This is a genomic window from Campylobacter massiliensis (genome assembly GCF_014253065.1).
Lineage (GTDB): Bacteria > Campylobacterota > Campylobacteria > Campylobacterales > Campylobacteraceae > Campylobacter_A > Campylobacter_A massiliensis.
Genome location: NZ_JACLZK010000002.1, coordinates 1 through 56473, shown reverse-complemented (window position 1 = coordinate 56473; position 56473 = coordinate 1). Strand labels below are relative to the sequence as shown.

Here is a 56473-nt window from a genome sequence, read left to right as displayed (position 1 = left end):
TCATCGGCTACGAGGACTACATCGCGTGCGGCGGCGAAAATCCGGCAAAAGAAGCAGGCAAAATGCGCCTAGAGGGCAAGGACTACGTCGTTCAAGACGGCGACGTGATGCATTTTAGATTTAACGTTTAAGCATAAATCGGTCAAATTTAGCTTTGCTAACCAAGCGGTTCTTGGCTAAATTTGACCGCCTTTTCTTTATTGCCGCGTAGCTTACGAGCCTAAGCACGGGCAAGATAAATTTTTGCATCGGCGTCTTGGCTACTCTAGTAACCGCGCCATAAAATTTTAGTCTTAAAAATGCGGTTAAATTTAGCTCGGCGCGGGCTTTCTAGCTCAAATTTGACTCGCGCTAAATTTAAGGAAAAATTTGAAAAAGATCATAGCCGTTTGCGTAACTGTATTAAATTTACTCCATACACAAATGATATTCAAGGACACCAAGATTGCGTAGTTTTAGCGCATCGTCGCACTACTTAGGCATCGCGTCCAGATGTTACGACCTATCGACAGCAGTATACAAACTCTACAAAGAAGCAAAATAGGTTAAATTTGAGAAAAATAAAGCTAGTAAAATTTAACAAAGGAGCGCGATGATAAAACAGCTCTTGCTACTACTTGTTGCTCTAAATTTCGCCCTCGCAAATTTGACGGACGAAGCTCAAGGCGCCTACGATGCGGGCGATGAACAAACGGCGGCTCAAATTTGGCAAAAAGCGTGTGAATCGGGCGAGGCGCGCGGCTGCGTAAGGCTTGGGTTTTTATACCAAAGCGGCAGAGGCGTAAAGCAAGATGACGAAAAAGCCGGTAAATTTTACCAAAAAGCTTGCGACGCGGGCGAGCTAAGAGGCTGCGACAGCCTAGCCTCGCTACACCAAAATAGCGGCGAACATGCTAAAGCCGCCGCGATTTTTGAACAAGCCTGCGAAAAAGGATTTGGTTTAAGCTGCTATAATCTAGCTCAAATTTACGAAGCGGGCAGCGGCGTCGCGCCGGATGAAAGTAGGGCGCTAGACCTCTACGTAAAGGCCTGCGAGCGCGGATACGCCGTAGTTTGCTACTATCTAGGCGGCATGTACGCGGACGGCGTAATGGGCAAAAACGACGAAGCCGCGAAAAACTCGAAAAACGCGCTCAAATTTTACTCGCTTGCCTGCGAGGGTAAAATTTATGAAGCGTGCGAAGCTTTGGGTAGGCTTTACGAGGACGGCGAGGCGGGTTTTGCGCAGGATATCAAGGCCGCTAGATCCTACTACGACAAGGCCTGCGCCGCAAATGCCTACAAATGCAGCGGCAGCGAGTGTCTGGACGAGCTATACGGCGGCTGGGCGCAGTATCAAAGCGGGCAGTTTGAAGTAGCCTACAAGCTCGGCAAAGAGGCGTGCGATAGAGGCGTAGTAAACGGCTGCGCGGCGCTAGGAGAGCTCTACGCAAAGGGGCTCGGCGGAGCGCGGCAAGATAGCGAGCTGGCGGTCAAATTTCACGATAAGGCCTGCGAAGGCGGCTTTGGAGCTTCTTGCGCCGAGCTTGGCGAGATGCTATCTCGGGGACGCGGCGCAAAAAAGGACGTTCCGCGCGCGCTGGAGCTTTTTGAAAAGGCCTGCTTGCTTTGGCGGCCGGATGCCTGCGAGAGCCTAGCGGACGCGTATTTTGAGGGCACGAACGCGCCGCAAGATGTAGCAAAAGCCTTTAGTTTTTACGGGATCGCCTGCTACAATGGGCTAAAACCGGCCTGCACGAATCTAGGCGCGATCTACGAAAGAGGCGTAGGCGAAGTGGTAAAAGCGGACGAAAACGAAGCCGATAGCCTTTTTCGCGAGGCTTGCGAAGCCGGCGATGCACGCGGGTGCCTAAATCTAGCGCGCCGTCTTGAAAGTAGCGACAAAAAACAAGCCGCCGCGCTACGCCAAAAGGCGCAAAAGCTGCACGAAAAAGAGTGCGAGGCGGGGCTAGCTAAAAAGTGCATGGAGTTTAAAAAATCAACTAATAAAGGAGAAAAACATGAGTTTTAAAAAAGTTTCATTTGCCGCCGTTGCGGCCGTTTGTCTATTTTTAGGCGGCTGCACCCAGCCTAGAACCACGCAGATAGAGCTACCAAAAAGCGCGCTAGATAGCGTAAATCTACCAAACGAAGTGGCCATAGACGGCGAAAAATTCGTCTTAAAGCAAAAAAACGCAAGAACGGCTGAGTTTTATCTACCTAATGAAAAAGTGGGCTTTAAATGGACCAAGCTAGTGAGCGTCACCGTCGATGAAAACGCCGATATCAACGAATACCAAAGGACCTTTATGACCGCGCTAAAAAGCGGGCAGTTCGGCAAAGCGGAGTATGATTTTAAGTCCATAAACGATAAAGAGTATCAAGCTTACACGATCTACTATCCGATCGCGGGCAACCCCGATTTTGACAACTACGAGATCAATCTAATCCACGTCAAGAGCCTTAACTGTGGGCTTAGGGTAACGCACTACGCGCTAAAGTTTCTAAATATCGCGGATAGAAGCAAATTTCACACGCTAATCAAGCAAAAAATGCCGATATTTTTAGCGCAGATGCCGCAGGTCGAGTGTAAATAAATTTACTTTCGGGCGTTATTTTTAGTTTTTGCTAAATTTAACGCCACTTTTACGGACTAATTTTTAAAATTTAGCCCATAAACTGCAACAAATTTGACGCTTTGCTTGCGCAGGCGGTCAAATTTGACGAGCGTAACGGCTGCAAATTTAACGCCGCCTGGTTTTAGGCGACAAATTTACTATTCATGCCTGCTTAAAGGCTAGATAAAACTACCCAAAGGAAAAATATGGAAAACGGCGGACTGGCGGTATATTTCGGAGAAAATTTAGCGCAAATTTTATCGCAAAAGATAAAGGCGGTTTATCCTAAATTTGACGCGCAGAGCTACTGTGGGCAAATCGCAAAGAGTACGCCGAGTCTCGGTTATTCGCAAAGGATTTTAGCGCACGCAAACGCGCTAAATGAACTTTTGCCGCCGGATTTTAAGCGCGCGGCGGAGATTTTGGTCGCGATTTTGGGCGAGGAAAACCCGAACGAAACGGGCATGTTTAAGCACTTTTACTGGACTTTGCCGCTGGCAAAATACGTCGAAATCTACGGCCTAGACGACTTTGAGACCTCTATGGGCACGATCAGGGAAATCACGAAGCGCGGCACTGGCGAGTACGCGGTGCGCGCCTTTATCAAAAAATACCCGCAAGACTCGCTAAAAACCATGACACGGTGGGCGCGCTCGTCAAATTTCCACCTGCGTAGGCTAGCGTCGGAGGGTCTGCGACCAAAGCTGCCGTGGGCTAGCAAGCTAGAGCTTTTCATCAGCAATCCGCGCCCCGTTTTTGCGGTGCTGGAGGTACTTAAAGAGGACGAGGTGCGCTTCGTACAGCGCTCGGTCGCAAATAACGTCGCCGACTATCTAAAGGTAAATTTCGCCGCCGCAAAGGAGCTGCTCCTGCGCTGGCAAAGCTCGCAAAACAAAAATACGCAGCAAATCATCCGTCACGCGACGAGGAAGATAAAAATTTAGTCTTGGCGCAGATACGCAAGCTAGGGGCGGTTAAATTTGGGGTTTTAATTTTTATAAAATTTAAGAAGCAAACGCGCTTGATAGACGATGTGCAACAAGTAGATACAAGCTTAATGGTTGGCTCGCCAAAATATAAGCTCAAATTTGACCCCACCCCCCCCCAAAGCGATACGCAAATTTTAAAAGCCGCCGTGATTAAATTTAAAGCTAAACGCCCAAATTTAGCAGGCAAAACCGCGCAACATAAAAACGGGTCGGCGTGCAGGCATCGCAAGCGGCCGAGTCTAAAACCAAATCTATCCCGCAAAAATCCTAAACGCTATCCAAACCGCTAAAGCACCGATCAAAACGCCGCCCGCAAATGCCGAAGCGACGTAGATTTTCTGCTTTTTTCTGATCTGCTCAAATTTCTTTTCGTGATGCTTTTTCACGCCCTCAAAGGTCAAATTTAAGATCTTTTCGTTCGTTTGATTTAGCGCATTGGCAAAGCTCTTTATCTGCTCGTCGTTGATGTAGCGCATGGTCTTGCGCGTCGCGTTAGCCAGGCGCTCGTAGTCCTCGCTGTTTTCCCAGAGTTCGACGACGGTGTTGTTTTCTATACGCTCTTTTAGCTCTAGCGTTTCTTTTAGCTCGTTTTGTTCGACTAGCTGCGTTCCCATTGCGCCTCCTTAGTTGATAGTTCCTATTTTGTCGCCGTATTTTAGCTTTTGCTCGGCCGCTAGATCAAATTTGACCGCGCCCTGCTCGCTAAGGATGAGGATCGTCGAGCCCAACTCAAACATCCCCAGCTGCTCGCCCTTTTTCGCATTTAAATTTTCGTATTCGTAGAGCGCGACGTTGCCGGCGCAGGCGTTAGTCTGTATGCGCGCGTCAAAGTCAAATTTCATCTTGCCCACGTTTAGCGCGCCGACAAAGACCAGCCACATCTTTTTGCCGTTTGCAAGCTCGCATTTTAGCACCACGCGCTCGTTTTTGGCGTAAAGATTTGGCACCTTTAGCAGCGCGCTAACAGCCACGCTGTATAGCTCGCCCGGCACGTATAGCGCGGATAAAATCCTCATATCGCAAGGCGCGTGATAGCGGTGATAGTCGCGCGGGCTAAGATAAATATTTACGTACTCTAGCTCGGCGTCTCGCTCCGAACGCTCCATGCTATCTCCGAGAAGCTCCGCGATACCGTACTTGTGCCCCTTGACGCTGATCGCTTTTAGCTCCTTGCTAACTCCGCGCTCCAGGCACGTGCCGTCGCTAGGACTGATGAAAGCCTGCGGCGAAACGTCGAAATCTCGCGGACGCTGTAGCTCGCGGGTAAAAAGCGCCGTCAGGCTCTCATACTCTCTAGGCTGCTTAAACTCGCTCATGTCGATTTTAAAGCCGCTTACGTATTTTTCATTGATAAAAGTTTGCAAAAATCTCGGAAATTTAACCGCCGCTACAAACCCAAATATCCTAGAAATAAGTCCCCTCATACAACTCCTTTTAGTCTTAATAACGAAATCTCGCTAGGCGCCATCACGCGCACCGGCGGCCCCCAAAACCCGGCGCCTCGGCTAACGTAAATTTGCGTATTTTTGTTCGCGCGGTATAGCCCGGCGACGTATTTTTGATCGAGCCTTACCAGCAGCGAAAACGGAAAAATCTGCCCGCCGTGCGTGTGTCCGCTCACCACTAGATCCACGGGCGCGCTTTCGTCCATGTATTTTAAAAATTTAGGCTGATGGGCGAGCAAAACGGTGGGCAAATTTACGTCGCGACCGTCCAGAGCAGCGACTAGATCGGGCTCGTACGCTTTAAACCTTAAACCGATGATATCATAAACTCCGGCTAAATTTACCCCGCCCACTCGCGCGTTTTCGTTGCCTAAAATTTTAAAATTCGTCGTCTCGCGGATAACTTTTATCGTGCCGTCGATACCGTTATAGTACTCGTGGTTGCCCGGCACGTAAAAGGTGCCGTATTTGCTCTTTAGCTCGTTAAATGGCGCGATAAACTCGGCCAAACGGTGCGGCTTCACGTCGGCGATATCGCCCACGATCGCGACTGCATCGGCGTCAAGCTCGTTTACGCGTCTAGTTACCGCCCGCGCAAAGTCCGCCCCCAAAAAATCGCCTAGATGAATATCTGTTAAAACCGCGATTTTTAACTCGCCCTTTAGCCCCTTTATCTCGATATCTTGGGCTTTTACTTCGGGCAATTTTACGGCGTTAAAGATACCTCTAAAAAAGTAGCTAAACGCCAAAATAAGTATTGTGACGTCGAGGTAAAGACGCAAAAATTTACGCCTGCTCTCGCTAAACGCGCGCTTAGTTACGGGACGGACGGCAAAGGCGACGACGTTCGTAAAAAGCACGAACGAAAAGATAATAAACGTCAGCGCCAACATCAGCGAACAGGCGATGCGAAGGCTCGGCCCCAAAAAGTTAAACCGCAGCGAAAAAGCCAGCGCGACGCCGCCGATGGCAAGCGTCAGGAAAAACAGCCCAAGCGCCCTTTTATGCGCGGCAAGCGGCCTGAGCGCGGCATCGGCAAAAAGCCCGCGGTAAGAAACGTAATTCATAAAAATGATGATTAAAGACGATAGAACATAAAACATTTCGTAAATTTAGCCAAAATTATTAAATATCTAACCACTGTGCGCGGCAAATTTGAGGAAATTTAAACGCGGAGGCAAAGCGTGTGCGAGAAACGTCTTTTTTTACGCGACGATATCAGTGCGGGCGGAGGGTAAATTTGATAGCTTGTTTGGATAAATTTAGCGCGTAACTCCGCGTTGATTCACGACGCCAAAATGCAAATTTGATTTTACGGGCTGCCTAAAACGCATTTTAGCAGGCAGCTAATCCAAATTTTATCGCCGCGCTTATTTTTGCGCTCGGCATAACCCGCGCCTTTACGAAGCTACCGAGATTTTTGCCTATTCTTCGCCCGCATCCTGTGTTCGCACGATGAGGCTCTTTGGCAGGCTAAATTTCTCGATCACCTCGCACTCCTTTGCCCTCATCTCGCCAGCGTCGCTCTCGTGATCGTAGCCTAGCACGTGAAGCAGTCCGTGCGTGAACAGTAGCGCCGTCTCGTCATCCTCACTGTGGCCTAGCTCGGCGGCTTTGGCGGCGACTAGCTCAGTGTTTATCACGATACAGCCAAGCGGCGCGTGTAGCTGCATCTCAAGCGGGAAACTCAGCACGTCCGTAGTCTCATAGATGCCGCGCTCGCGGACGTTTATCTCCTTCATCTCCTCGGCGTCCACAAAGCTAAGCTCCACTTCGCCCGCGGTCAAATAGTCGCAAATTTGATCCAAAATCCTCGGATAATCGTCCTCGCAAAGTATCATTTTTGGCTTTCCTTTAGTAAAATTTGAGTATGATTTTAGCGAAAATTTCGGTCGAATTTAATAAAGCCAAATTTGTAACAAACGACATCGGCGTCAAATTTGACTCGCTTTGTATAAAATTTTAAAAACTCTAATGCCCAAATTTTTAAAATTTCACTCGCTCAAAGCAGTTACCTACCAAATTTCGGCTTCACTAACGCTTAGCACGAAATTTGGAGGCGAAAGCTTTTCGGTCGTAAAATTTTAAAAAATTTTTAGAGACGAAATTTAACATTTTCAGGGTGCGGGTCTCGGCGAGTAAAATTTAAAGCTAGAATTTACAAATTTGACTCCAAAATTTAACGTAAAACGCGAAGTATTTTTGCGTTTAGACGAGACGGATTTAAATTTTACGATGGGAGCTACCCAGTCGGTAGTGACCGAGTAAAATTTAAATCCAACGAAGTATAAACCAAAAAGACGAGCAAACAAGAAAAGGATAAAAATGGCAAAGAAAGCGGTTTGTATAATGAGCGGCGGCATGGACAGCACCCTCTGCGCTGTCCTCGCCAAACGCACAGGCTACGAGATCATCGCGCTGCATTTTGACTACGGACAGCGCACGATGAAGCGCGAAAAGCTAGCGTTTGAGCAGATCTGCGAGCGTATCGGCGCGCTAAAAAAGGTAAATTTAGACGCTAGTTTTATAGCAAGCATCGGCGGCAACGCACTAACGGACGAGAGCCTAGCCATCCGCAAAGACGGCGCCAAGCCCGACACCCCTAGCACCTACGTGCCGTTTCGCAACGGCATCTTTATCTCTATCGCCGCCGCGCTAGCCGAAAAAGAAGGCGCGCAGGCACTATATATCGGCATCGTCGAGGAGGACGGCTCGGGCTACCCCGACTGCACGGCGGATTTTATCGGCAAGATAGAAAGCGCCGTAAATGCCGGCACCTCAAAGGACTTTAGCCTGCGCATCGTCACTCCGCTAGTAAATTTAAGCAAAGCTGACATCGTGCAAAAGTCGATTGAGGCGGGCTCGCCGCTGGAGCTAACGTGGAGCTGCTACGAGCGCGAGGACGAGGCTTGCGGCGAATGCGACAGCTGCCGCCTAAGACTACGAGGATTTGAGCTTGCAGGCGAAAAAGATAGGATAAAATACGTAAATTTAAAATAAAATTTCTAAAAATCGGCATGGACCCGTCCACAAATTTAGCGCAAAATAAAATTTATCTGCCAAAATGCTACGAACGCTCTACCGCCGTTTTTGTTTGGCAAATTGGGTTGCGACGTCGGTTTTACGAATTTTAGACGTAAGGTGTTTTTGGCAATATCCGCTTTTAAGGACGGAAAACAAAACGCCTACTTTAAATACTCTCACATCTGCACTGCTACGCCATCCGCCTAAGCAAAGCGACCGCGGTATGCCTCACAATGGGAGCACTAGTTGCACGCTTTGCCTAAAAACTCGCAGGGCAAGTTCTACTGATTTACGCATTTTCCCGTCAAATTTATCGGCAAATTTGCGGCTAGAAAGCGAATGGCTTAAAAATTAGATCAAATTTGCGGCAGACAAAGGCGAAAATACGCGCTAAATTTGAGATTATTATAAAATTTCGCCAAACAAATCAGGCTCTGGCGAGCTCAAATTTAACATCGCTTCAAGATCCTCTTTTTGGCATTTAACGAGTGCGTAGTGAAAATTTGAAAGATTTTTTAGCTCGGCAAGCTCCCTAAATCTCATCGTGGCAGCCGCGCTTCCCGCAAAATCCTCCGGCACGCAGATCTTGATACCGCCACTAAAATTTCGTGCTAAAAATGCCGCCTCCATATCAAAAAGCTCATCGTCGCACTCGGCAATAAAGGCCTGAGAGCTCGCGCCAAAAGGCACGACGCGAAAGTTTTTATTTATAAAAACAGGCTCAAAGTGCCCTAAATTTCGCGTGTCGCCGAGCTTAAAAGAAAAGCCCGCGCGGATCAGATACCTCAAAAGTCCGCAAAGATAGTGCGTGAAAACTTTAGGAAAATTTAAGTTTGGATAGTAAACGCCCTCGCAAACGACGCTAGAGGCAAACAGCGAGCCGCCCTGCGCGCAAACCGCGTCCACGTCGCTAAAAACGGTGTCGTAAAGCGGCGCGATCTTGGATAAAATTTTAAGATCGTCTGTGAAAAACAGATCCCCCGCGCCCGCCTTCATTATCTTTATAAAAAGTCGCGTCGCATCCTCGGGTAGCAAGCTAGCTGCGTTGCCGTCAGCATTTTTGCCTAGGCTCATACGCGCGAGCAAGGCCTTTTGCACGGGATTAACGGAGCAAAATTTGAGATTTTTGTAGCTGGCCTCAAAGCGCATCAGTCGCATCAGCGCGGCGCTCAGGCTATCGACCTTGATAAAAGCGACTTCAGGATCGATAACTTCGCATCTTTGCTCGACGAGTACGGCATAGGCGCCGTTTGCGACGGCTGCGGCTATCTCGTCCGCGCCTGCGCCAAGCCCGATGTAGGCGTAGCCTTGGCGCACGTTTTTACTCTCAAACGCAAAGCCCTCCACGGCGCTGACGCTCGGTTTATTTAGCGCTTCGCCGTTGATGAGGCGCCTTAGGTTTTCGATATTCACGCCGTTTTAGCCTATTTCTGATCCGTTTTTGACCGCAGCCATCGGCGCGATGAGGCACAGCGATCCGTCCTCTGCGCTAAGGATCATGCCCTCGGATATATGACCGAAAATTTTAGCAGGTTTTAGGTTTGCCAGCACGCAGACCTGCTTGCCGATGAGGTCCGCCGGAGCGTAAAATTTGGCTATGCCAGATAAAATTTGACGCGGCTGCTCTTCGCCAAGATCGATCTTAAATTTAAGCAACTTCTCGCTGCCTTCGATATTTGAGCACTCAAGCACGGTGCCTACTTTTATGACGCATTTTTTAAAGTCGTCGATTTTTATTTTCGCGTCCGATTTTTCTTGCGGCGCGGCGGCGGTTTTAGCTGGTTCGCTTACGCTCGGCACCGCAGTCGCCATCAGCTCTTTTTCTATTTTCGGGAAAAGCGGCTGCGTTTTTTGCGCTTTAAAGTCCAAAATTTCGTTATTTAGGATGATTTTTTTATAAGTTGCCGTCGATATCTCAAAGCCAAGCGTCTGCGCGATCTTTTCGCAGGTTCTTGGCATCGCTGGGCTTAGCAGGACGGCCACGCGAGCCAGCAGGTTCGCACATAGCGACACGAGCGCATTTGCTTCGTCTTTTTTGCCGTTTTTCATTAGATTCCACGGTTCAAATTTAGCTATCGACGCGTTTGCGAGCGTTAGCGCCTTAAAGAGCTCCTCGAGGTAGCGGTTCGTGGCGAAACTCTCTAAATTTTTGATAGCATTTTGAAGGTATTCGTTGCCGCTATCTAAAACCTCGCCGTAAAATTTGCGTAAATTTTCGCCCTTTATCTCAAAGTCCGAGTATTTTTCGCTCATGCCGACTATACGACTTAAAAGATTGCCAAGATCGTTGCTAAGCTCGGAGTTTATGCGCTCGATCATAGCTTTTTGCGAGAAGTCTCCGTCCTGTCCAAACGGCACTTCGCGTAGCATAAAGTAGCGGAAATTTTCCAGTCCGTATGCGTCTGCGACTTCGCTTGGGTTGATGACGTTGCCCTTGCTTTTGCTCATCTTTTCGCCGTCTCTCGTCCACCAGCCGTGAGCTGCGACGCAGCGAGGCAGCGGCAGATCAAGGCTCATCAAAAACGCCGGCCAGTACACCGCGTGAAAGCGCAAAATATCCTTGCCGACTATATGCGTCGCGCCTTTCCAGTAGTTCATCTTGTCATCGCCGCGCGTGTAGCCAAGCGTGCTTAGGTAGTTTATGAGCGCGTCTAGCCAGACGTACATCACGTGCCTTGGTTCGTTTAGGCTCGCAGGCAGCTTGATACCCCATTCAAAGCTCGTGCGCGTGATCGAGAGGTCGCGCAGGCCGCCTTTTACGAAGCTCACGACCTCGTTTTTCTTGCCGCGCGGCACGATACAGTCCTCATTCTCCTCGTACCACTTTAGCAGCGCATCTTGGTATTTTGAAAGTTTGAAAAAATAGCTCTCCTCTTTTACCAAATTCGTCGGTCTGCCGCAGTCAGGACACCTCTCGTCCTCCAAAAGCTGCGTCTGCGTAAAAAAACTCTCGCAGCTAACGCAGTAGTATCCCTCGTATTCACCCTTGTAGATATCGCCTTTTTGATACATTTTCAGAAATGCGTTTTGCGCCGTGAGCTTGTGATAGTCGTCGGTCGTGCGGATAAAATGATCGTAGCTGATCTCAAATTTATCCCACAGCTCCCTAAATTTCGCGCTTATCTCATCGGCGTAGGCTTGGGGCGTATAGCCCTTTTTTGCGGCGGCTTGCTCGATCTTTTGCCCGTGCTCGTCGGTACCGGTCATAAAATACGTATCATCGCCCTTTAGCCTCGCAAATCTCGCTATGGTATCTGCTATCACGGTCGTGTAGGCATGCCCGATGTGCGGCACGTCGTTTACGTAATAAATCGGAGTCGTAATATAAGTCGTGTTCATATCTTTCCTTTTTAAATTTAAAAATCAAATCCGCCGCCGTCGCCTTTAGACATCGAGCTATATACGGCATCCACGTAGTTTTTGCGGGTTTTGCACTCAAACATCGCCTTGCAGGCAAAGCACGAGTTTAGTCCCTTTTCGCGCTGACAAGCTTGTAAAATTTCTCTTTGGCGATCAAGCTCCAGCTCAAATTCGTCCTTTTGGGCCGTTTGCGCTGTGTGCTCGCTCATTTCGCGCTTCCGTAAAATTTATGCAGTAAATTTATCTCGTCTTTGGAGCCGAAAAAGCAAGGCGTGGTTTGATGGATTTTTTCCACTTTCATATCAAAAAGCGTTGCCGAGTATCCGTCGCTAGTCGCACCGCCTGCGCGCTCGTAGATGAAGGCAAACGGCAGCACCTCAAATAGCGCTCTTAGCTTACCCTTTGGCGCGTCCGTCGTAGCCGGATAACTAAAAAGCCCGCCACCTTTTAGCAAAATTTGATGCAGGTCGCTCACCATGGCGCCCGAGTATCTGAGGCGATACCCCTGCAAAAACAGTTCGCGAATAAATTTAGCATGAGTTTCGCTCCAGCCCTTTTGCGTCGCGCCCGTAGCGTTTAGCTTGCCCTTTGGCGCGAGCGCTAGATTTTTGATAAATTTAAACTCGCCGTCCCTGCCTAGGCGGTAAAGTGCCGGAGCCGTCCCCTCCTCGCAAAGCACGAGCTCCAGGCGCGGGCCGTAAACGACGTAGGCTGCGGCTTTTAGATTTTGCGGCGTTAGCTCATTTTCGTAAATACCAAAAATCGAGCCGATGGAAAAATTTACATCCACCAGGCTAGAGCCGTCTAGCGGATCGTAGGCGACGATAAATTTCGCGCTCTCGTTTAGCGCCAGCATATCCTCTTTTTCCTCGCTAACGAGTGCTTTTACACAGGCTAAATTTGCAAACTCGGCCGTGATGATCTCGTCGCTTCTCACGTCTAGCTTTAGCTGCGTGTCGCCCGTGGCATTGGCGTGATCAGTGTAGCCTAGGTCGGCGTACTTTATCTCTTCGCCGATTTTTACGGCGATTTTTTTAATCGTTTCGAAAATTTCGTTCATTTTAAAACCTTTGCGTTTTTTAATATCCACTCGCAGATGGTCTGCGTATCGTCTAGATCGAAGTTTGGCTTATCTATGACGTAGTCTCTTTTGTAGCTTGCGATCGCGTTTGAAAAGCTAAGATAATCCTCGTTTATCTCATCCTTAAACACGCTAATACGCGGCAGCGGCAGAGTCTTTAGCCCCTCAACTAGTAGCAAATCAAACTCGCCCGCCATCGCCACGACATCCTCCACACTCTTGCCCTCCTGCGAGAAAAAGGTCGTGCGCGTCGGACTCATGACCGCGACCTCGGCGCCTATTTGACTAAATTTGTAGCTATCCTTGCCCTCGACGTCAAATCTGGCTTTGTCGCCCGGGTCGTGCTTGATGATTACGACTTTTAGCCCGTCATCGATAAATTTTTTGGCAACCTTTAAAATAAGCGTAGTTTTGCCGCTATTTGAAGGTCCGGAAAACGCCATCGCCGCTTTTTTCATTTTTCTCCGAATTTTTTGAAATTTACGCGAATTATAGCAAATTTAGGCTTTTTAAAAGCAAAATTTATCTAAAATAGCACCAAATTTAAAGAGGTATTAAAATGAAAAAGAGCGTATTTTTTTTAAGTTTTATTTTGGCGCTAGTCGGATGCGCGGATAAAAAATATATCCACGAACCGCTAAAAAACGAACTTTTAGCCTACACGAGCAAGTCTGAGATCATAGATGCCGATACGAATATCCTAATCATAGCAACCTATCTAAACCCAATCTATAGCGAGCTAATCGATGAACAAAAAAGAGAGAAATTCGTCGTGGCCGTGCATCCCAAAGAAGCTAAAATTTTAGACGAGAGCTTTACGGCAAACGGCTCGCAGCGAGGCATCATGGTTAGACGCCTGACCGCCAACGATCCGCTTTTAGAAAAAGTGAGCTTTGAGGTACCGTGGGCTCAGTATTTTGAGGTCAGCACCCCAGAGATCAAAAGCGATAAAATCAACCTTACTTTCGAAATTTATCCGTCAAAGAAGGCGTCTTTAAGTTTTCAAAAAGTGTCGAAATCGATGTACTGGAACGGAGAAGCCTTAGGTAAATAACATAGTTTGCGAGTACCTTTTTGCCGTAGTCGCGGCTCTCGGCGAAGGGTACTAGCTCCATGGATAAAAACGGCTCATACTTGCCTTCGTTAAAAAGGTCGCCTCGCTGAAGCATCTTTTTAGTAAAGCCGATACCGCCGTTATACGCGTAAGCTACAAAAAGCGGGTGGTAGAGGTATTTCTCCAAATAATTTAAGTGGTGGTCCGCAAATTTTAAGGCAAGGCGCGGGTCAAACATATCGTCTTGATCGAAATTTGGGATCGCAAGCTCTTTTTTGCCGATGTGATTAGCTAAAAACGGCATAAACTGCATCATACCAAGCGCGTAAGAGGTCGAGATAACAGCCGGGATAAAGCGGCTTTCTTGCCTGCCGATCGCGTAAAGTAGCGCTTTTCTAGTCGCGTTTACGTCCTCTAGCTCATCAGCAAACGGCATGACGAAGTAGCTATCCTTGTAGCCGCTTGCTTTTTCCATCAGGTAGGCGTACTGCCCTAGCGTCTCTTTGGTGTTAAAGGTTTCAGAGTGATTTGCTGAGTCCTCGGCACTCATCTCTTTTATCATTTTAAATGTCTTTTGCCACAAAAACGGGTCTTTTATGTCATAGCCCTCTACCTTTTCTTTCGTAGGCGTCGGCGAGACGATGTTTGCGGCCGGACTTGCACCAGTTAGTTCGTTTGCATAAAGCGTATAGATATTTACGTCGCGGCTTTGATTTAACTTATCAAGATAAATTGTATTTTTACTTAGTAGATACAGCCAAAACACTGCGTTATCCTTGCGGTCTTGCCTATCAAAGGCAGCCTGCGCTCTAGTAAAAAACCTAGCCGCGTCTTTTGGAGAATTTAATAAAACCGCGTTTATACCTAGCATAAAGGCGTCCTTGCCCGCGAGCTCGGTTTCCTTTATCGCAAGAAAATTTTGTCTAAATTTAGCCAATTTTTTATCGATTATTAAATCGTTTACTAGAACGTGAAACTCCTTTTTAGCCGCGAGCAAATTTATAAAATTTGCGTCAAATATCTTATCAAATTTATCCTTGTGCGAGGACTGGTTAAAATAAACCAAAAACGCGTCCGTATCGTTAAATTTGGCAAATTCATCCTCTGGATGCTTCTCGTTTAGCGAGCTAAGGCGGCGATAAAGAAGCGGATCGGAGTCTTTAAATTTATCCGCCAGCTTTTGCCTAGTTTCCTTTTTTAGCTTCATCATAAAAGGCACTCTGAGGCGCTGTTTTTGGCAGGTTACGTTTGCGTCTAGGATATTTTTCGCGCTTACGCCGTCGCACTCGCTTTTTACTTTTTTGGGCGGCAAAATTTCGGCCAGTTTCTTTGCCAGTACGCCCGCTCTGCGAAAGACGTCTTTGCTTAAAATTTGCGCCTGTTCCTTAGTATAGTCGCCTTCGGTTAAAAGACGGTAAAAGTAGTAATCCTTAGCAAGCCCCTTAGGCTCGTCTTTTATCTCCTCAAAGCTCTTAACTCCGCCAAACGCCGCCACAGCAAAAATCGCGGGCAGGATAAATTTAAGTAGCGTACGCAAACATGAGCCTTACAAAAAATCTATCTATAAACTGAAGCGACAAAAGCACGATAATAGGCGCTATATCTATACCGCCAAAAACCGTCGGTATCACGCGGCGGATGGCGGCATAGACGGGCTCGGTGAGGCGGTAGAGCAGTTGCACGATAGGATTATAGGGATCGGGGCGCACCCAACTTATGATCGCCGCGCCTATGATGATCCACGTATAGGCGCTGATAACGATATGCAGGATACTGCCGACTGCTTCTAAAAATACCGAAAATATCATCGTAAAATTTCCTTTAGATACGGTTTGATGAGCGGATATAGCTCGCTAAGCTCGGGGCCGTGCTCGGCGCCCGTGAGCAAAATCCTAAGCGGCATAAAAAAGCCTTTGCCCTTTAGCCCCGTGGCATCCATGAGGGCCTTTTTTAGCTCGTTAAATTCGCTAAATTCACTCAAATTTAACGAAGTTGCGGCGGTTTTTATAGCCTCGCAACCCGCCTTAAACTCATCAGGGATAAATTTGGTCGCAAAAATCGCATCGACCTTGGCTTTTATCTCGGTTAGTAGGCTGCTTTCTTGCGTGTAAAATCTAGCAAGCGCGGCAAATTCCGGTTTTATACCAATTAGCGCAGCTAGTCTTGCATCGCTTGCTCTTTTGATGTGTTCGCGGTTGATGTATTCTAGCTGCTTGACGTCAAATTTAGCCGGAGACGCCGAAACTTTCGAGATATCAAACCACTGCGCGGCTTCTTCTATCGTAAAGATTTCAACCGGCGCCTTGTAGCCTAGCGAGACGATGTAGTTTGCGATAGCTTCTGGCATAAAGCCTTGCGAGAGCAGCCATTTTACGCTACTTTCGTTCTCGCGTTTGCTCATTTTTTTGCCCTCGACGTTTAGGATGATAGGCAGGTGGGCGTAGTTTATCTTTTGCGTATAGCCTAGTCCTTCGCGGATGAGGTCTTGCTTTGGCGTGTTGCTGACGTGATCCTCGCCGCGGATAACGAAGGTTACGCCCTCTAGCATATCATCGACCGCGCAGGCGAAGTTATATGTCGGCGTAAAATCAGCCCGCATAATCACAAAGCTATCGACGTTTTCAGGCTCGAAGCTGATTTCGCCCTTTATAGCGTCTTTAAATTTCATCGTACCTAACGGCTTTTTCATGCGCACGACGAAAGGCTTTTGGTTATTTAGCACTTCGTTATCGCTTAGATGCTCGCATGTGCCGTCGTAGCGGTAGGCTTCGCCTCTAGCCTTGGCGGCTTCTTTTTTAGCCTCCAGTTCGCTTTCGGTGCAAAAGCACGAAAACGCTTTTTTATCTATCAAAAGCTTTGCTGCAAATTCGCGGTGAAATTTCAAATTTTTACTTTGATAATAAAGCGTGTCCCATTTGATACCGAAAAGCTCTAAAATTTCTAAAATTTCCTTGTCTTTTCCGGGGATATTGCGCTCCTTGTCGGTATCCTCGATACGGATGATAAAGCCACTTTTATCCTGGAGCGAACAGACGTAGTTTAGGATCGCAACCCTTAAATTTCCCAGATGCATATCGCCTGTAGGCGACGGCGCAAAACGATACATTTTTGTTTCCTTATTGATTTTTGGGGCGATTATAGCATTTTTGGCATTTAACCTCGCTTTTTTATCTTTTGTGAAGCTAAAATAAATATAATTGATATCTAATTTTAAAATTTAAAGGAAAAAGATGAGTTTCATCAAGGAATTTAAAGAATTCGCAATGCGCGGCAACGTCATCGACATGGCCGTGGGCGTCGTGATCGGAGGGGCTTTTGGCAAGATCGTTAGCTCGCTAGTCGGCGACGTGATCATGCCTATCGTGGGCGTACTAACGGGCGGCGTGAATTTTACGGATTTAAAATTTACGCTAAAAGACGCGGTCGGCGACACGGCTGCCGTAACCGTAAACTACGGCTCGTTCATACAAACGATGGTCGATTTTACGATTATCGCGTTTTGTATTTTCTGCGTAGTTAAGGCTATAAATTCGCTCAAAAAACCAAAAGAAGAGCCAAAAACAGAAGAGCCTGCGCCGGTGCCTGAGGATATAGCGCTTCTAACCGAAATCAGAGATCTTTTAAAAAATAAATAAGAGCGCAAATGCTAGAGCAAATCCCGTTTTTTCAGGAGCTAAACGAGGCCGAGCTAAAAAGGCTGGAAGATATCAGCATCCTAAAAAAATATAAAAAAGGCGAGTTTTTATTTATGGAGGGCGAGGAGTCAAAGTGGCTCCACCTCCTTATAAAAGGTTCTCTCAAGCTCTATAAAATCGGTCCTAAGGGCAAAGAGATTTTTATGCATCAGTTTAACGGGATTAGCTTCGTAGCCGAGCTTGCCAACTTTGAAAATATCAAATTTCCGGCGACGGCGATATTTTTAACAGGCGGCGAGGTGCTAAAAATCGACTACGATAAATTTTACGCCGAGTTTTTATCAAATCCGCGCGTATCGCTACAAATCATCAAATCGCTCTCGCAAAAGCTAAAAATCGCAAGCGAGCTGATACATCAAGAGCTCGTGCTAAACTCCGAGGCCAAGGTCGCGAGCTTTCTCGTTAATCACGCCGATCTTTTTAACGAGCTAAAACACATAAAAATTGCTTCCATCCTAAACATCACTCCAGAGACGTTTTCAAGGATTTTAGCGAAATTTAAAACCCAAAATTTGATCGAACTAGACGCAAATAATAAAATAGTAAATATCGCCACAAGCGAGCTTTCGGAGATGTTTGAGGGATAAATTCGGCCGCTTGCCGATTTCGTAAATTTAACTCAAATTTTACTTCTCGACTAATCCGCTAGAATTTTAGAAATTTGATCAAATTTGACATCATTTAACCACGAATTTAAACGCGGAATTTTAATTTTTCTTCTTTTGCGCTGCTTCGGTATCTGCTAGCGAGGTGATTTCGTATTTTTGATCGATGTAGCCCATTTCTAGTAGCTTATTAAAGATTTTAGCCGTTAGAGGTCCGGCAGCCAGACCGCCGTGTCCGCCGTGCTCGATGATAACGGTAACGGCATATCTAGGCTCCTCGTACGGCCCATAGGTCGTGACCCATGCGTGCGAGCGGCGCAGATACTCCATGTCCTCTTCTTTCATACGCTTTTTTTCGGCCTGCGAGATGCCCACAACCTGCGCGGTACCCGTTTTTGCCGCTAGCGTGAGTTTTGCCTCTTTAAAATATTTATGCGCCGTGCCTTTTTTATGATTTACGACCTCATACATCGCCTTTTGGACATACGGCAACTGCTTTTTCTCAAACGGCGTGAGGATATCATCGGTAGGCTCAAATTTAATCTCCTCGCCGTTTACGCTACGTAAAAAATGCGGGACGATATTTTTCCCCGTCGCCAGGATACCCGTATAGCGCACCACCTGCATCGGCGTCACGAGGAAGTTGCCCTGTCCGATCGAGGTGATCAGCGTCTCGCCCTGATACCACGGCTGGGCGTATTTTTGCATCTTCCACTCGCGTCCGGGCACGATACCGACAAATTCGTTAGGCAAATCCACGCCGCTCTTTTGCCCAAACCCCAGCCGCTCTAAAACCGGGGTTATAGCGTCGATACCGACCTTTAAGCTGCCTTTATAAAAATAATCGTCGCAGCTCTCTCGTATGGCCGAGTTCATATCCATAAAACCGTGTCCGTAGACGTTCCAGCAGCGAAAATTTCGCCCTCCAAGCTCAAATGAGCCCGAGCAAAAATACCCATCGGAGCGGTTCATCTTACCGGTATCTAAAAATGCCATCGCCACGCCCATTTTGATAACCGAGCCCGGCGGATAAAGACCGTTTACGAGCTTGTTTGTGAATGGATGATCGATACTTTTAACGAGCTCGTCCCACTTAGCCTGCGATAACCCCGTAACGAACGGGTTTAGATCATACTCGGGGAAGCTGCCCGCAGCCAGTATCGAGCCGTCTCTCACGTCCATCACGATGATGACGCCCGCGTTGTCGCCGAAAATTTCCTCGATGTATTTTTGCATCTCAAGGTCGATCGTGAGCGAGATGTCCGAGCTTTGCGGGTAGCTCACGGATATCTCCTCGACTTCCTGATTTAGCGCGTTTACTTTTACCTTTCGTACGCCCTCTTGCCCCTGCAAGACGGAGTTATAAAAGCGCTCCGTGCCGCTTCTGCCCGTGTGATTGGTTAGCTTTGCGACGGGGTCGGATTCGACGTCTTGCTGGTTTGCGCGACCGACGTAACCGATGATGTGAGAGGCTAGGTTGTTGTATGGATAGTGGCGCTTGGAGGCTGGCTTGACCTCCAAATTTTCTCGTAGCGATAGCTCGGCGATGCGCGGTATCATCTTGTCGTAGTCCATAAAATCGATAATCTGAATAAAATCTTGATTATAAGGCGAGTCGGCTTTGACGTATTCGCGCTTTAGCTTCGTGACATTTAAGTCCTCGAATAAATTTTGCAAATTTGCAAGCTCAGCGTCTAAAATTTCCGCCCTCTTGCCGCTCAGGTGCGGCTTTAAAGCGACGGAAAAACCGAGGCGATTTACCGCCATAGGACGGCCTTTGGCGTCTAAAATCAGCCCCCTGACGGGAGCTAAATACTGCGTTTTTACCGCATTTTGCTCGGCGATCTCTTCGTAAAAGTCGTTTGATTTGACGCTAAGATAATAAACGCGCACCAGCAAAAGCACCCAGACGCTAAATATGATGCCAAAAACTATGCGCATCCTCATAAGCGCCCCCTAAACAAAACTACCGCCAAAACGGACTCCACACCGACGTAGATCAGATACTCGTAGTCAAATTTTAGCATCGGCAAATTTGCCGCATAAGAGATAAAAGAGCTGGTCGCGCAAGTCCAAACGTAACCGCTGGCGACGAATCCGACCGCCAAAAGCTCTCTTGATTTTAGCGTAACGATGAGCCAGTCGGACATCAAATAATAAAAAAGCATAAACGCGATCACCGCCGAAAAGAGCGCAAAGCCGTGCGCCTGCTCGGCAAAAGTAAGGTAAAATAGACAAAAATACCACTCCTTGCCAAACTCCTTGAGCGTCTTTTGTTTTTGCAAGGTCAGCGTGATCATATAAGTAAAAAATATCCCGATAAGAGGCGGCAGATACGTAAATACGGTCGTTATGCTCTGATAAAATACTAAAAAAGCAACCCAAGCAAGCTGCTTTAAAAATCGCTTCTCCGCGCCAAGTCTTCGCATCGCCGCACTCGTTCGCATTGTTATAGGTTTTTAGCTAAATTTATAAATTTGGCCTTGGCGGCGCTTAAATTTGTAAATTTAGTTAGAAAATTTGATGGTAAAAATGCCAAAATTTGCCTGCGGCTTTTTGATTTCATTACAGCCCCAGCGCGTTTATATATATAAGCTCGTTTGCCTTTTCTACGCCCGTTTTTTTAAGCGCCGAAACGAAATGCGCGCCCGGATAGACCTTTAAAACCGCGCTTTTTTGGCTTTGATTTAGCTTGTCTGATTTGGTGAGGAAATTTAAAATTTTTTGATCGGGGCGCAGGAAGCTTTGTAAATAGTCGTTTACGTCCCTATCGATTTGCATATCAAACTGGCGCGAGTCGATGAGATGCACGAAAAGCTTGATATTGGCTCTAAATTTTAGATATTCGTCGAGATTTTTTCTCCACTGCGCGTGCATACTTTTAGCCACTTTGGCATATCCAAAGCCCGGCAGATCTACGAAAGTCAAATTTGCCCTCTCCTCGCTTGGTTCGCCTTGCTCGTTTTTGGTACCGCGCGCATACTCGACCTCGAAAAAATTTATTAGGCGCGTTTTGCCCGGCGTGGAGCTGCTTTTGGCTAGGCCTTTTTGATTAACCAGGGCGTTTATGAGGCTACTTTTGCCGACGTTTGAGCGCCCCAAAAACGCCACTTCGCTCGAATTTGCAGGCGGAGCTAGCGAGATGTCGGGCGCCGAAACGAGAAATTTTGCGTTTAAAACGCGGATCACTTTTTGTCCTCAACCTGGAATATAAATTTGACCGGCTCTTTTTTGCCGCTGTTTACGTTATACGTGCCGCTGTTTTGATTGACGGTGATCTTTTCGCCGTAGACTTTTTTATCGGTTTCTATCTCGTGTAAAAATCCGTTGCCGTTTATCGTATATAAATTCGGCGCAGGCTCGTAAATAAGCTCGCTACCGCTACCGTCGTATGTTTTATTTTTGATAAATACTCTAAATTTGGCATTGCCGGAAGCGACGTATTTTAGAGGATTTCGCTTTTTGTCAAAATATATCACTACTAAATTTGCAGTAAGCGTATCCTTGCCTTTTTTAATATTTACATTACCTTTAAATTCGCTTATTTGCTTGCCTTCGTCGGCATAAAACTCGTCTGCGGTGATCTCTACTTGCTCCGCCAAGAGCGGCAAAGCGCCGAGCGCCAAAACTAAAACCGTTTTTTTAAACCCAAATTTTATCATTTTTCGTCCTATCTTTTTCTATCTTGCTCTATCAAAGCAAAGGCTTTTTTGATATAAGCTTTTTTTAACTCAAAATCGTAAACCAAGGCTTTACCGACTATTTTATCTTCGTTTTGCGTCATCGTAAAGGGTGAATCAGATGTTGCAACCTTTGTAGCGGTGCTATAGATCACTTCTTCCGAAGCAAAAGTTAAATTTTCATTGTTTGCGTAGCGAGCATTACCTCTAAGTGTAATACGTCCACCATTGTAAAACGCTTTGTCGGAGCTCACATTATGCTCTTTATTATCTTTAAAAATTTCCGCTCTAAATTTGATAAATTCGTCAAATTCAGAGTATCTATTCCAAGTATCGGCTTCATACCTAGCGTTTACTGCAGTGGCGTTCATCTCGTAGTCCGTGACTGCGCTCATCTGCATGCTCGCGCTCACCTCGCCGCCGCTTAAAAGATCGCTGTAATAAGGCTCCTCAATCGCCAAATAAACCATCGCCACGCTAAAAACGCTAACGACTAAGTAAAAAATCCTTATAACCAACGTTTAGCCCACTCTTGCATTAGGCCCTCGCTACGGATAAGTATCTCTATCATCTCGCGCACCGCGCCGTTACCGCCCTTGTAGTTTAGTTTCGTTCTTACCTCAAGCTCTTTGATCGCGTTTTTTGGCTTAAAGCTCCATCCGACGCTTTTTAGCAGCTTGTAGTCGTTATAATCATCGCCTATAGCTGCGGCATTTTCAAACTCCAACCCTTCAAATTCTAGTATCTGTTTTGCGATTTCAAGCTTATCGCTAACGCCTTGATAGACGTGCGTTATCTTTAGATCCTGCGCTCTTTTTTCGACGATAGGCGAGCTTCTGCCCGTGATGATCGCGACTTTTTTCCCGAGCTTTAGCCAGCTCTCGATAGCATATCCGTCCTTGACGTCAAAAAATTTAAGCTCGTCGCCGTTTGGGCTATAGACGATCTTGCCGTCGGTTAGGCAGCCATCGACGTCTAAAACTATAATCTCTATCATAGCACGCCTTTCGTGCTAGGTACGCCGACTCTAGCATTTTTAGCCAGAGCCCTTCTTAGCGCGACGGCGCAGGCTTTAAAGCTAGCCTCCAAAATATGATGAGAGTTTCGTCCGCGGATTTTGGCGATATGTAGCGTGATTGCGGCGTTAAACGCTAGGGCTTGGAAAAACTCGTTCGCCAGCTCTACATCAAATTCACCGACCTTGCCCTCGTTTATACTTTCATATACCAAAAACGGACGGTTTGAAAGATCAAGGGCGCAGTTTACCGCCGCCTCGTCCATCGCTACCGTCGCCTCGCCAAATCTCTCTACTCCGCTAAGCGGATAAATTTTCTCGCGCAAAGCCTGCCCGATAACGATACCTACGTCTTCTACGCTATGATGAAAATCCACGTGCAGATCGCCCTTACAGACAAGCTTCATATCAAAAAGAGCGTGCTTGCAAAAGGCCTCGAGCATGTGATCGAAAAATCCTATACCAGTGCTTATCTCAGCTTTCCCGCTACCGTAAATTTCAAGCTCTAGGCTGATATCCGTCTCTTTTGTCTTTCTTTGCATTTTATTCCCTCACGAAAAATGCGCCAGAGATGTGCCCTGCGCTTATGAAGTCTTTTGCTTCTTCTTCGCTCCTAAAGCCGCTTATAAACACTCTGTAAATTTTACCGCCGTCAAGCTCGTAGGACTTTATAACGGCATCATAAGCGCCGTTGCCGTATTGTCCTGCGTGCTGCTGCTTAAAGGCATTTGCGCCGCTTAAATTTTTAAATGCGCCGATTTGCACCATGAAAATACCGCCAACAAAAGTTTGTTGCTGCTGTTGTTGCGGCTGCGACTTAGTCTGAGTGCTCGGTTTTTGCGAGCTAGGCTGTTTTGAGCTAGGCTGCGAGGATGCTACGACCGCTGCTCCGCCAACATTGCCGTTAAAGCCGACGACCTCTAGCAAAACCGGAGCCGTACCGGCGTTAAACACATCAAGTTTCACCGCGCCCGTTTTTGACAGATCTATCACGCGCCCTGCAACGAAAGGTCCGCGGTCGTTGATACGCACGATGATATTTTTACCGTTTTTTATATTCGTTACGCGCACCATCGTATTCATCGGCAGAGTCTTGTGCGCCGCCGTCATAGCATGCATATCGTAAGTCTCGCCGTTTGACGTCTTTTTACCGTGAAAATCCGGACCGTACCAGCTGGCTATACCGCTAGCTCTATCGCCGACTTTTACGACGGTTGGATAGTAGGTTTTACCGTTTATGGTGTATGGGCGCATGGTTGCTTCATGCATGCCCTTTGAGCTATTTATTTTGCCGCTTTTTTTTGAGCCGCCGCTACCGGTGATGCCGCCAAACGGCGATGTTAAAAACGAACAGCCGCTCATAAAAAATACAAAAAATAGGCTAAAAAATATAAATTTAGCCCTACTCGGTTGCGGCAAGTTTGGCTCCGATCGAGCTGTTTGAGCTCATTAGCGTATTAGCTTCTTTTAAATCCTCAAGCGCTACGTCAAATTTCTGCGAAACCTCTCCGAGCGTATCGCCGCTTTTAACCATGTACTCGGCTAGGTAGTTGACGTTTTGCTCGCTTGGTATGACTAGCTTTTGGTTAGGCTTGATCTCGTTTGAGGCAAGGTCGTTGTACTCTTTTATGATTTTATGATTTACGCCGGTTTTTTCCGCTATAGTTAGTAGCGTATCGTTCTCTTTGGCAGTATAAATTTCAAATTTTCTATTTTGCGCTACTTCGAAATTATCGCTAAACATTTTCTTTTTGTTTAACGGAATATAAAGATAATAAGGTTTTTCCGTAGGCGGAGTATAGACGAATTTTAGATGCATATTGTATTCTTTCATCTTTTTTAGGCTAAGCCCTATGCTGTCTCCGACCTCCATCAGCGTTGTACCGCCAGGAACGTCTATTTTTGATAATTCTATGCCATTCGTACCGCTTAGAGCCTGTGTTTTAGCTAGTAAATTTTCCTGCTCTTTGGCTATGTGCGCGATAGTTAAAATTTTTTTTACGAATCTTTTCGTCTCTTTTGGGATGTAGCTTTTTTTATCGTCTAGCAATGTAGCTAGATCGGTAGTTCCTGCTTTTCTGATACCCTCTCTTAGCCTTGCTTCGCCGCAGTTATAAGCCATCATCGCAAGATACCATTTACCAAAGTCGTTTTTTAGGCTTTGTAGGTATTTTGTAGCCGCGGCGGTAGCTGCCATCGGGTCTTTTCGCTCATCGGTGTACTTATCGACTCTAAGGCCGTAAAGCTTCGCCGTAGACTCCATAAACTGCCAAATTCCGATGGCTTTTTTACTGGAAACTATGTTGTTTGAAAACCCAGACTCAGTCATAGCAAGATATAAAAACGACTCCGGTATACCTGAGTCTTTTATGATCTTTTGAAGCATCGGGATGTGTTTGTAGCCGTTTTTGACGGTGTCTGTAAACTCTTTTCTCTTACCGTCCTTGATGGAATTTTTTATAGAAGCGTAGTGAGAGCTTTGTAAAAATTTAGCGTCTATGTCGAATTCTTTTAATATCATCTTTTGGGTTTGCTCTGCGTCGTTGCTAGCCGCGGTCGCAAAAAGCCACCCCGTACATGCTAGACACAGCATTATTACTCTAAAGATTTTCATTTTTCTCCTTGATTACGTGTTAAATTTCATAAAGATTTTCTTTGCGTTTTTCGTTGTTATTTCCATTACCTCTTCTTCTTTTAAATTTAAAATCTCAGCCATCTTTACTGCGACAAAGCGCGTAAAGGCAGGCTCGTTTCTACGCCCCCTAAAGGGCTCGGGCGTCAGATACGGCGCATCGGTCTCAAGCAGCAACCTATCTCGCGGAATTTGGGGCAAAATTTGAACCAAATTTTTCGCGTTTTTAAAGGTCAAAACCCCGCCGATACCAAAGTAAAATTCGCCCATTTTTGCAAGCTCTAAAAGCAAAGGCGAAGCGTTATAGCAGTGCATAACCGCTCCGACTAGCCTGCTTGCATACTCTTTTAAGATATTAAAACTATCTTCGTTTGCATCTCTAATATGCAAAATGACCGGCAAATTTAGCTCTACCGCCATATCAAGCTGCGCTCTAAATACGCGCTTTTGTTCCGCTTTTTCAAGCTCTTTTTCGTTTTCGTCTTTGGGCAAGCGGAAGTAATCAAGCCCGCACTCGCCCACAGCAACGCACTTTTCGTCTTTTGCAAATTTATAAAGCACGTCCCTATCAAATCCATCCTTATCATACGGATGAACTCCGACGGCAAAAAATACATTTTCAAATTCGCGGGTTATTTTAGCCGCTTTTGGTAAATCATTAATATCAGCACCCGGTATCAGCACCCCGCCGACACCGTTTTCTCGGGCATTTGCGATAACTTTTACTAGATCGTTATCGAAGCTTTCATCGTCCAAATGACAGTGAGTATCTATTATCATCAGGCTATTTCTACCCTATTTCGCCCGTTTTCTTTCGCTCTATAAAGAGCCTCGTCGGCAAGCTCTAAAAGCTCATCTAGCCTATAATCGCTCCTGCTAAAGGCCACTCCGATAGAGACGGTAAATTTTATCTGCTCTTTTTTTAGTCGCACTTTGCAGTTTGCGATGCTAGCTCTTAAATTTACGAAAAATTTAACCGCCTCTTCGTTTGAGACGTTTTTTAGTACGATACAAAATTCTTCCCCGCCAAATCTCGCTACCAAATCGCCTTTTTTAGTCTCGTCGATCAGCTTTTTAGCTAGCGTCTTTAACGCCTTATCGCCGCCGTCGTGACCGTAAGTATCGTTTATCTGTTTAAAATGATCGATATCTAGCATCGCCACCGCATAAGGCTCGGCGCGCTCCTCGGCGTAGGCTAAGTATTCGTTCATATCGTCGTAAAAATACCTTCTATTATAAACGCCCGTCAGGAAGTCTTTATTGGCAAAATCAGCGATTTGATTTATGTTTTCCATCGCTTCGATTAGATTATTTACCCTGCAAATAAGCTCCTCTTTTACAAAAGGTTTAGCGATAAAATCATTCGCTCCATTTTTCAAAAATATCGCGCCGTTTACGTTTTCGCTCGGACTCGTCATCATCAAAACGCCGATTTGATTTTTATCGCCCGCAGCTCTTATCTCTTTTAGCACCTCAAGGCCGTCTTTTACGGGCATCCTGTAGTCGCAAACGACAAGCTTCATGTCGGGGTTATCGGCGAAATAACTCATCGCCTCCTCGCCGTGAGCGGCGGTAAATACTTGAAACTGAAGACTAGTTAGGATTTTTTTAAGATTATTTCTAAAAGGCGCCGAGTCCTCGGCAACCATTACTTTATATTGTCTATTTTTGCTTAGGCGATTTATGATCTTAAATATATAATTTATATCGTCCATATTGCCCTTGTAGACGTAGTCTACGATGTCTTTATGGATGAAGCTCTCTCTAGTAGCATCATCCATGCTGCCCGTTAGCACGATACTAGGCAGTCCTTTTGAGATGACGTAGTCCACGATTTCGCCGTTTGGAGCGTCGGGTAAATTTAGATCAAGCAGCGCGATAAAATACTCTTTCGGATCGCTTAAAAAAGCTTGCGCTTCAGCCATAGTGTACGCCACGTCGATCTCCATCTCAACCTTATCTTCCATCTTTTTGGCGATCAGTCTAGCTAGCGCTTTGTTGTCTTCTACTATTAAAATTTTATTTTTTTCCATCTATTCTCGTTAAAATTTTTTTCAAATATACCATTACTTTTCTTTTTTCAACCTAAATTTTAAGCCAAACTTAAACAACCAAAAGCTGACGGGCGAAATTTATCGCCTCGTCGGTGATGCGTTCGCCGCTTATCATACGGGCCAGCTCGCTTACGCGCTCCTCGTTTTTTAGTTCCCTTACGTTCGAGGTTTCGCCGCACTTTTCGACTAGAAAATGCGAATCGGCCTTGGAGCTTAGCTGCGGCTGATGAGAGATAGCGAAAATTTGATAAAATTTAGCCAAATTTAGCAGCACGTTTGCGATACTCATCGCCTCTTTTCCGCTTAGATTCGCGTCTATTTCATCTAGGATTATGACCCCCTCGCCGCCTCCGGTGATCTTGCTTTCGCTCGCGATAAAAGCTAGTCTTAAGCGGTTTAGCTCGCCCGAGCTTAGATTTTTTAGCGCCGTCTCGTTTAGGCTCAAATTTACCTCGTCCCTGCCGGCGGCGTCTAGGGTTTTACTATTTATCTTTAATGAAATCTCGCTCATATAAAGTTCTTTTAAAAACGAATTTATGAGCCACTCAAGCTCTTTTAAATTTGCCGCGCGAGCTTGGCTGATTTTATCCGCCAGCGCATTTACCGCGGCTTCATTTTGCTTAAATTTACGCTCCAGCTCGCTCTTTTCAAAGCTTATATTTTCGTATCTTGCAAGCTCCGCCTTGCGCGTTTTTAGCATCTGCAAAGCCTCCTCCTCGCCGCCGTAGCGACGCACGAGAGAGTTTATCGCCTCGATGCGGTCTAGTACGCCCTCGATATCTACGTCTTCTAGCTCGTCCATGTTTAGATTTTCGCGCGCCACTCGCAGCTCGTTCATCGCCTCTTCAAAAAAGCTGCTATCGATATCGCTGATGTTTAGCGCGTCCGTCACGGCCTGCTCGAAATTAAAAATTTGCTCCGCCCTATTCCACGCTTCTAAAATTTTATCCTTTTTACTTAGGCGCTTTTTTAGCTCCATTAGCTCGTCAAATTCGCCGATTTTCGGGCTCACGATTTCTATTTTATTGATTTCAAAAGAGGCAAATTCCTTTAGCTCCTCCACTCTTTTTTCTTCGTCGATTATTTTTTTCAGCTCGCGCGAGATTTGGCTAAACTCGTCAAATTTGAGCCTAAATTCGCCGAGCGTTTCGTTAAATTTAGCGTCTTTTTTGGCTTGCAAGCTATCAAGCAAATTTAAAAATCTCTCGTTTTCAAATTCGTTTATTTCCTTTGCGGACAGGTATTTGACGTGCTCTTTTGCGATGCTAGCGAGATTTTTTTTAGAAACGGCTTGCGAGTTTATAAAGTAGCGCGTCGTTTTGTCGCGAAAAAGCTTAAAGGTATTTATCTCCTCGCTCTCAAGGCCGAATTCCTCAAGGTTAAATTTATGCGAGACGTCGGCCTCGATCAGCTTCGCTTCGCTATCCTTTAGCCCCAAAACCGCCATTATCGAACCCATCAGGACCGATTTGCCCGCGCCGCTAACGCCCGTAAATACGCTAAGTCCGCGTCCGAAATTTAACTCGACGTTTTCAAAACTCAAATTTTGCTTTATCAAAATCCGCTCAATCATTATAACCCCAATGCAGCTTTTCTTTTAAAATTTGAAAATAATCTCTCCCGACGTGGCGGATTAGCCGCGCCGTGCTCGCGCTTAGCGTCATGCTTACGCTCTCAAGCTCGCTCATCTTATACCTATCTTGCCCGTCGATAACCAGCACCGCAGTGCTTGCGGTTTTAAATTTGATCTCAAATCCGCGCGGAAGCACGACTGGGCGCTGCGTGAGCGAGTGCGAGCAAACGGGCGTAACCAAAAACACCTCGCTCAAAGGATAGGTTATCGCCCCGCCCGCGCTCATGTTGTATCCGGTTGATCCAACGGGCGTAGAGACGATGACGCCGTCGCCAAAATACGCGTTAAAGTATTTTTCGTTCCAAAAGGCCTCCACGTGCGTCATGGAGCCAACCTTTTCGCCCACGATTACCGCGTCGTTAAATGCGATTTTGCGTAAAATTTCTCCGCTTTTTTTGTGCAAAAAAACGTCAAGCATAAAAGGGGTCTCGACCTCAAATTTACCCGCAAAAAACTCAGCGAAAAATTTCTCGCACTCATTCATCGTGATATCTGTTAAAAATCCTAGCCTGCCCGCGTGGATGCCTAGCACGAAGGGCGAAATCTCGGCTGCGTTTCTACAAAGCGAGATGATTGTGCCGTCGCCTCCCAGCGAGATCAAAAAATCGCACTCCGTAGCCAGCTCGCGCACCTCAAATCCTTGTAAATTTGAGCCCTCTTTTAAATTTAGATGTTTAGCCGCCGCGTTTTCAAACAAAATTTGAACGCCGTACCTAGCTAAAATCTCGCGCAAGATTCGCGCGTTTTTAACTAAATTTGCATTGATTTTTGCGACTAGGCCGACTTTTTTTACCTTAGCCGGAAGTAATAAATTCTCTTTTTCCATAGAGTGGATTTTATCACATTTTGTTTTAAAAAAGCTGGGAAAAAGCAAATTTCTAGTATAATGGGCGCATTAAAAACAGCAAAAGGAGTGAAAATGCGTAGCCATTACTGCACTGATTTAAGCAGTGCCGACATAGGCAAAGAAGTTACGCTTTGCGGTTGGGTAAATACCTACCGCGACCACGGCGGCGTTATATTTTTGGACCTGCGCGATCGCACGGGGCTGATCCAGATCGTCTGCGATCCTGCAGACAGCAAGAGCTCTCACGAAGCCGCATCGCACGTTCGCGACGAGTACGTCCTAAGGATAAAAGGCAAGGTCCGCGCTCGCGGCGAAGGCCTAGTAAATCCGCGCCTAAAAACGGGCGAGATCGAAGTAGTCGCCAGCGAAGTGATAGTAGAAAACCCGAGCGAGACGCTACCTTTCGTCATCGGCGACGAGAACGTAAACGAGGATATCAGACTAAAATATAGATTTTTGGATCTTAGAAACGAAAAACTTCAAAATATCTTTAAAATGCGTTCAAAAGCGGCAATCGCAGCTAGAAACAGCCTAGATAAAATGGGCTTTATAGAGTTTGAAACGCCGATTTTAACGCGCGCAACGCCTGAAGGCGCGAGAGACTATCTAGTGCCTAGCCGCGTATATCCAGGCCAGTTTTACGCCCTGCCGCAAAGCCCGCAGCTTTTTAAACAGCTTTTGATGTGCTCTGGCTTTGATAAATACTTCCAGATCGCAAAATGTTTCCGCGACGAGGACTTGCGCGCCGATAGACAGCCGGAATTTACGCAGATAGATATCGAGATGAGCTTCATCGAGCAAGAAGACATCCTAAATATGGCCGAAAATATGCTAAAAGACGTATTTGCCGCCTGCGGATACGATATACAAATCCCTTTCCGACGCATGAGCTACAAAGAGGCGACCGAGAGCTACGGCAGCGACAAACCAGATCTGCGCTATGATCTAAAGATGATCGACGTTATCGACATTTTCGCGCGCTCTAGCAATGAAATCTTTAGCAAAATCGCAACCGAACCTAAGAAAAACCGTATCAAAGCACTAAAAGTGCCAAACGGCGATAATATCTTTAGCAAGCGCGAGATGAACCGCTTTGAGGAATTTGTCCGCAAATTCGGCGCTCAGGGCCTTGGCTACTTCCAGATGAAAGAGGACGGGCTAAAAGGACCGCTTTGCAAATTTTTCGAGCAAAACGACCTTGACGAGATTGTGGCTCGCTGCGAGCTAAAAGTCGGCGACGTCGTATTTTTCGGCGCCGGCAAGAAAAAAGTCGTGCTTGATTATATGGGACGATTTAGGATTTTCCTCGCAGAGCAAATGGGCATCATCGACCAAAACAAAATGGAGTTTTTATGGGTGCTTGACTTCCCTATGTTTGAGCAAAACGACGACGGCAGCTACTCAGCGATGCACCATCCGTTTACTATGCCCAAAAACATCGACGAGCCAGATCTCGAGGACATCCTATCGGTCGCTCACGACGTCGTGCTTAACGGCTATGAGCTTGGCGGCGGTAGCGTGAGGATCCACAAAAACGACGTTCAGCAAAAGGTATTTAAGTTGCTTGGCATCGACGAAGCCGAGCAACGCGAGAAATTTGGCTTCTTGCTTGACGCGTTAAGCTTCGGCGCGCCTCCGCACGGCGGTATCGCGATCGGCTTTGATAGGCTAAATATGCTAGTAAACAAAACCAGCTCGATCCGCGATGTCATCGCCTTCCCTAAAACCCAGCGCGCTCAGTGCCCGCTAACGAAAGCGCCAAGCGAAGCTAGCACGGAGCAGTTAAGGGAGCTAGGGTTAAGGCTGCGAGAAAAAGAAAAATAAGTGTAGAAGCGTCGTCTCGCCGCGCTATACGTCGTTGGTTTTAAAATTTTACGCTCCGCAGGCTACATGCCTAGCGCACGCTTAAATTTTAAAACCGCCTAGTCTAGCTTGGCGATACTTCCATTTATTGAATTTTATTTTTTATTTTAAAGAAAAGGCGAAGTATCTTGCGATGAATTTAAATGTTGCGAAGAAATTTTCGACCGAAGATAGAACATGCAGTTCATCGAGGGAGAAAATTTCTAGCTCATTTAAAAGCGCGCAAGAGGCAAGCCGTTTTTAAAGGAAAATTTATGAAAAAACTATTTTTAATCATCGGCGCACCAGGCTCCGGCAAAACCACCGACGCATCGCTAATCGCGCAAGAGGACTCCAAATTTGCGCACTTCTCAACGGGCGATCTGCTCCGTGCAGAGGTTGCTAGCGGCTCAGAGCTAGGCAAACTAATCGACGGCTTTATCTCAAAAGGCAACCTAGTTCCGCTTGACGTCGTCGTAAACGCGATCGTCTCGGCGATAAAAAGCTCAGATAAATTAAACGTCATCATCGACGGCTATCCGCGTAGCGTCGAGCAGATGACCGAGCTAGACAAGGTGCTAGCCGCACAAAACGAGATCGCGTTAAAAGGTGTGATCGAAGTGGACGTTAGCGAAGCCGTCGCACGCGAGAGAGTGCTCGGACGAGCGCGCGGAGCCGACGACAACAACGAGGTTTTCAACAACCGCATGAAGGTTTATCTAGAGCCGATCGAGGCGATACGCAAATTTTACAAAGAAAAAGGCCTGCTTCACGTCGTAAACGGCGAGCGTGCGATCGAGCCTATCGTGGCCGACGTCAAAGCCCTCGTAAATAGCTTATAAACATTATTTAGAGCCTCGAGCTAGGCTCTAAATTTAAGCTTTCCATAAATACAAATTAACAAATAATTCACGAAATATCATTAAAATCCGCACTATGATTTCACGAAAATCACATCAAATTTTAAAGGATACATAATGTTTAAAAAAATAGTTTTATCAGCGGCTCTTGCTAGTGCGATGTTTGCAGCAGGCGGATTTACTGGCTCAAGCGCACAAAACGCAACAAATCAAGGCGGCTTCGTCGGTAAAGGCGCCTTGAGCGCAAGCACGGTAAAACAAGCCCTAGCGCTACCAGATGACGCTCGCGTCGTGCTTGAGGGCAAGATCGTCTCCGAGTTTCGCCCCGAGCACTACCAGTTTGTCGATAAAAACGGCGACACGATCGAAGTCGAGATCGACCACAAGGACTGGAGAGGCGTAACCGTCGATGAAAATACGCCTGTGCGCATCTACGGCGAGGTCGATAAAGACTTTATGAAAACCTCTATCGACGTAAAAACTATCGAAATAATCAAATAATTTTAGGGCGGTTCGTCGCCTTAAATTTTCCTCAAATTTTAATTCCCTCAAAATTTACAAATTTTACTTTTTAGCATCAAATTTACCGCCGTAATGCCAGCCAAATTTTGGCCTACTTCAACTCCGTTTTACTCCAAATTTAGCCGAGATTTTATATAATCTCTTACTCAAATTTCAAGGCAAGTATCTCAAAGCGTTTTGCTACAAAGCGCCGCGTGATAGGAGCTTTACAAAGGATAAAAATGGACGTTTCAAAAATCAAAGCAGGCTCAAACCCGGACAAAATCAACGCCGTGATCGAGATCCCGTACGGCTCGAACATCAAATACGAAATTGACAAAGATAGCGGCGCGGTCGTAGTCGATCGCGTGCTCTACTCGGCGATGTTCTACCCGGCAAACTACGGCTTCGTGCCAAACACTCTCGCAGCAGACGGCGATCCTGCCGACATCTTGGTGCTAAACGAATACCCTCTGCAAGCAGGTAGCGTGATCCCGTGCCGCCTAATCGGCGTGCTCGTGATGGAGGATGAAGCAGGTATGGACGAGAAGCTACTGGCCGTACCGGTTACTAAGATCGATCCGCGATTTGATGCGATCAAAAGCTACAAAGACCTACCTGAGGCCACGCTAAATAAGATCAAAAATTTCTTTGAAACTTATAAAATTTTAGAGCCTAACAAATGGGTCAAGGTTAAAGAATTTAAAGATGCAAACGCCGCAAAAGAGATCTTAGACGCGGCGATCAAAAACTACAAATAATAAGCCATCTTGGCTTGTCGGCCGCCGCCTCGTTAAACCCAAACAAGCGGCGGTCAAATTTTAAAACTCGCGAAAAAATCAAAAGGATAAAAATGGATATACTAAAGCTACTTTTGGGCAACTCCAGCGGTATGTTAGATGCGATGTCGCAAAAAAGCGGACTGGGCACAAACGACGTAGAGGCCGTGATTTCTAAGATCGCGCCTATTTTCATGCAAAGAGCCAACGAGAATTTTAAATCTGACGCCGATTCGTCAAATTTCCTCGAGATGATCCGCCGCTCAAACCTTGGCGAGATGACTGGCACCCCGCAAAACATCAGCGTCGCCGAAGGCAACGAGCTACTAGGCGTACTAACTGGCTCAAAAGAAAACAGCAGGGCTCTAGCTAGTGACGTAGGCTCGCAGCTAGGCATCAGCGCAGACTCTATCAAGACTCTGCTACCGATGATCGCGCCGATGATCGCGGGCATGCTAAACAACCAACTAAAAGCATCAAATTTGCAAGACTCTGTAGACAGCGGCTCCATGATGTCGATGCTTACGCAGTTTTTGGATCAGAACAAAGACGGCTCGATCGTGGACGATATTTTTAGGATCGCAGGCAACTTTTTCGGTAAAAAATAGGCGAATCTCGCCTATTTTAGCCGTTGGTGATTATTATGTTTTTCTAAATTTACGGCTTTTCATAGCTCGCCAAAAACTGCTTTTCTTTCACTGCCGCTTCTGTGTGACAGAGCGTCAACTTCTCTTTCTTTATGAACCTCTACTTTGCCTTTACATATACGAATATTGCGCCCCTTATTCCAAATTTGACAAATTTGGTTTATGAACATAAAGCAGCGTCGCGCAAATAAAATTTAAGAGATTTGAGATCGCGCTTATTTCAGCCCTTTTTTAAGCTTCCTAACGAGAAATCTCGCCAAATGAAGCTCGTCGAAAAGCGATTTTTCGATACAAAGCGGACGGTCAAAAATAAGATCGCAGATGAGCTCGGCGCCAAGCACGGCCGTACAAAGTCCGCGCGAGCCGTGAGCGGTGCTCGCATATACGTTTGGCACGTATTTTGGATGCGGATTGGACTTGCCTTTCGTCCAAAGTAGCGATTTGTAACCGTCTTTGTAAAAATCCTCGTCGTAAAGTCGCCCGATAAGCGGAAAGCGGTCGCCGCTATAGCTGCGGTAGCCGACCTTTGAGCCGATTATTCGGACGTTTTGCGGTATTTTAGCCGCGATATTTGAGCCGTTTTCAGGCGCGGTCAAATTTGACGCATCTTGCGCCTGCGCAGGGTCGCCAGTGGTTTTGGCGCGCAAATACGTATTTTTACTCAAATTTATATCGTTACTACTCGCTTCTAAACGATTTAAATTTTCAGCTTCGCCGTCTGAGCCGGTAGTCAAATTTAAATCCTGCTCGCCGCTTAAATTTAACCGCTCACTTTTCGTAAATTTACCGTCCAAAAACTCTGCGACGTCGGCCAAATTTTTCTCATCATCGCTAGAACGCGGCTCATCTAAAAAAAGATTTCTATCATAAGTTGCGCCGATCACCTGCACGCCTTGGGCAGGCGGGCAAACATAGCCTTTGGCGCTAAAGGGCGCAGGCGTCCAAACGGCTGGCTCGATATGCGTGACCTGACCGCGCACGGAGCTAAGCCTGATGTCGTAGTCCGCAAAAAGCTCCATACTCTCGCTGCCGATAGCAAGCACGAGCACGTCGGTGTCGATGCTTTGCCCATCCTTAAAGTGCGCCCTAACTGCGCCGCCCTCAAGCGTCTCAAAGCCCGCAAATTCGCAGTTTAAAAGCGTTTTTATACCCGCGCTTGCCGCCTTGCACATCTTTCTGGGGCGAGCTTTTGCGCCCTTAAAAATAAACGCGCTAGCGTAAGGCTCGTAATCAAATTTTAGCTCAAAAACGCCGTTGTCCGCGTCAAATTCGCGCCACTCGTAAAAGCGCTCTAGCGTCTTTTGCTCGTATGCGTAGTCCGTCGCACCGCAAAACTCTATCTCCTGGGCGCCGAGGTTTTGGCCGTAAAAGCGCGCCGCCTGCAAAAACGCGTTCATATGCATGCGGCCTAAATTTACGGTTGGCTTCGTGATAAGCGGCATCAAAATCCCGCAGTGATTCCCAGAGCCGTTTAGCGCGATGTCGCCGCGCTTTTCGGCGATCGTGACGTCTAGGCCGCGCTGGCGCAACTTAAACGCACAAACGCAACCCGCCACGCCGCCGCCGATCACCAGAGCACTCTTTGGCACAGCCCTGCTCGCGGGATCAAATCTACTAAACCAAATTTCGCTTCTAGCTTGTCGCTCGCCCGCAAATTTGGCGCGTAGCATCTCGCGCTTTTTGCCGTAGCCTTTTAGCAAATTTACCTCAAAGCCGCTATCTTGCAGGGCTCTTTTTAACGCGCCCGAGGCCGAATAAGTGCAAACAGCGGCGCCGGGAGCGCATAAATTTGCGATTTTAGCGCAAACCCGCTCGCTCCACATCGCTTCGTTTTTAGCGGGAGCAAAACCGTCCATAAAAACGGCGTCCGCAATAAAGCTAAGCTCGTCCAAAACCTCTTCCACGTCGCCAAAGCACAAGGTAAGCGTGACGTTTGGAGCTAAATTTAGCCTGTGAAATCCGTGAATAAGCGGAGGATAGGCGTCCAAAAGCTCGCCCGAAACGTCCGCAAGCTCGCTAAAATTTACATAAATTTTAGCTAGATCGTCTCTAGCGATAGGCGTTTTTTCGATACTGACGAAATTTAAAAATTTATCTGAGTTTTTAAATCTTTTAAAAGCGCAGAGGAAATTTAACCCCGCGCCAAATCCTGTCTCAAGCACGTTAAATTCGCTTTTTTTCTCCCAAATTTCATCAAAAACGGAGTTAAAAACGTACTCGCTCTGGCCTATGGGACCATCTGCGTTAAAGTAAATGTCGTCAAATTCGGGACTAAATGGAATGCCGTCTTTAAAAATGACTCGCGCACTTTTCATTGCTGGTTTGAAAAATAGACGTCTATGCCGTCCGCGAGCCCCTTGGCTAGGGCGTCTTGGTATTTTGAGTTATTTATGAGCTCGCCCTCGTCTGGATGAGTGATGTAGCCGACCTCAAGCAGCACCGCAGGCATCAGCGCGCCTACTAGCACCCAAAAAGGCGCCTCGCGAACGCCGCCGTCGGATGCCTTTGAGCTCACCGACTTGGCTCGCGCTAAAACTTCGCGCTGAACGTCGATGGCGAGCTTGTTTGAGGCGATGATTTTCTCGCGGTTAAGGAAATTTAAAAATGTCTGCTTGGAAAAATAGTTCATCTCCTCGATGTCGGATTTGTTTTCCAGCGCGGCGGCGTTTTTGCTGCGCTCGGAACGAGCCGGCGAGAGGAAAAACGTCTCGATACCGCGCATAGTCGCCGCCTTAGACTTGTTTGGCGCGGCATTTGCGTGGATGGAGATAAAGAGGTCTGCGGCCTTGTCGTTGGCGTATTTCGTGCGGTCGCGAAGGTTGATAAATTTATCCTTGCTACGCGTGTAATAAACCTTGTAACCGCGTCCTTGTAGCTCCTTGCCCGCCTTTTGGGCGATACTTAGCACGATGTTTTTTTCTTTTAAAGATCCATTTATAGCGCCCGGATCATCGCCTCCGTGTCCTGCGTCAAGGACGATAACTTTGCCTTTAGCGCTTGTAATTTTTTTGGCGCTTGTCGTTTTTACGGGCGCAAGCACAATTTCTTGCTCATCCTTTTCGGTGGTGCTTTGAGTTTTTTTTGCATCCGTCTTGGTCTGCGCGGCAACTTTTTCTTGCTTTTGCTGAGCGAGCTTTTGATTTTGAGATTGCGATTGAGCGGTTTTTTGCTGTTGCGGCGCTTGCGCTATTTCAGGCTTTGTCTTGGCTGCGTTTTTTTGGGCTTCTTGCTTTTGTTCTAGCTTGGCTTGTTCGATCTTTTTCTTTTCGGCCATCTGCCTAGCTTGTATCTGAGCCTGCTTCAGGTCGATCGTTTTTTCTACGCTTTGTTTTTGTGAGATTTGCGACTTTTGATGATTATCTTTTGCGGCGGCTTGTTTAGAGTTTAAATTTTCATTTTTTAGGGATTTTTGCTCTTGCGTGGGAGAGGCCTTTTTAAAAACTAGCGACCGATCTTCGGCTCTTAGTTTTAAATTTATCTCAAATTTGTTCACGAAAACCACCCTCACAGTGCTCGCGTCAAACTGACTTATACGGACCTCATCGACCAAAAATCCCTTTATACTCTCTACCGTTCCAGCGCTCCAAACGCCCTTAAACTGGTATATATCCCTATATAAGCCTTTTTGATTTAGGGTAAATTTATTGATATCGCTGCCGCCTAGCTGCCTGTTAAATTTTAACTCCAAGCTATCGCTACCCCTGATCACGGAAACTAGCGTCAGCTTGTCCTGTTCGGCCGGGTTTTTCTTGTTTACCGGTGCAGATAGTTGCTTTAGCTCGGCAGGCTTTTGTTTGGCCTCTTTTTGGTCTTTTGCTTCGGGCTGTTTAGGCTTTGGCGCCTCTTTTTCTTTTTTAGGCGCAGGCGCGGCTTTTGGCTGCGGCAGGCCTTTTAGCTCTTTTTCGTACGACTTCGTATCCAGCCCCAGAGCTTTTGCGCTTTTTATCAGACGCTGCAGCGACTTTGCGGTTAGCTCCTTGTCGTTGTGCATGATGGATCTAACGTACAGCACGCGCAGTTCTTGATGAAATTCCGTCTTTTTCTTGCTACTTGCGCCGTCAAATTCGCGGTCGAATTTATCAAAAAAGCCGTCGTTCGCAAACGCCGCCGCCAATAAAAATAAAATTACAAAAATTTTTCTAATTATCTTCGCCATTTATCAGTTTTTCAAATAGTTCTTTCACGCTTATTATCTCGTTTAGCCTGTAGCCGTTTGCGCCCGTGAAAAACAGCCCCGTTTCCTTGCGCCCCGCAAATGCGTCATAGAGGCGATCCGCGATGCAGTATCCTACCTCTTTGGCCTCTTTGCCGCGCTGACACGGGCTTACGCAGTTGCTTACGCAGCTGATTTTGGGCCCTTGGCGTTTATCGACTAGATTAATCAAATTCGTCCTGACGCCGCGTGCTGGGTAGCCTACCGGGCTTTTGATTAGCTCGATGTCCTCTTTTTTGGCCGCAAGGAGTACCTGCTTAAACTCTTCGCTAGCGTCACACTCGTGCGTACCGATAAAGCGAGTGCCCATCTGCACGCCGTTTGCGCCAAGCGAAATAGCCCTATCGATGTCGTTTTTATCCCAGATACCACCCGCCGCAAATAGCGGAAAATCGCCCCACTGCTTTATCTCTTCGCTAACGGGCGTTATCAAATTTTCCAGGCTATACGCTGGATCGATGCACTGCTCGTATGTAAAGCCCTGATGCCCGCCGCTAAGAGGCCCTTCAAGTACCACGGCGTCCGGAAGCCTGCCGTAGCGCCCTTGCCAGCGTTTGCAGATTATTTTTAGCGCCTTTGCCGAGGATACGATAGGAACTAAAGCCACGTCCGGGTAATCTACCGTAAATTCAGGCAAATTCGTAGGTAGCCCCGCGCCCGTAATGATCACGTTTATACCGTGGTCGCAGGCGTCTTTTACGATGCGTTCGTAGTCGTTGCTTGCGTATAGGATATTTACCCCAAGAGGCCTATCGCCGCAAATTTTACGCGCGTTATCGATGACGGCTTTTAGCCCCTCTCGCGAGTAGAAATTTCCGCTACCGTAGGGCTTGGCGTTTAGCTCTTTGGTGATGTATTTTCGTCCTTCGTAGTAGCCCGTTCCTACCGAGCTTATGACGCCTAGGCCACCTTCTAGGCTGACGTTTCCGGCGAGTCTATCCCAACTGATACCAAGCCCCATTCCGCCTTGGATTATCGGGTATTTTATATCGTATTTTCCGATTTTTACGGGTTGCATCAGGTTACCTTTAGTTTTGCAAATTTACGCTTGCCCACTTGCAAGACGTATTCGCCAGCGCCAAGCTTTAGCTGCTCGTCGGCGATCTTTTCTTGATTTAGGCTGACGGCGTTTGCCGCAATGTCTCGGCGTGCCTGAGAGCTGCTAGCGCAGAGCCCGCAGTGAGTGAGCGCCTGCACGATCCAAACCGGAGCTGAGAGCTCAAACTCGTCCATCTCGGTCGGGATCAAATTTTGCGAATGCACGCGGTCAAATTCGGCCTTCGCCTCTTTCGCCGCCACTTCTCCGTTATATCTAGCCGTGATTTCTAGCGCGAGAGCCTCTTTTACGGCTTTTGGGTGAGCCTTGCCGCTAGCTACGTCCGCTTTTAAATTTGCGATTTCTTCCGTGCTTTTTTCGCTAAGAAGCTCGTACCAGCGCCACATCAGCTCGTCGCTCACGCTCAAAACTTTAGCAAACATATCGTTTGGCTCGTCGGTCACGCCGATGTAGTTGCCTAAGCTCTTGCTCATTTTATTTACGCCGTCAAGCCCCTCTAAAAGCGGCATCATTATGACGGCTTGCTCTTTGCCGACGTTGTAAACTCGCTGTAAAGTTCGCCCCATCAGAAGATTAAATTTCTGATCCGTGCCGCCCATCTCGATATCGCATTTCATCGCGACGCTATCGTAGCCCTGAAGCAGCGGGTATAAAAATTCGCTTATCGAGATCGAGGCGCCGCTTTTGTATCTTTTCTCAAAATCATCGCGCTCAAGCATCCTAGCCACGGCAAAGGTACTGGTTAGCTCCACGATACCCGCAGCCCCCAGCTCGTTTAGCCACTTGGAGTTAAACATTATCTTTGTTTTTTGCGGGTCTAGGATTTTAAAAACCTGTTCCTCGTAGGTTTTGGCGTTTGCCGCCACAGTCTCGCGGTCTAGTTTTTTACGCGTCTGGCTTTTACCGCTAGGATCGCCGATTTGTCCCGTAAAATCGCCTATCAAAAACTGCACTATCGCTCCGTGCTTTTGCAAAAGAGCCATCTTTTGAAGCACTACGGTGTGGCCTAGGTGCAAATCCGGAGCCGTCGGGTCAAAGCCTGCTTTAACGTAGAAATTTTCGCCCTTTTCGTAGTAGTTTTTTACTAAATTTTCGACGCGCTCCTCGTCTATCATCTCGGCGACGCCTTTTTTTATATCGCTCATTATTTTGCTCAAATTTTCGCCCATTTTCTCTCCTAAATTTATTAATGTCCGTATGCGTCGTCAAGCGACACGAAGTCTATGATCTTGTAGCGATCTCTTAGTCGCTCTTTTATCTCGTTTACGTTCAAATTTTCGCCAAGCTCGATTGTTAGCTCAAAAAAGTCCGCCGTCGCCTCTCTGGTCTCGGTAAGGCTGATGGTTACGAGATCGACTTGCATTTTCGCCATATACGTCAAAAACTCGGCTAACGACCCGCGCCTGTTTTCAAGGCTCAGAATGATCTTAAATCTATGCGGAGCGACCCGCGTCCATTTGACGAAAATCATCTCGTTTTTCTCTTCGGCTAGCTTCATAAACCGCTCGCAAAGCTTGTGGTGGACAGTAACGTGGTGATAGTTTCTAAATCCCACGATATCGTCGCCGCGCTTTGGATTGCAGCAATAATCAAACTCGATGCTGTTTATTTTGTGGTTCGAGTAGATCACGATATTTTCAAATTTTTGCTTTTTGACGTTGTATTTATCCGTCATCGCGATGGCAAACGGACGGTCTCTTTTTACGTATTTTTTTAGCGCGTTTACCACGTCTTGCAGATACACCGAGTCAAACGCGGCTCTAAAAATTTTCTTGGTCAAATTTTCAGCCTCTAGCCACTGCTCGATAGTTTGAGAAGGTACGGCAAAGATACCGCTTAAAATTTCGATCGCGACCATATTGTTGATATCTCTTATCTTTTGCTTGCAGTACGATCGGATCGTGGCTCTAGCCTTGCCCGTTTTTACGCTGCCTAGCCACGAACAGCGGTATTTTGGCTCATCGCCGGTCACGATGCTCACGATATCGCCGTTTTTTAGCTCCGTTAGCAGCGGTACTCGCACGCGGTTTACGTAGGCTTCTTTGGCGTGCAAGCCTACGTGCGTGTGTATCTCGTAAGCGTAATCAAGCGCCGTAGCGCCGCGCGGAAGCGTGAATATATCGCCCTTTGGCGAATAAACCGCGACATCCTCGACATAGAGGCTGTCTTTTGCGTATTCGTAGAGCTCCTCCGGGTTTTCGCTCGCTTCCTCCATACCGTTTTCTATACCGCTGATATCGCTTAGCCAGTCTAGTTTCGGATTTAAAAAGCCGCCCGTTTTATATTTCCAGTGCGCTGCGACGCCGTATTCTGCGGTCTTGTGCATGTCAAAGGTGCGAATTTGAACCTCGAATATGCTTTTGTTATCAAATATCGTAGTGTGTATCGTCTGATAGCCGTTTTGCTTCGGAAGCGCGACATAGTCTTTGAAGCGCGAGATTAAGGGATTAAAATTTATATGTAAATTTCCAAGCACCAAATAGCAATCCTGCGGCTCTTTAACTAACACGCGAGCGGCTAGCAAGTCTAGCACCTCCTCGATCGAGATGCCTTTTCGCTGCATTTTTAAGTAGATCGAGTAGTGGTGCTTGATGCGCTTTTGTATCTCAAAGTCGTTTTCGCTAAAACCGTTTTTAAGTAAAATTTGAAAAATTTTATCGGTAAACGCGTTTAGCTTTAGCACGAGCTGCTGTTTGTGCTCCGTTAAGTAGTCGTCGATTTTTTTGTACTCTTCTGGCAAAGCATACTTAAAGCTAAGGTCCTCAAGCACGTTTTTTATCGACGAAATACCCAATCTATGCGCGATCGGAGCATAAACCATCAGCGTCTCTTCGGCGATTCGCTTTTGCTTTTCGGGGCGCAAAGCTTGCAACGTGAGCATATTGTGCAGCCTATCGCAAAGCTTTACCACGAGCACTCTCACGTCCTCGATGGAGATTAGCAGCATCTTGCGAAAGGTCATCGCAGAAGCTGCCAGACGCTCGTTTGACTCCGAGCTTGCGAGCTTATCCTCTCTGATGGCTACGATTTTAGTTAATCCCTCGACTAGCTTTGCGACTTCTTCGCCAAAGTCCTCACGCACGCTCTCGATCGATCTATCCGTATCCTCGACCACGTCGTGCAGCAAGGCGGCGATAATCATATCCTCGTCCCCGCCCATGTGCGCCACGATGCAGGCCACTAAGATAGGGTGTATCGCGTACGGTTCGCCGCTTTTTCTAAACTGCCCCGCATGCGAGATAACGCAACATTCGATCGCGCGCTCTAAATTCGGCGTAAAATTTATCAGCTCGCTAAGTAACTGCCTCGCCTGAGCGACGTCTTTGCAAGCGGTTATATCGTCGATTAATTGTTCTAGTAAAAATCCGCTATTTAGCTGCTTCAACTATGCCCTCTAAAGCTATCTTGCCCTCGGCTATCTCGCGTAGGGCGATATCGGCAAATTTCATCTTAGTAACGTCGATATCAAGCAGGCTTTTTGCGCCGCCGGCTAGAGCCTCGGCTCTTTTTGCTACGACTAGAGCCAGCTTATATCTATCGTCTCCGACGAGTTTTAGTGCCTTTGCCGCTACTTCTTCAGATCTCATTTATTCTCCTTAAATTTAATTTCTTACGATAGAGCAAAACGCACTCTCGTCGCCCTGTATGATTTTGAGCAGGTTTCCATCTTTAAACATATTACACACCAAGATCGGTAGCGAATTATCCTTAGCTAGCGCGATAGCGGTATCGTCCATCACTTTGATATCGTCACTCATAGCAAGCTCGTAGTTTAGCTCTTTCAGCAACGTCGCATTTTCAAATTTATGCGGGTCTTTGTCGTAAACGCCGTCCACTTTCGTAGCTTTGATTATCATATCTGAATCTATCTCGATAGCGCGCAGGGTAGCCGCCGTATCGGTGGTGAAAAATGGATTTCCCGTGCCCGCAGCAAAGATCACCACGCGACCTTTTTCAAGGTGTCTGTTTGCGCGCCCGACGATGAAAGTCTCGCAGATAGCCTCCATCTTTATCGCGCTTTGTACGCGCACGTCCAGGCCTACGCTCTCCAGCGCTTCTCTCATCGCGATAGAGTTTATCACGGTAGCTAGCATGCCCATGTGATCGCCGCTAGTGCGCTTTATGATGCCGTCTCTAGCCGCGCTAACGCCGCGTATAATGTTGCCTCCGCCGATAACGATACCCACTTGGATGCCGTTTTCGACTAGCTCTTTGATCTGTTTTGCGATAAATTTAAGCACCGCGTTATCTATGCCAAAGCCGCTGTCGCCGGCTAGCGCCTCGCCTGAAAATTTAACTAAAATTCGCTTTTTTCGCTCCATTTTTCATCTCCTTAAATTTTCGGATTTTAGCTAAATTTGCTTTAAATTTTGCTAATCTCGGCGCGCGAGTGCTATTTTAGGCTGATTAGCTCGAGGGGGTCTATGTGGTAGTTTTTCTGCGTTACTTCAAAAGTCAGATCTCGCTGGACGCGCCCGATGACGTAGCCTTTTTGCACTTTTGCACCCACTTTTACCGTAGGAGCGATCTGGCTAAGGTGGGCATAGATCGTGTGGATGCCGTTTGGATTTTCGATGATGACTACTTTATCTAGCATCGCAGTTTCTTTGGCAAAGACCACTTTGCCGTTAAATACGCTTTTTACCTTTGCGTCGGCCGAATTTGCGCTTAGCACGACCGATTCGTTAAAAATTTTGATGTTATAGATGGGGTCTACGTAGTTGCCGAATTTTTGCTTGACCGTAAAACCGTCAAGCGGCGCGATCGTCTTTTCGCCGCTATATTTTTTAACAAGGCTAGTTTGATAGCTCGAGCCAAACTGCTTCACGTCGCCCTCAGACGCGCTTGCGGCAACCTCGCCTTTTTTATCTTTCTTATTTTTTTGAGCTTTGGCTTCGGCCGCTTTTTGCGCGGCTAGGGCTTTTTTAGCCTCCTCGCTCTCCCTTTTTGCGACGATTTTTAGCTCTTCTAGCGTCTTTCTGATCTCGTCTTGTTGGGCTTGTAGGCGCGAGAGTTGCTTTTGATAAATTTCCTTATCCCGCTTTAAATTCGCCAGCGTTTTCATCTGCTTATCCTGCAGAGAAACGAGCTCGGCTTGCTTAAATTTAAAGGTTTTTAAATTCGACTTTATCCCGTCGATCTTGTCGTTTTGGGTTTTTATCAAATTTTGCGTACTTTCGTACTGCTTAGCTAGCTCGTTAAAATCATCTTTTAGTACCGAATTTAGTTTGCTTAAGATCTCGGTTGCGATGATGCTATCAACGCCCTCCTCGTACTCTTTTGGCATTATGAGATCGAAAGAAAACTCGTCTGAGATGATGTGCACGATGCTTTTTTGGATGTCTTTTTGGCTTTGCGTGAGGTCTTTGTTTTGCTTTACTAGCTCGTCAAGCTCGCCACTAGCGCTTTTTGCGCTGTTTTCTAGCTGAGCTATTTGCATGATGAGCTCTTTCATCTTATCGTCGGTTTGCTTGACGCTTTTTTCGCCACCGAGTATGTCGCCGGCTAGGTCGTCGAGCTTTTTATTTAGCTGTTTTTCAAGCTCTTTTGAGGACTCGAGATAGGTCGTTTGATTTTTTATCTTTTCGCCCGTGCTTGCATTTAAGCAAAGCGCGGCAGCCAGCAAAACGCAAATTTTTCTCATATCGCCCTTGCTTTTCTCATCACGAGATAAACGGCAAAAAAGCTTATCGCAAGCGAAACGCCCAGCAACACTCCGCCTTCGTAAAACAGATCAATCGCGGGCAAATTTATATTTAGATCCGCAGCGACCTCTTTAACGGGCTGCAAATCCGGCAAAATAATATAAAAAACCGCCACCAAAACGGTCGCTATAAACGAATCAAACAACGCGTTTTTGTATAACGCGCCCGATTTTAGCCACGACGGAGCTCCCAGCAGCGTCATTATCTCGATGCGCTCCTTGTGCTCGTATAGCCAAATTCGCATCTGTTTTGCGATGAGCATAAGCCCGATTAACCCGATTAGCCCCGAAAATATCGCCGAAATATTTTTAATCAGCTGCATGATTTTATAAATTTTATCGTGCGTTTTTGAAAATGTCTCAACCCTGCTCACGCCGTTAATCTTTGAAATTTTGTCCTTGATTTCCTGCATATATTGGGTGCTTGGAAAGGCGTTTAGCTTTAGCGAGTAAAATTTAGGCAACGCGTTTTGCAAAACGGCGATATTTTTAGACGATATATCCTTAGCAAGCCTCTCTAGCACGGGCTTTGAGCTAAGCGGCTCAAGCGACTCGAAGGTATAAATGAGCGGCTTTATGTCGGTAGTGTTTAGCTCGTTTTGACTTACGATGATGATACTGTAGTCTTTGTTCATCACGGACTCGTACTCGTCCACCACTCGCCCGACTAGCAATATAAACTGAATGCCCACGAGCAGCGCCACGAGCGGGATTATCACGCTTAGATGAGTTTTAAAGGATTTCATGCAAATGTCCGTCTTCTATAACAAAATGCCTGTAAGGCACCCTTAGCGAGCTTGGCACCCTGTGCGTAACCACCACGATGCAGGTACCCAAAAACTCCTTGGCCGAGCGCAAAAGCCCCCAGATAACGTCGCTTGAATATTCATCGAGGCTACCCGTAGGCTCGTCGCAAAGCAGCAAATTTGGATTATGCGCTAGCGCCCTAGCCATCGCAGCTCTCTGCTGTTCTCCGCCGCTTAGCTCGTTTGGATACTTGTGCGCTCTGTGGAGCAAATTTACGTGCTTTAAGAGCTTGGTTGCCTGATTTTTACAAACATTAGCGCTAAGGCCTTTTATCATTAGCGGCAGCATCACGTTTTTTTCGATGTTCCACTCGCTTATCAGACGGTAGTTTTGAAAAACCACTCCGATGCGCTGCCTTAGTTTATCTAGATTTTGCCCGCCTAAATTCATCATATCTGTTAGGCAGACGTTTAGCGAGCCAGCGCTTGGCTTTATCTCGCCGTAAAAAGATTTTAAAAGCGTCGATTTGCCGCTACCGCTTTGCCCGGTGATAAAAACAAAATCATTGGCGTAAATGTCGAATTTCGCGTCCGTTATGAGCTTTTCACAACCTTCGTATCCTAGGCAAAGCCCGCTTGCGCTAATTATTTTTTGCATCCGCCAAATACTCCTTCAACGCAAGATGCGCCTTTAAATTTTCAGCCGTAACGAGCGGCTTTTTTATAAAATATTCCGCGCCTTTTTCGCCGAGTAAAACATAACAATGCTCGGGCGCGTTAAATGCGCCAAACGCCGCGCGAATCAAAATTTCGCCGTCTTTTTCGTATTTTTCCTCTAAATGCAAGAAAAAATCATCCTCTTTTATCGTTTGGTTGCTAAATTTAGCCGCGACCTTGCTCGCGTCGTAGCCGTTTTCAAATTTTAGCTCGCCCTGATCAGCTCTTGGTTCGCTTTGTTTTTCGCAGGTAAAGATAACGTCGTAAATATCTTTTTGGTGCCTTTTCCAGCGGTCTTCATATTTGCTACTTACTTTTAGATCGCGATTTTTATAAATTTGCACGTCGGCGTTGCTCAAATTTAAAATTTGCGCCAAAGTAAAGTCCGCATACTCGCGGCTATCGGTTCTTAGCTCAAATTTGCCGCCCGCTTTTAGCGTTCGCTCGCACTCCAGGACAAATTTAGCCGACGCCACGCGCCTATGAGGAGCATCGTCCCAAGGCACCGGAAAATGAAGGAAAATTTTATCGATAAAATTTGACTCCACGAGCGATAAAAACAGCCTCGCGTCGCAGTTTACGAGCATGACGTTGTTTAGATTTCGAGCTTTTGCCAGCTTTGCGACTTGCTCGAGCGAGGGCTTATAGACCTCGATGCCGATAACTAGCGTATTTGGGTTATTTTCCGCCTGAAATAGCAAGTGCCTGCCCGAGCCGAATCCTATCTCGATAAATTTACTTTCAAATTCGCTCTGATTTAAATTTTCAAGCAACTCGCTCACGCTAAAAATAGCTGAGTCTTTTTGCGTGAGGTGCGTGTTTTTTACCGCGATGGCTTCGCTTAAAACTTGATCGCAATAAAGCTCTTTAAATTTAACCAAAGCATTTTGCAAAAGCCCTATTTTGGCAGGCTTTGTTAGCTTTTCGCCTTTTACGACCCAGTCGTTTTCGCGCTTTTTTAGCGTGATAAAAAACTCCTCACTAGAGCTTTTGGTATAAATAAGGCTAACGCCCTGCCTGCCGTGAGCCTCCCACAAAAAGCTTATCTCGCCGCACTCTTTTGGAGTAAAATTTACGTTTTTAGCTATAAAATTGGGCATTATTCGACGGCTATCTCTGCTTTTTGAGAAGCGTCGGAGCTAATGCCGTATTCATCTACGGCGATCACTTTATAGCTATATTTTTGCCCGTAAGCAACGCTATTATCGACAAATTCATTGCCAGTTATATTTGTAAATTTCTGCTCGCTTCCGCCGCCGTCTCTTATAACGGTAAAGCTTCTGGCCTTATCAGAGGCGCTCCACGTGAGCTTAACCGCCGTGCTATCGGCCACGATAGAGGATACGACCGGCGCATCGATAGCACCTAGCGTCATACCGATGATAGGCTCGCTAGGTTTTTTAGACTCTAGGCCGTCTTTATCGACGATGGTGATTTTATAGTACCTGGTTGCGCCGTTTTCGTTTATTAGATCCTCGTAGCTATTAGACGTGGTTTTCACGAGATAAGTGTATGGCATAAATTTGCTTGACGCGCTGTAAATTTTATAGTAGCCAAAGTCGTCGTTAGCCACGCTGTCCCACGTTAAAATAATCTTTTTGGGCACGTCTTGAGTAGCTTGGGCATTTACGACCTCGCTTGGTAACTGTTTCGTTGTAGAGTCCACGATCTCGCTAGGCTTTGAGATCGTTCCGCTAGTAGTTTTTACGAAAACTCTATACTTGTAGCTTCTGCCCGACTTCACGTCGTCATCGATATACTCGGCGTTTAGTCTACCTTTTACCTCGGCGATTTGTCTCCAGTTTTCTTTATTTATATCGGCTTTTTCGATGACATAAGACGCCACGCGAAGATCTGGATGCGGTCTCCAGATGAGTTTCACGCGCTCTGGCAAATTCGTAAGCGCTCTAACAAAAGGCACGGAGTCCATAAGCGCCTTAGTTGTGACGCTAACGATCATGCCTGGGCCTGAAATTTGCTTGCTTGCGTTATATGTCCTCATCTCGTACGCATATGTCGTCTCTGGAGCCAAATTTGCGTCCACGTAGTGGCTAGCAAAGCGGTCTTTTATGTCGGCTACGACTTTCATTTTGCCGTTATTTTCGTTTGGATTTGAGCGGTATAGATAGTAGCCTGCGACGTTTGAGGTAGGAGTCGGCGTCCACTCAAAGCCAACTTCGGTCATATCGCTTATAGTTTTTAGGCTCTGGACGGTCGGCAAATTCGGATTTACTTGCGCAGGCCCGCTAGAGGATACGCATCCACTCATCACAATGGCTAAAGAGCTCGCTAAGCCCCATAAAATCAATCTTTTCATCTATATTCTCCTTGCTAAATTTGCTAAGTAAAATTTCACTAAAATCATCCCAGACGGGTGCTACAAAGCTCATTTGTTCGCCCGTGCGCGGATGCGTGAAATATAGCCCGTAGGCGTGAAGCATTACTCGGGCGATTTTATCCTTTTCGCTCTTAAAACCGTATAAAGCATCGCCCAAAATATGGCGGTTTAGGCTAGCTAGATGCACTCTGATCTGGTGAGTTCTACCTGTAAAAAGCTTTGCCGCGATCAAATTTACGCCTGCGTTTTTACCCTGCACGGGGCCGTCAAATTCGCCAAAAAGCAGATTCACAAAGGCACTCTTTGCCGCGCGGCCGCTTGAAACTATCGCCTTTTTTAGGCGGTTAGCGGGATTTCGTCCGATAGCTCGCTCTACGGTGCAGTTTTGCTTGAGCGGCAGATCTGTTAGCGCTAGATAGATGCGTCCCATGCTTTTATCGCTTAGCTGCTTTGAAAGCGCGGCGTGAGCGGCGTTATTTTTAGCTACGACGATAGCTCCGCTAGTGCCTTTATCCAGCCTATGCACGATGCCCGCCCTACTTTGTCTGCTTAAATTTGATAGCAAAAACCCCTTCGCCCCGAGCCAGTCCACAAGCGTGGGTTCTTTAACGCTAGGAGCGGGATGGACGACTAAATTTGCAGGTTTATTTAGCACGAGCAAATCCTCATCCTCGTAAATGATCGGCACTTCAAATTCCGCTTCAAATTTAGCCATATTGGGCTCGTTTTGCTCAAATTTGATCCTCAAAACGTCGCCCAAATTTAACTTTGCGGAAGGCTTATTTAGCGGCTTGCCGTTTAGGCTAACCGACCCGCTTTTTATCAAATTTAGCGCTTGGTTTCTAGCGACGTTTAGCTCGGTCGCCAAAAACGCATCCGCCCTCGTCTGCGTATCATCTAAAATTTTGATCTCTTTTTCCGTCATTTTTAGATTTGTTTCCTTTAAAATGCTATAATCGCTCAAAAAAGGCAAATTTTTGATAAGACTCGATAGGCGAATTTTAACCCATTTTGACTTCGTTCAACCATTTTTGATACTTCCTATTATTATTTTATCATACATTTTGGTTTCTGAGGCAAATTCTATCCTAGCCGGCAAGCAGCTTGTATATTTCGGAGTCGGTCTAGCTGCGTTTTTATTTTTCTTTTTGCTTCCCATTCGCAAGATCGCCTGGCTCATACCGCTATTTTACTGGATTTGCATCGTTTTGCTTATTAGCGTAGATTTGTTCGGCACGAGCAAACTGGGCGCAAAAAGATGGCTCGAGTTTCCTTTTATCCACTTTACGCTTCAGCCCTCAGAGATCATGAAGCCGGCGCTTCTTTTGATGCTAGGCTACCTCATCAAACAGCGCCCGCCGGAGGAAAACGGCTACGGTCTCAAGGACTTTTTACGCCTTAGCTTTTATATACTTTTCCCTTTCGTGCTGATTTTAAAAGAGCCCGATCTTGGCACCGCTTTAATACTACTCATCGTGGGCTACGCCGTACTTTTTATCATCGGGGTAAATAAAAAAATTTGGGTCGTAATATTTGCGGGAGTTTTACTCTCTGCGCCCGTGATCTACGAAAATTTGCACGATTATCAAAAAAAGCGCATTACTGATTTTTTAAGCGAGGAGTCCAACTATCACGTGCGCCAAAGCATCATCGCTATCGGTAGCGGCGGCCTAAAAGGCAAACCAAAAGACGAGGCGACGCAGACGCACTTTAAGTTTTTGCCGATTTCGACTAGCGATTTTATTTTCGCATACACGATCGAGCGATACGGATTTTACGGCGGGCTTGCGCTACTTAGCTTTTACGGCGCGCTGATAGCTCATCTGCTCAGCCTAAACTACGGGCTAAAGGATGATTATTTTACGCAGACGATGGCGTCGGGGATCGGGGTGCTTATTTTTATTTACGTGAGTATAAATATCATGATGACGATCGGCTTTGCGCCTGTGGTGGGCATTCCGCTGCCCTTTTACAGTTACGGCGGCAGTAGCTTCGTTACTTTTATGTGCCTTTTTGGGATTTTGCAAAATTTGCTCGCGTTTAGGTTTGATCCGACGTATAGGTTGGTTAAATTTAAAATCTAGCCGTCAGAATTTGCCTTTAATTTTAGGCAAATTCTGACGATTCAACCGATTTTGGCTCGCTTTAAGACGACTTGCGGGCTAGATTTGGCACCTAAATTAAACTAAGCCTTCTTTAAAAACTCCGTCTTTAACACGATGACGCCCATTTTATCGATCTTGCCTTCGATCTCTTTGTCGTCGTCCGTGAGCTTGATGTTTTTTACCATGGTTCCGCGCTTTAGCGTAGCGCCCGCGCCTTTTACTTTTAGATCTTTGATCAGAGTTACGTTATCTCCGGCATTTAGTTCGGTTCCGTTTGCGTCTTTTGGCATATTTTCTCCTTTAAATTTAGCGCCCATTTTACTAAAAAATGAGCAAAAAATAAAGTCCAAGCCGCTCAATTTACTTCGTATCGTTAAATAAAGTTGATGATTTGATTTTATTTGGACAATATTGTGATAAGTCTGCGTAAAAAAATCGTCTCTAAAATTTAAACAAAGTTTCAAGGCTTTCAAATTTTAAAATTTAAGGCAAAAGAGCCAAATTTGACCCTTTTGCCGTTAAATTTAAACAAGCTTTTTGATGACGTCTAGCACGAGATTGCACTTCGGTACGACGGAGTCAACTTCCATGTATTCGTTTTTGGTGTGCATATTTCCGCCCGCAGGTCCCAGTCCGTCGATCGTCGGGCAGCCCGCCGAGGCCGTGATATTGCCGTCGCTTAGACCGCCGGCATCCACCCAGTTCACCTTCGCGCCCGTTTTTTTGGCGACCTCGTCGAAGATCGCCTTGATCCTCGGTAAATTTTGCTCGTCTATCATCGGCGCTTCTTCGTTTATTAGTATCTTTTTGTGCGTTACGCCGTTTACGAACGGTTTGCCCAGGATTTCATCTAGCTTTTTGTTAAAAAACTCGACCGAAGAGGCAAATTTATACCGCATCTCGCAAGTCACGCTGGCAAACTCGGGCACGACGTTTTGCGCGGTGCCGCCGTTTGTGATGATGGAGTTAAAGGTATGCCCCGCCGCAAAATCAGTCAGCTTTGATAGCTCGACTACGAAATTCGCCGCCTCGACGAGCGCCGAACGGCCGAGCTCGGGATGATTGCCAGCATGCGCGTCCACGCCGTAAAACTCGATCACGTAGGACATCACGCCCTTTCTGGTAGCCACCATCGAGCCGTCCTCGCGAGCAGGCTCCATCACTAGGCAAAATTTAGACTTTCTAGCGTATTCGCGGATCTTTTCTTTGGCAAAATTCGATCCCGTCTCCTCGTGCGAGTTTAGAAATAAAGCGACGTTGATTTTGCTAAGATCAAGCTCCTTAATGATGTAGAGCGACAGTAGCGCGCCGCCCTTGTCGTCGATGACGCCTAGTGCGTTTACCTTGCCCTCATTTTGGGTAAAAGGGGTATTTTGCACCGAACCAACGGGAAAAACCGTATCCATGTGCGCAACGAAAAGCACATCGAATTTCGCCGCATTAGGATTGTTTGAGATAAGCAGGCAGTCGGCGACCTTATCGGTGCCCAGCGCTACCGTTTCGTGTTTTAGACCTAGCGTCTCCGCCTTATTCATAAACCACTTTGCGACGCTATTTACACCCTCTATGCTAGCCGTCGGGCTCTCGATATTAGTTAGCTCCTTTAGCTCGGCTAGGTATTGTTTTAGCTCCTCTTGTTTCATGGATCATCCTTTATACGATGAGACTCATTACAAACATCGCTAGATAGGCGTTTAGGATACAGATACCAAATAACACCAAGTAGTGCTTGCCAGGGATGCCCAGCACGCCCAGTACGCGTCCCATATACTGCACCGTAGAGCCTACTAGCGCCATGCCTGGGATCAGTACGGCGATATCTGGAGCCGTTAGGGTTCCGCCCTGAACTAGCGCCACTAGCACGCCGGCAGATCCGCCCCAGCTAAGAAATGCCGCCATTATGACCGCTATCGACTCGCCGGGAAGCCCAAGCGGTAGCATAACAAAACCAAGATACTTGCCTATAATGTCAAGCGCGCCAGAGACTTTTAGGATGTGGATGATAACAAAAGCCATAAGGACGTTTGGGATGGTGTTGTGAACGGCGATATCCCAGCCCTTCCTAGCGCCTTCTACGAAAACGTCGGTTAATAATTTATTATTAGCTTGCTCGCTCATACTTCAGTCTCCCCGTCTTTTACGAATTTTTTGACGTAAAGTCTCATCAAATTTGCCCCAAATACCTTAAACACCAAAATAATTCCTAGGCCCGCCGCAATAGATATAGGCGCTAGGGCTCCATTTTTATCGGCTACCGTGAGCAACGGAGCGAAAGACGCTAGGAAATTCGTGATCATCGCGCCCGCGCTAAACTGAAACGCGGCAAATATCAAAAGCTCTTTGTGCGTGATCTTGCCGTCTTGACGTAAAAACTTCGCCGTGGAGCTACCCGCGTCGGTGCTTTGCGTGCTGGCTATGAGCGAGATCGAGCAGCAGCCAGGGATACCGATGAGAGGCTTTAGCACGGGAGTTAGCCAGCGCGAAGCCGCATAAAGCGCGTAATATCTCTCAAATATCGCGACGAAACCTAGAGCTAGCATGATCGCAGGAACCAGACTAAGCGCAAATATAAAACCGCCCTTTGCGCTAGTGCCGCCTGCAGTTTTAAACCACTCCGGAAACTGTCCGGTTAGCTTACCGAAATCAAAAATTCCGCCCGCGACGTCCTTTAAGAAACCACCGAAAAAGACGATAGCTAGGATCAAGGCAACGGTGCCGATCGCTAGCCTTTTGCCGTCGTTTGCCTCTTGCATAAAGCCTCCTTAAAAATAAAGTAAATACATAGGTAATATACAGTCGCGAACCTTAGGAATGAGTAAAAAGCAGATTAAGATAATGAATAATATTTAGTTCTTTTAATTAATGTTACTTTTAGATACCTCATTGTAAAAATTTAGTAAATTTGACGCCTACTTCTCTATATATAGGGATTTAAGAAAAATTTGAATAACTAAAAATCAGAGATAAAATATCAGAAAACTACAATATTATATAAGCTCTCTTAAAGATTTATAGAAAAATATGGTAGTTTAAAAATAATTAACCTGGGTATTTTTAAAAAAAAGTTTTTTAGACTAAAAAGAAATTTAAGAAAAAGTCGGTGGCGGGCAGATATAACTATGAAACCGGAAAATTTCAACCAAAAATGAGCAAAGCCGAGCTCTCTAAATTCGACGCCGGACTTCAAGATCTTGCTGTAGAAAGTTTCGGAGGAAAAGTAGTAAGAGGAAAGGTAAACTCAAAAACCGTTCATGATACACTAGAAACAATGCATATAAAAGAAAAAGCAGAAAAAGAGGCTCAGGCCGCTATGAAGCTAGCTGAGCAAAAACTAAAGGAACTGCAAAAAATCGAAGCCAAAACTAACGAAGCAAAGGAAAATCTAGCCCAAATTCAAAAACATTGCAAGGATACCCAAGACCGACTGGAATCCGCAAAAAGAAAACTCTCGAAGGCAGAAGACGTAGTCGTATACCAAAACCAAGCCATGCAAGATGCACAAAGTAAAATAAATAATCTAGAAACCAAGATAGATATCAGTAGTAGCAAGCTTCAAACTATAAAAGACGAAATAGATACCGCCAGCAATGAACTTTTAAACAGACAGAGCCAAGTGGAAGACAAAAACAAAGAATTAAAGACCCTAAGTAGCAATATATCTACTGTGCAAAGCGAGATTTTACGACAAGAGGAAATCGAGCAAAGAGCAAAGGAAGTCGCAGCCGAGATCATAAAAAACTCGAGGGAAACCAAAGAATACGAAGAGTCCGCAGGATTCCTGGGTAAAACTATCAAAAAAATCAAAACGATTATTAGCATACCTAAAGTAGAGGAATATATTGAAGAGAATTTAATTAAATTCTCCCACTACATCGATCAAAGCAAGGCTCAAATTTTAGAGCTATTGAAAGCCAACGACATAAACACTCCCGAGGAGCTTCAGCAAAAAATAGACGACTCCAATAAAGTAGAAAAACTAAACAAAGACATAGAGTGGTACAAAAAGACCATAATCCAAAGAAGCGATAGAATACGCGAGTTAGAATCCAGTTTGGAAAATGCCGAAAACAACCTAAAACAAGCCGATGCCGACAAAGAAGAAGTCCAAGCCCGGCTAAATAATGCCCTAGATAGCCAGTTTAGCGCCGAAACCAAAAGAAGCGAATATATAGAACTAGGCGTAAAAATGGGAATAGCGATAAGCTCGATATCACAGAAGATAAAAGACTATTTTATCAAATTTAACTCGGGAGCCATAGTGTTGCTGGATACTGCAAGCAAAACCTCTCACGAAAGTATAATGGAGCTAGCAAATAGCGAATACGAAAAAGAAAGGGATATGCAAAGTCTAGACTCAAAGACAGACTGTTGGATGGCTACTTCTCGGCGGTGTATTCAAGAAATAGGAATCATGCGTCGGAGAACTTCGGGCTAGGGAGATGATTATTTGCCGGGGGATCGCAAGCATGATCTAGCCGTAGTTCTTACTGCATGCACGTTTTTTAGCGAGTCACGACGAAAGGAATTATTAAAAACGTGCACCTTTGTGAATAACGTTTATATCCTACGCGTAAACAGCGCCGACAATAACAAGGCTACAAGCGGCGAGCAGTGGAGCTTTTACGGCGATTCGATGCTGATTAGTCGCTTTGGTGATTTTAGGACTGAGTTAAATTTGCCTCTAAGGGTAATAAATAAGGTTAAATTTACTACCTTATTTATACTATAAATTTACGTTTTTACAGATGACAAATTGACAATTTGACCAAATTAGCCTTTTATAACACTAAAATTTATAAAACTGCACCCACATTTGCGACGCTATCAGCAAAAAGTTGAACCATTCTTTACAATCAAGTTCTTTCTTGTTGTCACCGAAATTTTAAATTTAATGCGAGTTCTTTATACTAAAATTTAACTGGCTAATTAAACAGGATAGTTCTTGTGCGCAACTAAGACATTGACTACTTTGTGCGCCCGTTGCGTCAGTGGTTGTAATATATGGCGCAATGTTATACTTTGTGAAGTTTTTAGATATAGCGACAATTTTAGTCATTTTTACTTAACAAAAGCAACAATAGCAGCCGAAAAACACCAGAATTACTTAACTTTCTTTTGCTATCTTAATAAATTCCTGCGCTAGTTTTGACAGCTTTTTATCCTCTTTATAGGCCAAAATCAGCGTCTTGGCTAGCGTCGGCTCGCCGATGTCAAAAAGCCGCACCTTATCGGCCTTATCCTCTTTGATAAACT

At 46.2% G+C, this 56473-nt stretch carries 58 protein-coding genes (1 of these 58 cut by a window edge); 16 read left to right on the top strand and 42 right to left on the bottom strand.

The genetic code is table 11. The features are described 5' to 3' along the window. From ychF to H7R39_RS06800, 4 genes are all read left to right on the top strand, one after another. On the top strand, positions 1–131 hold the 3' portion of the coding sequence (gene ychF, locus H7R39_RS06815) for a redox-regulated ATPase YchF (RefSeq protein WP_185898554.1). Its footprint begins 973 nt before the window's first position; only the last 131 of its 1104 coding nucleotides appear in the window; its start codon lies off the left edge, out of view; the stop codon is at positions 129–131. 461 nt (positions 132–592) lie between these two features. After that, positions 593–2011, top strand: a complete 1419-nt coding sequence (locus H7R39_RS06810; RefSeq protein ID WP_185898553.1) for a tetratricopeptide repeat protein — start codon at positions 593–595, stop codon at positions 2009–2011. Continuing rightward, positions 2001–2576: a hypothetical protein gene (locus H7R39_RS06805; RefSeq protein WP_185898552.1), complete on the top strand. Its 576-nt coding sequence runs from the start codon at positions 2001–2003 to the stop codon at positions 2574–2576. The genes H7R39_RS06810 and H7R39_RS06805 overlap by 11 nt, the downstream gene beginning before the upstream one ends. Before the next feature lie 227 nt (positions 2577–2803). Further along, positions 2804–3541, top strand: a complete 738-nt coding sequence (locus tag H7R39_RS06800; RefSeq protein WP_185898551.1) for a DNA alkylation repair protein — start codon at positions 2804–2806, stop codon at positions 3539–3541. Between the two features lie 296 nt (positions 3542–3837). Here the strand turns inward: H7R39_RS06800 and H7R39_RS06795 are convergent, their stop codons facing one another. The 4 genes from H7R39_RS06795 to ybeY all read right to left on the bottom strand — a co-directional run bounded on the left by H7R39_RS06795 (position 3838) and on the right by ybeY (position 6872). After that, positions 3838–4200 carry a hypothetical protein gene (locus tag H7R39_RS06795; protein WP_185898550.1) on the bottom strand — a complete coding sequence of 121 codons (363 nt, stop codon included), beginning with the start codon at positions 4198–4200 and terminating at the stop codon, positions 3838–3840. Between the two features lie 9 nt (positions 4201–4209). Then, positions 4210–5010, bottom strand: coding sequence for a phosphatidylserine decarboxylase (locus H7R39_RS06790; protein WP_185898549.1), 801 nt, complete (start codon positions 5008–5010; stop codon positions 4210–4212). Beyond that, positions 5007–6098, bottom strand: coding sequence for a metallophosphoesterase (locus H7R39_RS06785; protein ID WP_185898548.1), 1092 nt, complete (start codon positions 6096–6098; stop codon positions 5007–5009). Before H7R39_RS06785 ends, H7R39_RS06790 begins: the two co-directional genes overlap by 4 nt. Before the next feature lie 357 nt (positions 6099–6455). After that, positions 6456–6872, bottom strand: a complete 417-nt coding sequence (ybeY, locus tag H7R39_RS06780; protein WP_185898547.1) for an rRNA maturation RNase YbeY — start codon at positions 6870–6872, stop codon at positions 6456–6458. 484 nt (positions 6873–7356) lie between these two features. Between ybeY and queC the strand changes: the two genes are divergently transcribed. After that, on the top strand, positions 7357–8031 hold the full coding sequence (queC, locus tag H7R39_RS06775; RefSeq protein WP_185898546.1) for a 7-cyano-7-deazaguanine synthase QueC: 675 nt from the start codon (positions 7357–7359) through the stop codon (positions 8029–8031). Between the two features lie 429 nt (positions 8032–8460). On the opposite strand, the gene H7R39_RS06770 is transcribed toward queC, so the two are convergent. Genes H7R39_RS06770 through mobB form a run of 5 tightly spaced genes read right to left on the bottom strand, consistent with a single transcriptional unit; the run spans position 8461 to position 12954 of the window. Further along, on the bottom strand, positions 8461–9468 hold the full coding sequence (locus H7R39_RS06770) for a ferrochelatase (RefSeq protein WP_185898545.1): 1008 nt from the start codon (positions 9466–9468) through the stop codon (positions 8461–8463). 6 nt (positions 9469–9474) lie between these two features. Beyond that, positions 9475–11394: a methionine--tRNA ligase gene (gene metG, locus H7R39_RS06765; protein ID WP_185898544.1), complete on the bottom strand. Its 1920-nt coding sequence runs from the start codon at positions 11392–11394 to the stop codon at positions 9475–9477. A gap of 17 nt (positions 11395–11411) precedes the next feature. Further along, the gene (locus H7R39_RS06760) at positions 11412–11624 is read right to left on the bottom strand and encodes a hypothetical protein (protein ID WP_185898543.1); all 213 of its coding nucleotides are present in this window, start codon (positions 11622–11624) and stop codon (positions 11412–11414) included. Then, positions 11621–12475: a class 1 fructose-bisphosphatase gene (locus H7R39_RS06755; protein ID WP_185898542.1), complete on the bottom strand. Its 855-nt coding sequence runs from the start codon at positions 12473–12475 to the stop codon at positions 11621–11623. The genes H7R39_RS06760 and H7R39_RS06755 overlap by 4 nt, the downstream gene beginning before the upstream one ends. Then, complete coding sequence (mobB, locus tag H7R39_RS06750; protein ID WP_185898541.1) at positions 12472–12954, bottom strand: molybdopterin-guanine dinucleotide biosynthesis protein B; 483 nt, start codon at positions 12952–12954, stop codon at positions 12472–12474. Before mobB ends, H7R39_RS06755 begins: the two co-directional genes overlap by 4 nt. Positions 12955–13055: 101 nt before the next feature. Here mobB and H7R39_RS06745 point away from each other — a divergent pair, with 101 nt between their 5' ends. Beyond that, positions 13056–13550 (top strand): hypothetical protein, encoded by a 495-nt coding sequence (locus tag H7R39_RS06745; RefSeq protein WP_221892110.1) that lies wholly within the window; start codon positions 13056–13058, stop codon positions 13548–13550. Here the strand turns inward: H7R39_RS06745 and H7R39_RS06740 are convergent. The 3 genes from H7R39_RS06740 to gltX are packed head-to-tail and all read right to left on the bottom strand — an operon-like array spanning position 13456 to position 16656. Continuing rightward, positions 13456–15087 carry a lytic transglycosylase domain-containing protein gene (locus H7R39_RS06740; protein WP_185898540.1) on the bottom strand — a complete coding sequence of 544 codons (1632 nt, stop codon included), beginning with the start codon at positions 15085–15087 and terminating at the stop codon, positions 13456–13458. The two genes, H7R39_RS06745 and H7R39_RS06740, sit on opposite strands and share 95 nt — an antisense overlap. Next, on the bottom strand, positions 15071–15358 hold the full coding sequence (locus H7R39_RS06735) for a YggT family protein (RefSeq protein WP_185898539.1): 288 nt from the start codon (positions 15356–15358) through the stop codon (positions 15071–15073). The genes H7R39_RS06740 and H7R39_RS06735 overlap by 17 nt, the downstream gene beginning before the upstream one ends. Beyond that, on the bottom strand, positions 15355–16656 hold the full coding sequence (gene gltX, locus H7R39_RS06730; protein WP_185898538.1) for a glutamate--tRNA ligase: 1302 nt from the start codon (positions 16654–16656) through the stop codon (positions 15355–15357). The genes H7R39_RS06735 and gltX overlap by 4 nt, the downstream gene beginning before the upstream one ends. Before the next feature lie 124 nt (positions 16657–16780). Here gltX and mscL point away from each other — a divergent pair, with 124 nt between their 5' ends. Both mscL and H7R39_RS06720 read left to right on the top strand, forming a co-directional pair. Next, entirely contained in the window at positions 16781–17185 is a 405-nt protein-coding gene (mscL, locus tag H7R39_RS06725; RefSeq protein ID WP_185898537.1) for a large-conductance mechanosensitive channel protein MscL, read from the top strand. Positions 17186–17193: 8 nt separating this feature from the next. Further along, positions 17194–17832, top strand: a complete 639-nt coding sequence (locus H7R39_RS06720; RefSeq protein ID WP_002948519.1) for a Crp/Fnr family transcriptional regulator — start codon at positions 17194–17196, stop codon at positions 17830–17832. Between the two features lie 120 nt (positions 17833–17952). On the opposite strand, the gene mrdA is transcribed toward H7R39_RS06720, so the two are convergent. The 13 genes from mrdA to H7R39_RS06655 form a co-directional block, all read right to left on the bottom strand. Next, complete coding sequence (gene mrdA / locus H7R39_RS06715) at positions 17953–19797, bottom strand: penicillin-binding protein 2 (protein WP_185898536.1); 1845 nt, start codon at positions 19795–19797, stop codon at positions 17953–17955. Beyond that, a complete protein-coding gene (locus H7R39_RS06710) occupies positions 19794–20279 on the bottom strand; it encodes a hypothetical protein (RefSeq protein WP_185898535.1) in 486 nt (161 codons plus the stop codon). Before H7R39_RS06710 ends, mrdA begins: the two co-directional genes overlap by 4 nt. Positions 20280–20415: 136 nt before the next feature. Then, the gene (yihA, locus tag H7R39_RS06705) at positions 20416–21039 is read right to left on the bottom strand and encodes a ribosome biogenesis GTP-binding protein YihA/YsxC (RefSeq protein WP_185898534.1); all 624 of its coding nucleotides are present in this window, start codon (positions 21037–21039) and stop codon (positions 20416–20418) included. Beyond that, positions 21036–21512 carry a lipopolysaccharide transport periplasmic protein LptA gene (lptA, locus tag H7R39_RS06700; RefSeq protein ID WP_185898533.1) on the bottom strand — a complete coding sequence of 159 codons (477 nt, stop codon included), beginning with the start codon at positions 21510–21512 and terminating at the stop codon, positions 21036–21038. The genes yihA and lptA overlap by 4 nt, the downstream gene beginning before the upstream one ends. An 8-nt stretch (positions 21513–21520) precedes the next feature. Further along, positions 21521–22048: an LPS export ABC transporter periplasmic protein LptC gene (gene lptC / locus H7R39_RS06695; RefSeq protein ID WP_185898532.1), complete on the bottom strand. Its 528-nt coding sequence runs from the start codon at positions 22046–22048 to the stop codon at positions 21521–21523. Further along, a complete protein-coding gene (locus H7R39_RS06690; RefSeq protein WP_185898531.1) occupies positions 22039–22527 on the bottom strand; it encodes a KdsC family phosphatase in 489 nt (162 codons plus the stop codon). The genes lptC and H7R39_RS06690 overlap by 10 nt, the downstream gene beginning before the upstream one ends. Then, positions 22524–23087 carry an imidazoleglycerol-phosphate dehydratase HisB gene (gene hisB, locus H7R39_RS06685; protein WP_185898530.1) on the bottom strand — a complete coding sequence of 188 codons (564 nt, stop codon included), beginning with the start codon at positions 23085–23087 and terminating at the stop codon, positions 22524–22526. The genes H7R39_RS06690 and hisB overlap by 4 nt, the downstream gene beginning before the upstream one ends. 1 nt (position 23088) lies before the next feature. Beyond that, complete coding sequence (locus H7R39_RS06680; RefSeq protein ID WP_185898529.1) at positions 23089–23964, bottom strand: septal ring lytic transglycosylase RlpA family protein; 876 nt, start codon at positions 23962–23964, stop codon at positions 23089–23091. Beyond that, a complete protein-coding gene (locus tag H7R39_RS06675) occupies positions 23948–25159 on the bottom strand; it encodes a lytic transglycosylase domain-containing protein (RefSeq protein ID WP_185898528.1) in 1212 nt (403 codons plus the stop codon). The genes H7R39_RS06680 and H7R39_RS06675 overlap by 17 nt, the downstream gene beginning before the upstream one ends. A gap of 12 nt (positions 25160–25171) precedes the next feature. Then, entirely contained in the window at positions 25172–25957 is a 786-nt protein-coding gene (locus H7R39_RS06670; RefSeq protein ID WP_185898527.1) for a TatD family hydrolase, read from the bottom strand. Beyond that, positions 25957–27210, bottom strand: a complete 1254-nt coding sequence (locus H7R39_RS06665) for a GGDEF domain-containing response regulator (protein ID WP_185898526.1) — start codon at positions 27208–27210, stop codon at positions 25957–25959. Before H7R39_RS06665 ends, H7R39_RS06670 begins: the two co-directional genes overlap by 1 nt. A gap of 70 nt (positions 27211–27280) precedes the next feature. Next, positions 27281–28804 carry an AAA family ATPase gene (locus tag H7R39_RS06660; protein ID WP_185898525.1) on the bottom strand — a complete coding sequence of 508 codons (1524 nt, stop codon included), beginning with the start codon at positions 28802–28804 and terminating at the stop codon, positions 27281–27283. Then, on the bottom strand, positions 28797–29690 hold the full coding sequence (locus tag H7R39_RS06655) for an NAD(+) kinase (RefSeq protein WP_228724754.1): 894 nt from the start codon (positions 29688–29690) through the stop codon (positions 28797–28799). The genes H7R39_RS06660 and H7R39_RS06655 overlap by 8 nt, the downstream gene beginning before the upstream one ends. Positions 29691–29783: 93 nt before the next feature. On the opposite strand from H7R39_RS06655, the gene aspS reads away from it, so the two are divergent. The 5 genes from aspS (at position 29784) to H7R39_RS06630 (ending at position 34301) form a co-directional block, all read left to right on the top strand. Further along, a complete protein-coding gene (gene aspS, locus H7R39_RS06650) occupies positions 29784–31535 on the top strand; it encodes an aspartate--tRNA ligase (RefSeq protein WP_185898523.1) in 1752 nt (583 codons plus the stop codon). Positions 31536–31828: 293 nt separating this feature from the next. Then, positions 31829–32395, top strand: coding sequence for an adenylate kinase (locus tag H7R39_RS06645; RefSeq protein ID WP_185898522.1), 567 nt, complete (start codon positions 31829–31831; stop codon positions 32393–32395). A gap of 135 nt (positions 32396–32530) precedes the next feature. Beyond that, positions 32531–32914 carry a YgiW/YdeI family stress tolerance OB fold protein gene (locus H7R39_RS06640; RefSeq protein ID WP_185898521.1) on the top strand — a complete coding sequence of 128 codons (384 nt, stop codon included), beginning with the start codon at positions 32531–32533 and terminating at the stop codon, positions 32912–32914. Positions 32915–33156: 242 nt separating this feature from the next. Next, positions 33157–33675, top strand: coding sequence for an inorganic diphosphatase (ppa, locus tag H7R39_RS06635; protein WP_002948463.1), 519 nt, complete (start codon positions 33157–33159; stop codon positions 33673–33675). A gap of 92 nt (positions 33676–33767) precedes the next feature. Further along, the gene (locus tag H7R39_RS06630; RefSeq protein WP_185898520.1) at positions 33768–34301 is read left to right on the top strand and encodes a DUF937 domain-containing protein; all 534 of its coding nucleotides are present in this window, start codon (positions 33768–33770) and stop codon (positions 34299–34301) included. Positions 34302–34555: 254 nt separating this feature from the next. On the opposite strand, the gene mnmC is transcribed toward H7R39_RS06630, so the two are convergent. From mnmC to H7R39_RS06565, 13 genes are all read right to left on the bottom strand, one after another. Beyond that, a complete protein-coding gene (gene mnmC, locus H7R39_RS06625) occupies positions 34556–36655 on the bottom strand; it encodes a bifunctional tRNA (5-methylaminomethyl-2-thiouridine)(34)-methyltransferase MnmD/FAD-dependent 5-carboxymethylaminomethyl-2-thiouridine(34) oxidoreductase MnmC (protein WP_185898519.1) in 2100 nt (699 codons plus the stop codon). Further along, positions 36652–38496: an N-acetylmuramoyl-L-alanine amidase gene (locus H7R39_RS06620; protein ID WP_185898518.1), complete on the bottom strand. Its 1845-nt coding sequence runs from the start codon at positions 38494–38496 to the stop codon at positions 36652–36654. Before H7R39_RS06620 ends, mnmC begins: the two co-directional genes overlap by 4 nt. After that, a complete protein-coding gene (locus tag H7R39_RS06615; protein ID WP_185898517.1) occupies positions 38480–39571 on the bottom strand; it encodes a nitronate monooxygenase in 1092 nt (363 codons plus the stop codon). The genes H7R39_RS06620 and H7R39_RS06615 overlap by 17 nt, the downstream gene beginning before the upstream one ends. After that, positions 39571–40779, bottom strand: a complete 1209-nt coding sequence (gene tyrS, locus H7R39_RS06610; protein ID WP_185898516.1) for a tyrosine--tRNA ligase — start codon at positions 40777–40779, stop codon at positions 39571–39573. Before tyrS ends, H7R39_RS06615 begins: the two co-directional genes overlap by 1 nt. 17 nt (positions 40780–40796) lie before the next feature. Next, complete coding sequence (locus H7R39_RS06605; RefSeq protein WP_185898515.1) at positions 40797–42995, bottom strand: RelA/SpoT family protein; 2199 nt, start codon at positions 42993–42995, stop codon at positions 40797–40799. Beyond that, the gene (locus tag H7R39_RS06600; RefSeq protein ID WP_185898514.1) at positions 42979–43197 is read right to left on the bottom strand and encodes a DNA-directed RNA polymerase subunit omega; all 219 of its coding nucleotides are present in this window, start codon (positions 43195–43197) and stop codon (positions 42979–42981) included. The genes H7R39_RS06605 and H7R39_RS06600 overlap by 17 nt, the downstream gene beginning before the upstream one ends. A gap of 15 nt (positions 43198–43212) precedes the next feature. Then, a complete protein-coding gene (gene pyrH, locus H7R39_RS06595; RefSeq protein WP_002948445.1) occupies positions 43213–43932 on the bottom strand; it encodes a UMP kinase in 720 nt (239 codons plus the stop codon). Positions 43933–44003: 71 nt separating this feature from the next. Then, complete coding sequence (locus tag H7R39_RS06590) at positions 44004–45254, bottom strand: murein hydrolase activator EnvC family protein (RefSeq protein WP_185898513.1); 1251 nt, start codon at positions 45252–45254, stop codon at positions 44004–44006. Next, entirely contained in the window at positions 45251–46060 is an 810-nt protein-coding gene (locus H7R39_RS06585; protein WP_185898512.1) for a cell division protein FtsX, read from the bottom strand. Before H7R39_RS06585 ends, H7R39_RS06590 begins: the two co-directional genes overlap by 4 nt. Beyond that, positions 46047–46718 (bottom strand): cell division ATP-binding protein FtsE, encoded by a 672-nt coding sequence (locus tag H7R39_RS06580; protein ID WP_185898511.1) that lies wholly within the window; start codon positions 46716–46718, stop codon positions 46047–46049. The genes H7R39_RS06585 and H7R39_RS06580 overlap by 14 nt, the downstream gene beginning before the upstream one ends. Then, positions 46702–47877: a tRNA (guanosine(46)-N7)-methyltransferase TrmB gene (gene trmB / locus H7R39_RS06575; protein ID WP_185898510.1), complete on the bottom strand. Its 1176-nt coding sequence runs from the start codon at positions 47875–47877 to the stop codon at positions 46702–46704. The genes H7R39_RS06580 and trmB overlap by 17 nt, the downstream gene beginning before the upstream one ends. Then, the gene (locus H7R39_RS06570; protein ID WP_228724753.1) at positions 47877–49094 is read right to left on the bottom strand and encodes a fibronectin type III domain-containing protein; all 1218 of its coding nucleotides are present in this window, start codon (positions 49092–49094) and stop codon (positions 47877–47879) included. Before H7R39_RS06570 ends, trmB begins: the two co-directional genes overlap by 1 nt. Continuing rightward, entirely contained in the window at positions 49024–50040 is a 1017-nt protein-coding gene (locus H7R39_RS06565) for an RluA family pseudouridine synthase (RefSeq protein ID WP_185898509.1), read from the bottom strand. The genes H7R39_RS06570 and H7R39_RS06565 overlap by 71 nt, the downstream gene beginning before the upstream one ends. Positions 50041–50092: 52 nt before the next feature. Here H7R39_RS06565 and H7R39_RS06560 point away from each other — a divergent pair, with 52 nt between their 5' ends. Further along, positions 50093–51199, top strand: coding sequence for an FtsW/RodA/SpoVE family cell cycle protein (locus H7R39_RS06560; RefSeq protein ID WP_185898508.1), 1107 nt, complete (start codon positions 50093–50095; stop codon positions 51197–51199). 101 nt (positions 51200–51300) lie between these two features. On the opposite strand, the gene H7R39_RS06555 is transcribed toward H7R39_RS06560, so the two are convergent. The 4 genes from H7R39_RS06555 to H7R39_RS06540 all read right to left on the bottom strand — a co-directional run bounded on the left by H7R39_RS06555 (position 51301) and on the right by H7R39_RS06540 (position 53973). After that, complete coding sequence (locus H7R39_RS06555) at positions 51301–51510, bottom strand: alkylphosphonate utilization protein (RefSeq protein ID WP_185898507.1); 210 nt, start codon at positions 51508–51510, stop codon at positions 51301–51303. Between the two features lie 234 nt (positions 51511–51744). Then, positions 51745–52863 carry a M20/M25/M40 family metallo-hydrolase gene (locus H7R39_RS06550; protein WP_185898506.1) on the bottom strand — a complete coding sequence of 373 codons (1119 nt, stop codon included), beginning with the start codon at positions 52861–52863 and terminating at the stop codon, positions 51745–51747. A gap of 10 nt (positions 52864–52873) precedes the next feature. Continuing rightward, the gene (locus tag H7R39_RS06545) at positions 52874–53338 is read right to left on the bottom strand and encodes a YjiG family protein (RefSeq protein ID WP_002950687.1); all 465 of its coding nucleotides are present in this window, start codon (positions 53336–53338) and stop codon (positions 52874–52876) included. After that, on the bottom strand, positions 53335–53973 hold the full coding sequence (locus H7R39_RS06540; protein ID WP_185898505.1) for a nucleoside recognition domain-containing protein: 639 nt from the start codon (positions 53971–53973) through the stop codon (positions 53335–53337). Before H7R39_RS06540 ends, H7R39_RS06545 begins: the two co-directional genes overlap by 4 nt. A 392-nt stretch (positions 53974–54365) precedes the next feature. Here H7R39_RS06540 and H7R39_RS06535 point away from each other — a divergent pair, with 392 nt between their 5' ends. Next, the gene (locus H7R39_RS06535) at positions 54366–55655 is read left to right on the top strand and encodes a coiled-coil domain-containing protein (protein WP_185898504.1); all 1290 of its coding nucleotides are present in this window, start codon (positions 54366–54368) and stop codon (positions 55653–55655) included. 111 nt (positions 55656–55766) lie between these two features. After that, on the top strand, positions 55767–55949 hold the full coding sequence (locus H7R39_RS06530; RefSeq protein WP_185898503.1) for a hypothetical protein: 183 nt from the start codon (positions 55767–55769) through the stop codon (positions 55947–55949). Positions 55950–56473: the final 524 nt, after the last annotated feature.

Excerpts from the sequence above, each read along its gene's own strand:
- H7R39_RS06565 (WP_185898509.1), bottom strand. The coding sequence starts at position 50,040 with ATGACGGAAAAAGAGATCAAAATTTTAGATGATACGCAGACGAGGGCG.
- H7R39_RS06660 (WP_185898525.1), bottom strand. The coding sequence starts at position 28,804 with ATGATTGAGCGGATTTTGATAAAGCAAAATTTGAGTTTTGAAAACGTC.
- H7R39_RS06580 (WP_185898511.1), bottom strand. The coding sequence starts at position 46,718 with ATGCAAAAAATAATTAGCGCAAGCGGGCTTTGCCTAGGATACGAAGGT.
- aspS (WP_185898523.1), top strand. The coding sequence starts at position 29,784 with ATGCGTAGCCATTACTGCACTGATTTAAGCAGTGCCGACATAGGCAAA.
- H7R39_RS06655 (WP_228724754.1), bottom strand. The coding sequence starts at position 29,690 with ATGGAAAAAGAGAATTTATTACTTCCGGCTAAGGTAAAAAAAGTCGGC.
- H7R39_RS06790 (WP_185898549.1), bottom strand. The coding sequence starts at position 5,010 with ATGAGGGGACTTATTTCTAGGATATTTGGGTTTGTAGCGGCGGTTAAA.
- H7R39_RS06755 (WP_185898542.1), bottom strand. The coding sequence starts at position 12,475 with ATGAACGAAATTTTCGAAACGATTAAAAAAATCGCCGTAAAAATCGGC.
- H7R39_RS06690 (WP_185898531.1), bottom strand. The coding sequence starts at position 22,527 with ATGATAGAGATTATAGTTTTAGACGTCGATGGCTGCCTAACCGACGGC.
- lptA (WP_185898533.1), bottom strand. The coding sequence starts at position 21,512 with ATGATAAAATTTGGGTTTAAAAAAACGGTTTTAGTTTTGGCGCTCGGC.
- H7R39_RS06535 (WP_185898504.1), top strand. The coding sequence starts at position 54,366 with ATGAGCAAAGCCGAGCTCTCTAAATTCGACGCCGGACTTCAAGATCTT.
- H7R39_RS06590 (WP_185898513.1), bottom strand. The coding sequence starts at position 45,254 with ATGAGAAAAATTTGCGTTTTGCTGGCTGCCGCGCTTTGCTTAAATGCA.
- H7R39_RS06745 (WP_221892110.1), top strand. The coding sequence starts at position 13,056 with ATGAAAAAGAGCGTATTTTTTTTAAGTTTTATTTTGGCGCTAGTCGGA.
- H7R39_RS06720 (WP_002948519.1), top strand. The coding sequence starts at position 17,194 with ATGCTAGAGCAAATCCCGTTTTTTCAGGAGCTAAACGAGGCCGAGCTA.
- H7R39_RS06620 (WP_185898518.1), bottom strand. The coding sequence starts at position 38,496 with ATGGCGAAGATAATTAGAAAAATTTTTGTAATTTTATTTTTATTGGCG.
- mscL (WP_185898537.1), top strand. The coding sequence starts at position 16,781 with ATGAGTTTCATCAAGGAATTTAAAGAATTCGCAATGCGCGGCAACGTC.
- tyrS (WP_185898516.1), bottom strand. The coding sequence starts at position 40,779 with ATGGGCGAAAATTTGAGCAAAATAATGAGCGATATAAAAAAAGGCGTC.
- H7R39_RS06555 (WP_185898507.1), bottom strand. The coding sequence starts at position 51,510 with ATGCCAAAAGACGCAAACGGAACCGAACTAAATGCCGGAGATAACGTA.
- H7R39_RS06545 (WP_002950687.1), bottom strand. The coding sequence starts at position 53,338 with ATGAGCGAGCAAGCTAATAATAAATTATTAACCGACGTTTTCGTAGAA.
- H7R39_RS06570 (WP_228724753.1), bottom strand. The coding sequence starts at position 49,094 with ATGAAAAGATTGATTTTATGGGGCTTAGCGAGCTCTTTAGCCATTGTG.
- H7R39_RS06630 (WP_185898520.1), top strand. The coding sequence starts at position 33,768 with ATGGATATACTAAAGCTACTTTTGGGCAACTCCAGCGGTATGTTAGAT.
- pyrH (WP_002948445.1), bottom strand. The coding sequence starts at position 43,932 with ATGGAGCGAAAAAAGCGAATTTTAGTTAAATTTTCAGGCGAGGCGCTA.
- hisB (WP_185898530.1), bottom strand. The coding sequence starts at position 23,087 with ATGCAAAGAAAGACAAAAGAGACGGATATCAGCCTAGAGCTTGAAATT.
- H7R39_RS06735 (WP_185898539.1), bottom strand. The coding sequence starts at position 15,358 with ATGATATTTTCGGTATTTTTAGAAGCAGTCGGCAGTATCCTGCATATC.
- H7R39_RS06785 (WP_185898548.1), bottom strand. The coding sequence starts at position 6,098 with ATGAATTACGTTTCTTACCGCGGGCTTTTTGCCGATGCCGCGCTCAGG.
- H7R39_RS06810 (WP_185898553.1), top strand. The coding sequence starts at position 593 with ATGATAAAACAGCTCTTGCTACTACTTGTTGCTCTAAATTTCGCCCTC.
- H7R39_RS06600 (WP_185898514.1), bottom strand. The coding sequence starts at position 43,197 with ATGAGATCTGAAGAAGTAGCGGCAAAGGCACTAAAACTCGTCGGAGAC.
- gltX (WP_185898538.1), bottom strand. The coding sequence starts at position 16,656 with ATGTATCGTTTTGCGCCGTCGCCTACAGGCGATATGCATCTGGGAAAT.
- H7R39_RS06760 (WP_185898543.1), bottom strand. The coding sequence starts at position 11,624 with ATGAGCGAGCACACAGCGCAAACGGCCCAAAAGGACGAATTTGAGCTG.
- H7R39_RS06645 (WP_185898522.1), top strand. The coding sequence starts at position 31,829 with ATGAAAAAACTATTTTTAATCATCGGCGCACCAGGCTCCGGCAAAACC.
- H7R39_RS06670 (WP_185898527.1), bottom strand. The coding sequence starts at position 25,957 with ATGATAATAGATACTCACTGTCATTTGGACGATGAAAGCTTCGATAAC.
- queC (WP_185898546.1), top strand. The coding sequence starts at position 7,357 with ATGGCAAAGAAAGCGGTTTGTATAATGAGCGGCGGCATGGACAGCACC.
- H7R39_RS06640 (WP_185898521.1), top strand. The coding sequence starts at position 32,531 with ATGTTTAAAAAAATAGTTTTATCAGCGGCTCTTGCTAGTGCGATGTTT.
- H7R39_RS06550 (WP_185898506.1), bottom strand. The coding sequence starts at position 52,863 with ATGAAACAAGAGGAGCTAAAACAATACCTAGCCGAGCTAAAGGAGCTA.
- metG (WP_185898544.1), bottom strand. The coding sequence starts at position 11,394 with ATGAACACGACTTATATTACGACTCCGATTTATTACGTAAACGACGTG.
- H7R39_RS06585 (WP_185898512.1), bottom strand. The coding sequence starts at position 46,060 with ATGAAATCCTTTAAAACTCATCTAAGCGTGATAATCCCGCTCGTGGCG.
- mnmC (WP_185898519.1), bottom strand. The coding sequence starts at position 36,655 with ATGAAAAGTGCGCGAGTCATTTTTAAAGACGGCATTCCATTTAGTCCC.
- ybeY (WP_185898547.1), bottom strand. The coding sequence starts at position 6,872 with ATGATACTTTGCGAGGACGATTATCCGAGGATTTTGGATCAAATTTGC.
- H7R39_RS06540 (WP_185898505.1), bottom strand. The coding sequence starts at position 53,973 with ATGCAAGAGGCAAACGACGGCAAAAGGCTAGCGATCGGCACCGTTGCC.
- H7R39_RS06710 (WP_185898535.1), bottom strand. The coding sequence starts at position 20,279 with ATGCGAAGACTTGGCGCGGAGAAGCGATTTTTAAAGCAGCTTGCTTGG.
- trmB (WP_185898510.1), bottom strand. The coding sequence starts at position 47,877 with ATGCCCAATTTTATAGCTAAAAACGTAAATTTTACTCCAAAAGAGTGC.
- mrdA (WP_185898536.1), bottom strand. The coding sequence starts at position 19,797 with ATGAGGATGCGCATAGTTTTTGGCATCATATTTAGCGTCTGGGTGCTT.
- H7R39_RS06675 (WP_185898528.1), bottom strand. The coding sequence starts at position 25,159 with ATGAAAATCTTTAGAGTAATAATGCTGTGTCTAGCATGTACGGGGTGG.
- ppa (WP_002948463.1), top strand. The coding sequence starts at position 33,157 with ATGGACGTTTCAAAAATCAAAGCAGGCTCAAACCCGGACAAAATCAAC.
- H7R39_RS06805 (WP_185898552.1), top strand. The coding sequence starts at position 2,001 with ATGAGTTTTAAAAAAGTTTCATTTGCCGCCGTTGCGGCCGTTTGTCTA.
- H7R39_RS06800 (WP_185898551.1), top strand. The coding sequence starts at position 2,804 with ATGGAAAACGGCGGACTGGCGGTATATTTCGGAGAAAATTTAGCGCAA.
- H7R39_RS06665 (WP_185898526.1), bottom strand. The coding sequence starts at position 27,210 with ATGGAAAAAAATAAAATTTTAATAGTAGAAGACAACAAAGCGCTAGCT.
- H7R39_RS06795 (WP_185898550.1), bottom strand. The coding sequence starts at position 4,200 with ATGGGAACGCAGCTAGTCGAACAAAACGAGCTAAAAGAAACGCTAGAG.
- mobB (WP_185898541.1), bottom strand. The coding sequence starts at position 12,954 with ATGAAAAAAGCGGCGATGGCGTTTTCCGGACCTTCAAATAGCGGCAAA.
- H7R39_RS06615 (WP_185898517.1), bottom strand. The coding sequence starts at position 39,571 with ATGCAACCCGTAAAAATCGGAAAATACGATATAAAATACCCGATAATC.